General features: G+C 53.5%; 53 protein-coding genes (2 of these 53 cut by a window edge). 40 read left to right on the forward strand and 13 right to left on the reverse strand.

The genetic code is table 11. From position 1 onward, the window contains the following. From ugpE to FY156_26955, 7 genes are all read right to left on the reverse strand, one after another. Positions 1–506, reverse strand: the 5' portion of a protein-coding gene (gene ugpE, locus FY156_26925) for a sn-glycerol-3-phosphate ABC transporter permease UgpE (GenBank protein UXS05067.1). The gene continues 343 nt to the left of window position 1, outside the view; the window shows 506 of its 849 coding nt (coding positions 1–506); its start codon is at positions 504–506; its stop codon lies beyond the left edge, outside the window. 9 nt (positions 507–515) lie between these two features. Further along, positions 516–1,397, reverse strand: coding sequence for a sn-glycerol-3-phosphate ABC transporter permease UgpA (gene ugpA / locus FY156_26930; GenBank protein ID UXS05068.1), 882 nt, complete (start codon positions 1,395–1,397; stop codon positions 516–518). A 66-nt stretch (positions 1,398–1,463) separates the two neighbouring features. Further along, positions 1,464–2,759, reverse strand: coding sequence for a sn-glycerol-3-phosphate ABC transporter substrate-binding protein UgpB (ugpB, locus tag FY156_26935; protein ID UXS05267.1), 1,296 nt, complete (start codon positions 2,757–2,759; stop codon positions 1,464–1,466). Between the two features lie 219 nt (positions 2,760–2,978). Beyond that, entirely contained in the window at positions 2,979–3,776 is a 798-nt protein-coding gene (locus FY156_26940) for an inositol monophosphatase (GenBank protein UXS05069.1), read from the reverse strand. Positions 3,777–3,796: 20 nt separating this feature from the next. Next, positions 3,797–4,855 carry an ABC transporter ATP-binding protein gene (locus FY156_26945; GenBank protein ID UXS05070.1) on the reverse strand — a complete coding sequence of 353 codons (1,059 nt, stop codon included), beginning with the start codon at positions 4,853–4,855 and terminating at the stop codon, positions 3,797–3,799. Next, positions 4,852–7,077 (reverse strand): iron ABC transporter permease, encoded by a 2,226-nt coding sequence (locus tag FY156_26950; protein ID UXS05071.1) that lies wholly within the window; start codon positions 7,075–7,077, stop codon positions 4,852–4,854. Before FY156_26950 ends, FY156_26945 begins: the two co-directional genes overlap by 4 nt. 124 nt (positions 7,078–7,201) lie before the next feature. Further along, positions 7,202–8,230 carry an ABC transporter substrate-binding protein gene (locus FY156_26955; GenBank protein ID UXS05072.1) on the reverse strand — a complete coding sequence of 343 codons (1,029 nt, stop codon included), beginning with the start codon at positions 8,228–8,230 and terminating at the stop codon, positions 7,202–7,204. 193 nt (positions 8,231–8,423) lie between these two features. Here FY156_26955 and FY156_26960 point away from each other — a divergent pair, with 193 nt between their 5' ends. Further along, positions 8,424–9,434, forward strand: coding sequence for a LacI family DNA-binding transcriptional regulator (locus FY156_26960; protein ID UXS05073.1), 1,011 nt, complete (start codon positions 8,424–8,426; stop codon positions 9,432–9,434). 79 nt (positions 9,435–9,513) lie between these two features. Continuing rightward, a complete protein-coding gene (locus tag FY156_26965; GenBank protein ID UXS05268.1) occupies positions 9,514–9,951 on the forward strand; it encodes a DedA family protein in 438 nt (145 codons plus the stop codon). Positions 9,952–10,240: 289 nt separating this feature from the next. Here FY156_26965 and FY156_26970 read toward each other — a convergent pair whose 3' ends face one another. After that, the gene (locus FY156_26970) at positions 10,241–10,489 is read right to left on the reverse strand and encodes a helix-turn-helix transcriptional regulator (protein ID UXS05074.1); all 249 of its coding nucleotides are present in this window, start codon (positions 10,487–10,489) and stop codon (positions 10,241–10,243) included. A 128-nt stretch (positions 10,490–10,617) separates the two neighbouring features. Here FY156_26970 and FY156_26975 point away from each other — a divergent pair, with 128 nt between their 5' ends. Then, positions 10,618–11,271 (forward strand): hypothetical protein, encoded by a 654-nt coding sequence (locus FY156_26975; protein UXS05075.1) that lies wholly within the window; start codon positions 10,618–10,620, stop codon positions 11,269–11,271. Positions 11,272–11,348: 77 nt separating this feature from the next. Here the strand turns inward: FY156_26975 and FY156_26980 are convergent, their stop codons facing one another. Further along, complete coding sequence (locus tag FY156_26980) at positions 11,349–12,554, reverse strand: GTP-binding protein (GenBank protein ID UXS05076.1); 1,206 nt, start codon at positions 12,552–12,554, stop codon at positions 11,349–11,351. 230 nt (positions 12,555–12,784) lie between these two features. On the opposite strand from FY156_26980, the gene FY156_26985 reads away from it, so the two are divergent. The 4 genes from FY156_26985 to FY156_27000 all read left to right on the forward strand — a co-directional run bounded on the left by FY156_26985 (position 12,785) and on the right by FY156_27000 (position 15,947). Continuing rightward, complete coding sequence (locus tag FY156_26985) at positions 12,785–13,576, forward strand: metal ABC transporter ATP-binding protein (GenBank protein ID UXS05077.1); 792 nt, start codon at positions 12,785–12,787, stop codon at positions 13,574–13,576. Continuing rightward, positions 13,563–14,435 (forward strand): metal ABC transporter permease, encoded by an 873-nt coding sequence (locus FY156_26990; protein ID UXS05078.1) that lies wholly within the window; start codon positions 13,563–13,565, stop codon positions 14,433–14,435. The genes FY156_26985 and FY156_26990 overlap by 14 nt, the downstream gene beginning before the upstream one ends. 28 nt (positions 14,436–14,463) lie before the next feature. Continuing rightward, on the forward strand, positions 14,464–15,453 hold the full coding sequence (locus FY156_26995; GenBank protein UXS05079.1) for a metal ABC transporter substrate-binding protein: 990 nt from the start codon (positions 14,464–14,466) through the stop codon (positions 15,451–15,453). 347 nt (positions 15,454–15,800) lie between these two features. After that, the gene (locus tag FY156_27000; GenBank protein ID UXS05080.1) at positions 15,801–15,947 is read left to right on the forward strand and encodes a DUF1127 domain-containing protein; all 147 of its coding nucleotides are present in this window, start codon (positions 15,801–15,803) and stop codon (positions 15,945–15,947) included. Positions 15,948–16,274: 327 nt separating this feature from the next. Here FY156_27000 and FY156_27005 read toward each other — a convergent pair whose 3' ends face one another. Further along, complete coding sequence (locus FY156_27005; GenBank protein UXS05081.1) at positions 16,275–16,715, reverse strand: response regulator; 441 nt, start codon at positions 16,713–16,715, stop codon at positions 16,275–16,277. 274 nt (positions 16,716–16,989) lie between these two features. Between FY156_27005 and ftsZ the strand changes: the two genes are divergently transcribed. The 3 genes from ftsZ to FY156_27020 all read left to right on the forward strand — a co-directional run bounded on the left by ftsZ (position 16,990) and on the right by FY156_27020 (position 19,900). Further along, entirely contained in the window at positions 16,990–17,952 is a 963-nt protein-coding gene (gene ftsZ / locus FY156_27010) for a cell division protein FtsZ (protein ID UXS05082.1), read from the forward strand. Positions 17,953–18,125: 173 nt separating this feature from the next. Beyond that, a complete protein-coding gene (locus tag FY156_27015; GenBank protein ID UXS05083.1) occupies positions 18,126–18,824 on the forward strand; it encodes a GntR family transcriptional regulator in 699 nt (232 codons plus the stop codon). Between the two features lie 110 nt (positions 18,825–18,934). After that, positions 18,935–19,900 (forward strand): dihydrodipicolinate synthase family protein, encoded by a 966-nt coding sequence (locus tag FY156_27020; protein ID UXS05084.1) that lies wholly within the window; start codon positions 18,935–18,937, stop codon positions 19,898–19,900. 194 nt (positions 19,901–20,094) lie between these two features. Here FY156_27020 and FY156_27025 read toward each other — a convergent pair whose 3' ends face one another. Beyond that, positions 20,095–21,132 carry an Ldh family oxidoreductase gene (locus FY156_27025; GenBank protein ID UXS05085.1) on the reverse strand — a complete coding sequence of 346 codons (1,038 nt, stop codon included), beginning with the start codon at positions 21,130–21,132 and terminating at the stop codon, positions 20,095–20,097. Between the two features lie 349 nt (positions 21,133–21,481). Here FY156_27025 and FY156_27030 point away from each other — a divergent pair, with 349 nt between their 5' ends. The 7 genes from FY156_27030 (at position 21,482) to FY156_27060 (ending at position 28,400) form a co-directional block, all read left to right on the forward strand. After that, complete coding sequence (locus FY156_27030; protein ID UXS05086.1) at positions 21,482–22,288, forward strand: transporter substrate-binding domain-containing protein; 807 nt, start codon at positions 21,482–21,484, stop codon at positions 22,286–22,288. Between the two features lie 69 nt (positions 22,289–22,357). Then, on the forward strand, positions 22,358–23,023 hold the full coding sequence (locus FY156_27035; GenBank protein UXS05087.1) for an amino acid ABC transporter permease: 666 nt from the start codon (positions 22,358–22,360) through the stop codon (positions 23,021–23,023). A 12-nt stretch (positions 23,024–23,035) separates the two neighbouring features. Further along, a complete protein-coding gene (locus tag FY156_27040; GenBank protein ID UXS05088.1) occupies positions 23,036–23,689 on the forward strand; it encodes an amino acid ABC transporter permease in 654 nt (217 codons plus the stop codon). Continuing rightward, the gene (locus tag FY156_27045) at positions 23,682–24,404 is read left to right on the forward strand and encodes an amino acid ABC transporter ATP-binding protein (GenBank protein ID UXS05089.1); all 723 of its coding nucleotides are present in this window, start codon (positions 23,682–23,684) and stop codon (positions 24,402–24,404) included. Before FY156_27040 ends, FY156_27045 begins: the two co-directional genes overlap by 8 nt. Next, a complete protein-coding gene (locus tag FY156_27050) occupies positions 24,404–25,645 on the forward strand; it encodes an FAD-dependent oxidoreductase (GenBank protein ID UXS05090.1) in 1,242 nt (413 codons plus the stop codon). Before FY156_27045 ends, FY156_27050 begins: the two co-directional genes overlap by 1 nt. A gap of 13 nt (positions 25,646–25,658) precedes the next feature. After that, entirely contained in the window at positions 25,659–27,362 is a 1,704-nt protein-coding gene (locus tag FY156_27055) for a DUF521 domain-containing protein (protein UXS05091.1), read from the forward strand. A 9-nt stretch (positions 27,363–27,371) separates the two neighbouring features. Next, entirely contained in the window at positions 27,372–28,400 is a 1,029-nt protein-coding gene (locus FY156_27060) for a proline racemase family protein (GenBank protein ID UXS05092.1), read from the forward strand. A 65-nt stretch (positions 28,401–28,465) separates the two neighbouring features. On the opposite strand, the gene FY156_27065 is transcribed toward FY156_27060, so the two are convergent. After that, positions 28,466–29,488, reverse strand: coding sequence for a LacI family DNA-binding transcriptional regulator (locus tag FY156_27065; GenBank protein ID UXS05269.1), 1,023 nt, complete (start codon positions 29,486–29,488; stop codon positions 28,466–28,468). A 156-nt stretch (positions 29,489–29,644) separates the two neighbouring features. Next, positions 29,645–29,965: a hypothetical protein gene (locus FY156_27070; protein ID UXS05093.1), complete on the reverse strand. Its 321-nt coding sequence runs from the start codon at positions 29,963–29,965 to the stop codon at positions 29,645–29,647. 293 nt (positions 29,966–30,258) lie between these two features. Here FY156_27070 and FY156_27075 point away from each other — a divergent pair, with 293 nt between their 5' ends. The 23 genes from FY156_27075 to FY156_27185 form a co-directional block, all read left to right on the forward strand. Continuing rightward, entirely contained in the window at positions 30,259–31,062 is an 804-nt protein-coding gene (locus tag FY156_27075; protein ID UXS05094.1) for a transporter substrate-binding domain-containing protein, read from the forward strand. A gap of 68 nt (positions 31,063–31,130) precedes the next feature. Then, positions 31,131–31,835: an amino acid ABC transporter permease gene (locus FY156_27080; GenBank protein ID UXS05095.1), complete on the forward strand. Its 705-nt coding sequence runs from the start codon at positions 31,131–31,133 to the stop codon at positions 31,833–31,835. After that, positions 31,832–32,491, forward strand: coding sequence for an amino acid ABC transporter permease (locus FY156_27085; GenBank protein ID UXS05096.1), 660 nt, complete (start codon positions 31,832–31,834; stop codon positions 32,489–32,491). The genes FY156_27080 and FY156_27085 overlap by 4 nt, the downstream gene beginning before the upstream one ends. Continuing rightward, the gene (locus FY156_27090) at positions 32,472–33,203 is read left to right on the forward strand and encodes an amino acid ABC transporter ATP-binding protein (protein UXS05097.1); all 732 of its coding nucleotides are present in this window, start codon (positions 32,472–32,474) and stop codon (positions 33,201–33,203) included. Before FY156_27085 ends, FY156_27090 begins: the two co-directional genes overlap by 20 nt. A gap of 22 nt (positions 33,204–33,225) precedes the next feature. Continuing rightward, positions 33,226–34,161 carry a 2-hydroxyacid dehydrogenase gene (locus tag FY156_27095; GenBank protein ID UXS05098.1) on the forward strand — a complete coding sequence of 312 codons (936 nt, stop codon included), beginning with the start codon at positions 33,226–33,228 and terminating at the stop codon, positions 34,159–34,161. 327 nt (positions 34,162–34,488) lie between these two features. Then, complete coding sequence (locus FY156_27100) at positions 34,489–36,531, forward strand: EAL domain-containing protein (GenBank protein ID UXS05270.1); 2,043 nt, start codon at positions 34,489–34,491, stop codon at positions 36,529–36,531. A gap of 595 nt (positions 36,532–37,126) precedes the next feature. After that, complete coding sequence (locus FY156_27105) at positions 37,127–38,626, forward strand: O-antigen ligase family protein (protein UXS05099.1); 1,500 nt, start codon at positions 37,127–37,129, stop codon at positions 38,624–38,626. 138 nt (positions 38,627–38,764) lie between these two features. Next, complete coding sequence (locus tag FY156_27110) at positions 38,765–39,961, forward strand: polysaccharide export protein (protein ID UXS05271.1); 1,197 nt, start codon at positions 38,765–38,767, stop codon at positions 39,959–39,961. A gap of 41 nt (positions 39,962–40,002) precedes the next feature. Next, a complete protein-coding gene (locus FY156_27115; GenBank protein UXS05100.1) occupies positions 40,003–40,716 on the forward strand; it encodes a hypothetical protein in 714 nt (237 codons plus the stop codon). A 55-nt stretch (positions 40,717–40,771) separates the two neighbouring features. Then, entirely contained in the window at positions 40,772–43,051 is a 2,280-nt protein-coding gene (locus tag FY156_27120; GenBank protein UXS05101.1) for a polysaccharide biosynthesis tyrosine autokinase, read from the forward strand. A gap of 24 nt (positions 43,052–43,075) precedes the next feature. After that, positions 43,076–43,747: a hypothetical protein gene (locus tag FY156_27125; GenBank protein ID UXS05102.1), complete on the forward strand. Its 672-nt coding sequence runs from the start codon at positions 43,076–43,078 to the stop codon at positions 43,745–43,747. Positions 43,748–43,944: 197 nt separating this feature from the next. Beyond that, positions 43,945–44,910, forward strand: coding sequence for an NAD(P)-dependent oxidoreductase (locus FY156_27130; protein ID UXS05272.1), 966 nt, complete (start codon positions 43,945–43,947; stop codon positions 44,908–44,910). A gap of 16 nt (positions 44,911–44,926) precedes the next feature. Next, positions 44,927–46,057 (forward strand): glycosyltransferase family 4 protein, encoded by a 1,131-nt coding sequence (locus tag FY156_27135; GenBank protein UXS05103.1) that lies wholly within the window; start codon positions 44,927–44,929, stop codon positions 46,055–46,057. Between the two features lie 123 nt (positions 46,058–46,180). Further along, the gene (locus FY156_27140; GenBank protein UXS05273.1) at positions 46,181–47,872 is read left to right on the forward strand and encodes a type I secretion system permease/ATPase; all 1,692 of its coding nucleotides are present in this window, start codon (positions 46,181–46,183) and stop codon (positions 47,870–47,872) included. Further along, the gene (locus tag FY156_27145; GenBank protein ID UXS05104.1) at positions 47,869–49,182 is read left to right on the forward strand and encodes an HlyD family type I secretion periplasmic adaptor subunit; all 1,314 of its coding nucleotides are present in this window, start codon (positions 47,869–47,871) and stop codon (positions 49,180–49,182) included. Before FY156_27140 ends, FY156_27145 begins: the two co-directional genes overlap by 4 nt. A 142-nt stretch (positions 49,183–49,324) precedes the next feature. Further along, positions 49,325–50,677, forward strand: a complete 1,353-nt coding sequence (locus tag FY156_27150) for an oligosaccharide flippase family protein (protein UXS05105.1) — start codon at positions 49,325–49,327, stop codon at positions 50,675–50,677. A 46-nt stretch (positions 50,678–50,723) separates the two neighbouring features. Beyond that, positions 50,724–51,806, forward strand: coding sequence for a polysaccharide pyruvyl transferase family protein (locus tag FY156_27155; protein ID UXS05106.1), 1,083 nt, complete (start codon positions 50,724–50,726; stop codon positions 51,804–51,806). Positions 51,807–51,872: 66 nt separating this feature from the next. Beyond that, positions 51,873–53,135 carry a hypothetical protein gene (locus tag FY156_27160; GenBank protein ID UXS05107.1) on the forward strand — a complete coding sequence of 421 codons (1,263 nt, stop codon included), beginning with the start codon at positions 51,873–51,875 and terminating at the stop codon, positions 53,133–53,135. A 142-nt stretch (positions 53,136–53,277) separates the two neighbouring features. Then, positions 53,278–53,478 carry a KTSC domain-containing protein gene (locus tag FY156_27165; protein UXS05108.1) on the forward strand — a complete coding sequence of 67 codons (201 nt, stop codon included), beginning with the start codon at positions 53,278–53,280 and terminating at the stop codon, positions 53,476–53,478. Positions 53,479–53,594: 116 nt separating this feature from the next. Further along, entirely contained in the window at positions 53,595–54,200 is a 606-nt protein-coding gene (locus FY156_27170; GenBank protein UXS05109.1) for a transglutaminase-like cysteine peptidase, read from the forward strand. Positions 54,201–54,600: 400 nt separating this feature from the next. Then, positions 54,601–55,701, forward strand: coding sequence for a glycosyltransferase family 4 protein (locus FY156_27175; protein ID UXS05110.1), 1,101 nt, complete (start codon positions 54,601–54,603; stop codon positions 55,699–55,701). Further along, positions 55,698–56,591, forward strand: coding sequence for a glycosyltransferase (locus FY156_27180; GenBank protein UXS05111.1), 894 nt, complete (start codon positions 55,698–55,700; stop codon positions 56,589–56,591). The genes FY156_27175 and FY156_27180 overlap by 4 nt, the downstream gene beginning before the upstream one ends. 13 nt (positions 56,592–56,604) lie before the next feature. Then, on the forward strand, positions 56,605–57,671 hold the 5' portion of the coding sequence (locus FY156_27185; protein ID UXS05274.1) for a glycosyltransferase family 4 protein. Its footprint extends 178 nt past the window's final position; the window shows 1,067 of its 1,245 coding nt (coding positions 1–1,067); the start codon lies at positions 56,605–56,607; the stop codon falls past the right edge of the window.

Raw genomic sequence — 57,671 nt, forward strand, 5'->3', positions numbered from 1 at the left:
GTCAGGAAAAACTGGCGGAAGAGGAAGGTCGCGGTCGCCGACGCCATCAGCGGCAATGTCAGCCCAGCATAGGTGTCAATCAGACCGAGATCGACGATCACCTTGTAGGTCGGCAGAATACGCACTTCGACCGGAAGCATGAGGGTTATGAAGATCATCCAGAAAAATCCCATGCGAAACGGGAACCGGAAGAACACGATGGCGAATGCCGATAGGAAGGAAATCACGATTTTGCCAACTGCAATCGCGACTGCAACGACAAAACTATTGAAGAGAAGGCGTTCCAGGCTTACGCCGACCACCCTTTCGACGCCCCCGGCCATCGCATCGCTATAGTTCTCTCCAAGCTGATCGCCAGGCAGAAGCGACATTGGCGGGCGAATGATATCGGACGACGACATCGATGAAGCGACAAAGGTGTAATAGATTGGAAACGCAACGATCAGGATGCCAATAACAAGCATCAGATGGGCGATCATGCGCGCTATAGGTCGATTTTCGATCATGTGATGTCCTCAGCCGTAGTGCACGCGCTTTTCAACGAAGCGGAACTGGAATGCAGTCAGGGCAATGACGATCACCATCAATATGACAGACTGCGCAGCGGAAGAACCGAGGTTCAGGTTCACGAAACCATCATTATAGACTTTGTAGACGAGAGTTTCCGTTGCCTTCGCGGGACCTCCTCCCGTGACTGCGTGAATGATGCCGAAGGTGTCGAAAAAAGCATAGACGGTGTTGACGACAAGAAGGAAGAATGTCGTGGGTGCAAGAAGGGGAAAGACGATCGTCCAGAAGCGCCTGGTACCACGAGCACCATCGATTGAGGCGGCCTCAAGTAATGACTTAGGAATTGCTTGTAACCCAGCGACAAAGAACAAGAAATTGTAACTTATTTGCTTCCATGCGGCAGCAACGACGACGAGCAGCATTGCCTGATTTCCATCCAGCAGCGGATCCCAGACAATCCCGTTGCGTCGAAGGATGTAGGAAAACGTGCCCATGGCAGGGTTGAACATGAAAAGCCACAACATGCCTGCAACGGCAGGTGCCACGGCATAGGGCATGATCAGCATCGTACGGTAGAGGCCCCTGCCACGAACGACACGGTCAGCAGCCGTTGCGAGCAAAAGGGCAAAGCCCATAGATACGAATGCAGTCAAGGCACTGAATATAACAGTCACCTGTAGCGAATTAAGATAGCTGCTGTCAGAGAGAACGGCGGAGAAATTGGCGAACCCGACAAAATTGCTACTGAGGCCAAATGCGTCTTCACGCATGGTCGACTGGTAAAGAGCCTGGCTCGCCGGCCAGAAGAAAAAGATTACTGTGAGGATGATCTGTGGAGCGACCAACAGATAGGGCAGAATCTTGTTCGGGAAGACTACGCTTTGCAAGGTGATCTCCTGATGAGGTGAAACGCCGCCCGCACCTGTCAGGAGCGGGCGGATGTGGAGATCAGATCAGTTGCCTGCAGCTTGCTTGATAGCCGCGTCTCCACGTTCGACGATCTTGTCGAGCGCTGCCTTGGCATCCTGTTTACCGGCCAGCATCGCCTCGAACTCTTCGTTCATGATGTCACGGACCTGCGGCAGGTTCACGAGACGTACACCCTTGGAGTTCTCTGTCGGCGGATTGCCCATCATCTGCAAAAGCGGGGTCTCACGGGCAGGATTTTTATCGTAGAAACCGGACTTCTTGGTTTCCTCGTATGCGGCAATCGTCACAGGCATGTAGCCGGAGACCTGATGCAGACGTGCCTGGATCTTCGTCTGGGACAGGAAATGGAAGAACTCGGCAACGCCCTTGTATTCGGCGTCACTTCGGCCTGCAAAGACCCAGAGGCTTGCGCCACCTGGAATGGTATTTTGCGGACCATGCCCTTCATAGTAGGGAAGTTGTCCGATACCGTAGTTCATGCCTGTCTTGATGATATCACCGAGACCACCCGACGATTCTGTCAGGATCCCGCATTCGCCGGACATGAAGAGCTGTTTTGCTTCGGATGTGCGCCCACCATATCGGAAGGTTCCATCCTTCGCGAGATCGGCAATTGCCTGGAAATGCTCGACGAAGAGAGGCGCGTTCACCGCGAGTTTAACATCCGTTCCGCCGAGCCCGTTTTCATTGCTGCCATAGGAAACATTGTTCCAGGCCGCAAAGTTTTCGGTCTGGATCCATGTGAGCCACGTCGAGGTGAAACCGCATTGAGAGGCGCCACTGCTCTTGATCTTTTTCGCAGCCTCAAAAACCTCCGGCCAAGTTTTTGGTGGTTTAGCGGGATCAAGGCCAGCTTTTTCGAAGGTGTCCTTGTTGTAATAGAGGATCGGTGAAGAGGAATTGTAGGGGAAGGACAGCATCGTGCCGTCAGGCTTGGAATAATAGGCGACGATGCCAGCCAGATATTCGTCCTTGTTGAACGTGTACCCACCTTCCTTCAGTACGTCGGCAACTGGCTTGATTGCGCCCGCAGCCCCCATCATCACGCCCGAACCGGCATCGAAAACCTGAATGATGGCTGGGGGCTGTTTAGCGCGGAACGCTGCGATGCCAGCATTCAGCGTCTCAGGATATGTTCCCTTGAAAACCGGCATGACTTTGTAGTCCTGCTGGCTCTCGTTAAATTCTTTGGCCAATGCGTCGACGACTTCGTTGTTGGCGCCGGTCATGGCGTGCCACCATTGAATTTCAGTGGCAGCGAATGCGCTTGACGCGATAAAAAACGAAAGCGCGGATGCCGCAGCCAGGCGGCAGCTCATTTTTTTCAAGGTGATTCCTCCCGTTTCGAAAACCATAAAAGATACAGTTATTTACCGCAGTTGATCCTCCTCGATCAGGCTGCGGCCTGTCCTTCTGTGTTAACCGTTTGATTAAAAGCGAACTCCAACAGAAATGCAACAGAAAGCAGAACGATTGAAACGAAAGTGCTGGAGCGAAGAGCCTCCGTCATTCTTTCGCAAGCAGGCGTCATTGCGAGCTCATAGTCCGGCGATCCGAGAAAGATCGTCTTTCGCGCCGGGTGCGGCTGCAATGACCGGTGCACCTCTTGTCAGCCGGTCGCCATCGGTTGGGAAGGTGTGGAACCATCCACCGGCCTCGCGCACCAGGCAGAAACCGGCCATGCAGTCCCAAGCGTGCATGTAGGGTTCGTAATAGCCAACAAGCCGGCCAGCTGCGACATAGGCCAGCATCAATGCACCTGAGCCATTGCGGATAAAGTTTCCACCGGCCTCCAGAAGGTTTTCGACGATGCGAGCGACGAAGGCGGGGGTGACGTGATTGTTGGCGCCAATGCCAGTGACCGAGTTCCGGATATTGCGCGACGGGTCAAGCCTGAGGGTTTTGCCGTTCAAAGTTGCTCCCATGCCGAACGCACTCGCATAGAGTTCGTCGTGGCAAGGCGCCGAGATGACACCGATCACCGGTTCATTGTCGAAAAGCACCGCTATGGAAACGCACCAGTTCGGCATTCCGTTGACGAAAGGGCTGGTCCCGTCGATCGGGTCGACGACCCAGGTGTATCCGGAAACGCCTTGCGTGAGCCCGTATTCTTCCCCTAGGAACCCGTCTTCCGGAAAGTGGAGGCGTACTCCCTCCTTTATTCGTTCTTCAACGGTCCTGTCCGCCACAGAAACGACATCCTGCAGATCGCGTTTTGTCTCGATGACAAGGTTTTCACGGTTGCGGAAATACTCGAGCGCCAGCTTACCGGCTTCGTCCGCTACTTCCTTCGCGAGACTAAATCTTGGTTCGAGGTGAGCCTTTGCAATAGACATTTTTCAAATCATCCGTCTGATTACTGTTCGAAAATAAGCGCGATGCCATGTGGCTTGAGGCCAATGGCGACCGTTGTTGCCGGGGCGAGGGGGCGTTCGACTTCGGAATCAACAACGAAAAGCTTTCCGCTCGCTGTTTCAACCTCGTACTCGATGTGATCGCCAAGATAGGCCGCATGAGTGACATGCCCAGTAAAATCACCCTTGCCTTCAAACAGGGTCACGGCGTTGGGTCTGACGGCAAGGCGCGCCGGCCCGGTTCTGGCGCGACGGCTCGGAACACGGTGGATCAGGTCCTGGATACGGATGATCGCGCTATCGCCATCGACGTCCTGGACGTTGCAATCGACGACGTTTGCCTCCCCCATGAAGTCGGCAATGAACGCCGACGCGGGCGCCTCGTAGAGGTCTCGCGGACTTCCTGCCTGTGCAATGTTGCCGTCCTTCATCACGATAATCTTGTCGGATACGGCAAGCGCTTCTTCCTGGTCGTGCGTGACGTAGACTGCAGTGAATTGCAGGCGCTGTTGCAGGTCACGAATTTCCTTGCGTACACGCCTTCTCAGACGCGCATCGAGGTTGGACAAAGGTTCGTCAAGGAGAAGGACCTGTGGCTCGAGCACAAGAGCGCGAGCGACCGCAACGCGCTGTTGTTGGCCACCAGACAATTCCGCAGGAAGCCGGCTCCCCATGCCTGCGAGACCGACGAGCTCCAAGCCGTGTTCAGCTTTCTGCCGCGCTTGTGTTTTCGGCAGCCCCGACGAAACCAGTCCGTATGCGACGTTCTCCAGTGACGACATGTGTGGAAACAAGGCATAGGACTGGAAGACCATGGAGACGTCGCGCTCATTGGCGGGCAGCATTGTGACGTCCTTGCCGCCGATTATGATCTTGCCAGCGGTTGGATGTTCAAGCCCCGCAAGCAGCCGTAACGTGGTGGTTTTACCACAACCAGAGGGACCAAGCAGCGTCACCAACGTTCCTGGTTCAATGGTCAATGACAGATCGTGGATGGCGGTAAAGGCACCGAACTGCTTTTTGACATTCTGGAAGGTTACCGAGCCGGGGCGATTGTTCATGCCGTTTTCTCCAGAGTTTCCGATTGAGCAGACGAAATGCCCGCCACACGATTTTCGCGTCGCAAGCGACGTTCGCCGACGACGAGCTGAAAGCCGGTGATGACGACGATCATCACGACGATGAGCATTGAGGAATATGCGATTGCCACACCATATTCGCCGTTCTCGACAAGTCCGACGATGTAGGATGTCGCCATGTTGTATTGCGCGCTAACAAGGAAGATGACTGCGCTGATCGACGTTATGGCGCGGACAAAGGAGTAGACGAGGGCTGCTGTGATCGCGGGTCGCAGCAGCGGCAGGATAACGTGTCGGATGGTCCGGAAGCTGTTGGCACGCAGGGTCATAGAGGCCTCATCGAGGCTCTTGTCCAGTTGAGACATGGCCGCGATACCGCCGCGTACGCCAACCGGCATGTTGCGGAACACAAAGCAGGCAATCAGGATCAAAGCCGTGCCGGTCATTTCCAATGGCGGCAAGTTGAAGGCCATGATGTAGCTGATGCCGATCACAGTGCCCGGAATGGCGAAGCTCATCATCAGTGCGAACTCGAACAGCTCGCGACCCGCAAATTTCTGTCGCACGATGATATAGGCGGTCGCAAGACCGACCGCTGCGGTCAGGGGCGCCGCAATTAGCGAAATCTCCATTGTCGTCCAGAACGAGTTCCAGGCCACGCCAGTCCAGGCGACGCCGCCATCTACAACCGAGAAGGAAAAAGCGCGCCGGTAATGATCAAGGGTAAGTGAATTGTCGAGGCCCCAGGTTTTGACGAAGCCACCAAACGCAATCATTCCATAGACGACAGCCGTGAACGCCATCCAGGGAATGACGATGACATGAACGAGAATAGAGACCGGCTTTGGCAAGGCTGCATGCTGACCGGAATCTCCTTTTCCGGTCACCGTTGCAAAGTTCTTCCCGGCTAGCCAGAAGCGCTGGGCGATGAAAGCCGTGAGCGTAAAGCACAAAAGGATCATAGCGAGGACTGCGGCGCGCGATGGATCATTTTGTGAGCCGACGACCGCAAAGAAAATCTCGGTTGAGAGGACGCCGTGGCTGCCGCCGAGGACCAGTGGGTTTCCAAAGTCAGCCATGCTTTCGATGAAACCGATCAGAAAGGCATTGGCAAGGCCAGGCTTCATCAGAGGCAGCGACACTGCCCAGAAGGTACGCCAGCGCCCGGCCCGTAGCGTTTGTGAGGCTTCCTCCATCGAAGGACTAACGCCCTCGACAACTCCGATGAGGACTAGAAACGAGATCGGTGTAAACGAGAGCACCTGGGCAATCCAGATACCGGTGAGACCGTAAAGCCATCGGCTTGGCTCAATCCCGAAGAGATCAGAAAGTGTGATGGTGACGATGCCCGCTCGGCCGAAGAGGAGGGTCAGGGCAAGGCCGATGACGAATGGTGGCGTGATGATCGGCAGAACAGTTAGAAGCCGTAGCCCCTTCTTGAACCGAAAGCGGGTTCTGGTCGCAACCAGGGCAAACGCAAGACCAAGCAATGTCGACGCGCTGGCGGTCATGATCGCAAGAACGAGGGTACGCCAGGCAACACCACAACGCGATCCATCGGTGATGCAGCCTAGGCTCCAGATTGAGCCGTCAGTGACGTTGCGAAAAAAACCATCGGAATTGAAGGAGCCATCAAAATCTTGGAAGCCGCCAACGAACATGCTGCCGATCGGATAGAAAACGAAAACCACGACGAGGAAAATAAGGACCGAGATTGTCGCAACGATGAAGGCGTCGCCCTTCATCGCGCCACGTTCAGCGAGACCAAATGAAAAAATAAGGACATAGGAGATTGCAGCGAGTACGGCGCCGGCGCCCATTGATGGCTGGCCGTCAGAGATCTGGCCAAAAAGCGTTTCAGCGATCGTCCAGTTCCAACCGGTGATGCCAATCGCAAGCCCCTGCAAAGCAAGAAAAAACAGACCGAGCAATCCAGACCAGCACAGGAGCCGGGCACGCAGCGTCGGATCGTTGATAAAGCGTGCAGCACATGAGGCGAGGAAGAGGGTAAGATTGAAGGCGAGCCACAATTTGCCGTGCAGGAAGACCTGCAGCAGTGCCGGTGATGCGGATGGCGCCAGAGGATAATCTGCAACCCATCGGAAGGCATAAAACCCACTCTCGATGCGATACCATGGCAGCAGGAGAAATGCCGCGAGCCCAAGCCAGAGCGTGAAGTCCAGTCGCCGGTTGCGGTAATCCATATTGCAGTGCCCTTTGATAGCATGCCATGAACGCGCACGTGATCGCACGCTTCCAGATGGCGACGTCAAATCGGGTGGATGGAGGCGCCGAGGTCTCCCAATGGCGCCTCTAAGACCTCAGCGATCAGTTGGCTTTTGCGCCAATTTCGCTATCCCAGCGTGACAGCAACGCCTTGCGTTTTTCGGGGTCGCCATAGACTTTGAAGTCGTAGTCGATCAGCTTGATGTCCTCGAACTTCGGAGCCTCCTTGGGGACTTCCGCGTTCTTGTTTGAAGGGAGCTGGAAGGATTTGGCATCCTTCATATGCGACTGCACCTCGGCGGTGAGTGCCCAGTCATACCAGATTTTGGCGTTTTCCAGATTGCGGGCGCCCTTGACGATCGACATTGAGCCAATTTCGTAACCGGTTCCTTCGCAAGGAGCGACTGCCTTGACCGGGAAGCCCTCGGCGATCTGGGCCACGGCGTCATGCATGAAGACGATCCCAATGGCCGTCTCTCCGCGGGCAGCAGCTTTCACAGGCGCGGACCCGGACTTCGTGTACTGAGAAATATTGGCGTTAAGCTTGCCGAGATACTCGAACGCCTTGTCTTCACCCATGATCTGTACGAGCGAGGCAAGGGCTGTATAGGCTGTGCCCGATGAGTTCGGATTGGCAATCTGGATTTCGCCCTTGAAGGCAGGGTTCAATAGGTCCGCCCAGCACTTCGGCTCAGCGTAGCCCTTGGTTTTGAAGATGTCGGTGTTGTAACCCCATCCAAGCGCGCCCGCATAAACTCCGACAGTCTTGTAGCCGGCACTTTCCGCCTGTTTTTTCGCCCAATCCTGAAGTTGGTCAAGCATTGGGGACTTGTATTCCTGCGTCAGATTTTCAGATGCGGCCTGCAAGTGCGGGTCACCGGTGCCGGCCCACCAGACGTCGGTTTTCGGGTTTCGCGCTTCTGCACGGATTTTTGCATAGGTCTCGCCTGAGGACAGGCGAACCATATTGACGGTAATTCCCTTCTCCTTCTCGAACATTCCCTTCATCTGTTCGCAGATAACAACATCTGCCGAGCATATGAGATTAAGGTCGCCAGCCGCCAAGGCCGTGCCTGCATGAAAGGCAAAACCAGCCAAAAGACCGGCTGCTGCAATATGCGCTGCACCCATAATTTCCTCCCAGATTTGAAAGGCGCCTCCACGCCCCACGCTTTGCAAGCGTGTGCAAAGAGTTCCTCATGGTAAGCGGGATGTCAATCATTAATGATATGAAAATCCATGATAGGGATCGCTCTCTGACATCATTTTGTTGCACAGCTTTGCAATCTTATGGCATTGCTGATGTTGGAAGCGGTGAGGGGTGATGAAGGAACGCAAGGTTTTTGTGAGCGCGAAAGAAGTGGCCGAGCACGCTGGCGTCTCGCGCTCTGCCGTGTCGCGCACGTTCACGCCCGGTGCCAGCGTATCGCCCGATACGCGCAGACGCGTCACGGAGGCAGCCGAGGCGCTTGGATATCATGTCAATCAGCTCGCACGTGGTCTCATGCGCAACGAAAGCGGGATTGTGTGCCTTGTGGTTTCAGATCTCAGTACGCCCTATCGCTCTTCCCTGATCCGTGCGCTCACGGAACGGCTGCAAGCCGCAGGTAAGGTCGCAATGCTGATCGATACCGACCGGACTGACGGAAGTGTCGAGGCAGCCTTGAAGCAGGCAATCCGCTACCGGGCTGACGCATCGGTCATCCTTTCTGGCATGCCTGACAAATCGATCACGGATACGTGTCTTCGCAACGGGCAGCGTCTCGTTCTCATCAATCGCGATGATCAGCAAGACGGGCCTTTACGCATCAATCTGGATGATCGTGAAGCCGCAAGACTCGCTGTACTCGCATTCCTGAGGGCCGGTTGTCGCGATTTCGCTTTTGCAAATTCCGCGGCAATGACGCCAAGCCTGATGGCGCGCGAGGAAGGCTTCCTGAGCGCTGCCAGAGAACACGGTATCGAAGTCAAGGTGGAGCGGTATGGACCGACCTCATATCAGAGCGGTGTCGTGTTGGCGCAGCGTATCATGACCGGTGCCAAGCGACCCGATGCAGTTTTTTGCGTCACTGATCTGGTCGCTTGCGGTTTCATGGATGCGGCACGTCACAAGTTCGGGATCGACGTACCCGGCGAACTATGCATCATCGGTTTCGATGACATCGAACAGGGCAGCTGGACCTCGTACGATCTGACGACCTTTGCACAACCCGTGGTCCAAATTGCCGATGCGGCAGTCAGTTGGCTAAGCCGCGAGCCGGATTTCGGCGAAACGACGCCGTCAATCTTGCTGCATGCCGAGCTTCAATGGCGGGGTTCCGTTAGGGCAGGTTGATCGTGATGCTTGACCCTGAACTTCGTTTGCGTCAGGTCACCTTGACGTAACGTGATCATCGGGAAGTGTCGGGATAATGATAACCAGCCTGGGGGTTTATGCGGGTTTGTTTTTCGCCGCCTTCGTCGCCGCGACAATCCTGCCGATGCAATCCGAAGCCGCGCTCGTCGCTCTGATATCCCTGAAATCTTATCCTATATGGCTACTCGTTGTCGTCGCAAGTTTCGGAAATGTCGCAGGTTCGATTGTCAACTGGCTCCTGGGACGCGGCATCGAGCATTTTCGCGACCGGTCGTGGTTCCCGGTTAAAGAAGCAGCGCTTGGCCGTGCCCAGGCCTGGTACCATCGCTACGGGAAGTGGTCGTTACTTTTGAGCTGGGCACCGCTGATCGGTGATCCCCTAACGGTCGCGGCCGGTATCATGCGCGAGCCGTTCGGGCCCTTTTTGTTCCTCGTCACCGTCGCCAAGGTCGGCCGTTACGTTGTGCTCGCGCTGTTAACGGTGAACTTTCTCTGAGTGTCTGACTTGTGCCCTCGAGTAAAAGGCCCTGACGGACTACCTGCGCTATTCAGGAAAGCCAGGAGATCCATCTGCGTGAGGTTATGGCAGTCCGCTTGGCCGGGCGCAGTCGATACCGACAAACGCTCACGTCGTCGTATGTAAAGCAGACAAGGTCGATGATGAAACATTACCTGGAGGGGCGAGCCTAAAATGAGGACGTTCGCCGGTTAAGGCTGGGAGCGCGATCCGAGATCCTCTTACGGATCAACGCTCATTCCTGGGTGGAAGATCAACTCCCACGTCGTCAACGCGAAATTTTGTTCGCCAAACGGACCCCTGGACCGCTCCCGTTTTCTGGGATGAACTCAACGCCCGCGGTCTCTAACGCGGTCGACAGCGCCGTGAGCGTTGTCTGCCGCGCGATAGTTTGTGCGCTCTCGAGTCTGGCCAGAGTTCGAACCGTCACACCGGATGCAACTGCTAAGTCTTCCCGCGTCCAATCAATCAACGCTCGGGCTGCTCGTATTTGTGCGGGATAAATGTCCTTTTTCATGTCATTTCCGCTTGCAAATGTCATGAAAAATGACATTAAATTGTGCTTGTAAATACGCTGCGGCCGCTCAAGTTGCTCGCAACATCGTGTACGGCCTTACCACAACTGGTCTGCGAGGAGCTCAGCGCATGGCTGATTCTGACAATAGCACGACTTTGCCTTTCGTCACCCGCAGGACGGTACTTGGCGGTACCGCCGTGGCATTGGGAACGTGGGGCTCTTGTGCCCTCACCAACAATACGATTGCAGGAGAAATCCCCCCGGACCCTGTCGTGGCGCTGTGGCACCAATGGCAAGATGCCCACCACCTGACACGAAATTATTGCCATCGGCAGCAAGGTCTGGAACAGCAGCTCGTTGAAACTATTGGCTTCCCTCGTGCCATAATCCCGTTCTCCGATGGCGAACAAGTGACTGTATTTTCGCTTGAGGACATCCATGAATTTTTGCGTCTCGAGCTTGAGGAGGCGGCCGCGTGCGCCAAGGCGGAAGCTGAGTTCGCAGCTCACAAGTTGCGATGGGATAAGGCCGATCAGGAAATTGGATATTCCGCGATGATGCAGGCCGAGCGGGAAGCTGGGGATCGAGCCGAAGATCTGGTCGATGCCATGGCGACCACACCTGCGACATCTCTCGTCGGTGTCGCGGCCAAGCTGGACGCTGTATTGCGCAAAGGAAATATCCGGGCAGACGGCTCCGGGTTTCCTTGGCCTCAGATCCGGTCGGCGCTTGATGACCTTGCACGGCTTGCGCTGCATGGGCCCCAAGCGGATGCTCGATGAAACATCCGCCTTGCGTCCGACCGGGGTAGGGCGCGCGACGGCGCTCCCAAATTGCGCCGCCGCCAGCCCTGGCAACATCACGCCGTATGCTGGTCCCAGGATGTGAACGGATCGGCGAGATGGCGCCAGCCGTCGGGTTTGAAAGATGCACTATCGATCAGGCATGCGTCGAGTTGCGTTCGCAAGTCCTTTTCGTCCATCGGGTCTGCGCCGATAAACACGATCTCCTGCCGTCTGTCGCCCCAAACCGGATCGAGATATGGCTTCATCATAGCAAGAAATTCGGGTTCGCGCGGCCAGCGCTCTTTGGGTACCGCAGACCACCAGAGCCCCATTTTTCCGGTGCGTACCAATGCACCTGCCTGGGAAATTTCGCCAACGAAATCGGGGCGTGTTGCTAACCAGAAGAAACCCTTTGCACGAACCACGCCCGGCCAGGTGCGATCGATAAAGCGTTGAAAGAGCACGGGATCGAACGGCTTGCGCGCCCGATACACAAAAGAGCGTATCCCGTATTCTTCAGTTTCGGGAAGATGGTCCTTAAAACCATGCAATTCCTTGAACCATAAGGGATGCTCTTCTGCTTTTTGAAAGTCGAAACGGCCAGTCCCCAGAACCTCCTTCAGATTCACCTGGCCGAAATCGGCCTCAAGGAGCTTGGCATCCGGGTTAAGCCCGACGATGATCTTGCGTGCTGCATCGAGCTGTTCGGTCGTTGCCATGGCGACCTTGTTGAGGATTACGACATCGGCGAATTCAATCTGCTCGACCAGAAGGTCAACAATCGTGCGGTTATCGCCGTCACCAGCCGTTTCACCACGGTCAGACAGAAAATCGGAGGAGCTGTAATCCTGAAGGAGATTAGCGGCGTCCACGACTGTCACCATCGTGTCGAGCCTTGCGACATCTGAGAGGCTGCGTCCATCCTCGTCACGAAAGTCAAAGGTTGCCGCGACAGGTAGGGGTTCCGCGATACCGGTCGATTCGATCAGCAGGTAGTCGAACCGATCCTGCTCAGCCAACGCCCGCACCTCGGTCAAGAGATCGTCACGCAATGTGCAACAGATGCAGCCGTTGGTCATTTCAACGAGTTGCTCTTCAGTCCTTGAAAGATTGGCGCCACCATCCCGGACGAGGGCAGCGTCAATGTTGATTTCACTCATGTCGTTGACGATGAGTGCAACCCGTAAACCCTCGCGGTTGGCAAGAATATGATTGAGGAGGGTTGTTTTTCCGGCGCCAAGGAAGCCAGACAGGACGGTGACTGGAAGTTTTTTTAACACGATCTCTTTTCCTGGTTTTTACGCACAGGGAACTGTTTTCGCCCTGGGCGTATTTCATCTATGTAATGTAATAACATAACTGAATGCGATCCTGTCAAACGCTATCTGCGGGATTTTTGCCCACAGGCATCATTTCCAAAATTTAATGTTATTTCATTACATCTCAATTGACCAATGTAATAACATTACATAAGTGATGAGGCTCAGTTGAATACCCGACGGAGTGATCGATGGACGATCCTTGCCTCTCATTCAAGGAATTGACTTTAGGATATAACGGACAACCCGCTTTGTTGCGCCTGCATGCCGAGATCTCAAAGGGTTCGCTTACGGCGATCGTCGGCGCGAACGGTTCGGGGAAATCCACCCTTTTGAAGTCGATAGCGGGAATTATCGCCCCACTTTCGGGTGAATGCCTTAAGGCTTCCGGTGTCTCTGTCGCATACCTGCCGCAACAGTCTGCATTGGACCGCAGCTTTCCAGCAGAGGTGCGTGATCTCGTTTCACTTGGCTTGTGGCCGAGACGAGGCCTTCTTGGCCGGTTCACGTCTGGTGATCGAGGTGCCATAAGCGAGGCGCTGGCGACCGTCGGTCTTGCGGGCTACGAGCGCAAGGGGATTGATGCGCTCTCCGGCGGGCAGCTTCAACGCGCTCTCTTCGCCAGGACCATCCTGCAGAAGGCAGATCTCATCCTTCTTGATGAGCCTTTCAACGCCGTTGATGAGAAGACCGTTGCCGAGCTAATGGCTGTCATCGCTGGGTGGATCGGAGAAGGCCGCACCGTCATCACAGTCCTCCATGACTACGACATTGTTCGTCAGCACTTCTCCACATGTATGCTTCTTGCACGTCGTCTCGTTGGTTTCGGTCCGACCGAGGAGATTCTCCAGCCCGCCATGTTACGTCAGGCAAGGCGGCTTTACGAAACCGAGGGCGAAACTGCTTTCTGGTGCGAACCTGCCGAGCAAGTGTCCTCCTATCAGAATTCACACTCGGTCCGAGGCTTGCATGCCGCTGTTTGACATGTTTCTCGCTCCCTTCCTCGATTATGCCTTCATGCAGCGTGCGCTGGCAGGCGCCCTGCTTCTGTCTGTCAGTTGTGGTCCGGTCGGTGTTTTTCTCATGTTGCGACGGATGAGCCTGACGGGAGACGCGATGTCTCATGCCATTTTGCCGGGCGCTGCTCTCGGTTTTCTTTTCTATGGCCTGGAGATCTTGCCGATGACCATAGGCGGGCTTGTTGTGGGCTTACTGGTCGCGTTAGGCGCAGGCGCAATTTCCCGCGTGACGATCCAGAAGGAAGACGCCTCTTTGGCTGCGTTCTATCTCATCTCACTGGCGCTAGGCGTTCTTCTCGTATCGTGGCGTGGTTCGAGCATCGATCTCATGCATGTACTTTTCGGTACGGTTCTTGCCCTGAACAACGAAGCACTTGGTCTGATCTTGGGGATCTGCGTCATCAGCCTGTCGATCATGGGATTTTTCGGTCGTGCGCTGTTTGCCGAGTGTCTTGATCCGCTTTTCCTGCGTTCAGTCAGCCGTTGGGGTGCGCCGGTTCATTTCCTCTTTCTCGCAACTGTCGTTCTCAATCTCGTTGGCGGCTTTCAGGCCTTGGGGACATTACTCTCCGTCGGCTTGATGATGTTGCCGGCTGCCGCAAGCCGTTTTTGGGCAAGCCGTGTTTTCCCCATGTGCCTCGTATCGATCGGTATTGGCATGGTTTCATCCTGCGCCGGCCTCCTTCTTTCCTACCACGCGTCCTTGCCGTCTGGACCGGCGATCATTCTCTCTGCCGGTGCGATCTACGTCCTTTCCATTCTTTTCGCGCCACGCGGCATCGTTCGGGATGCCGTTAACGCGATCCGCCTCAAGACCACCTGAAATAGAAACTCTCAAAGGAGATATATCCGTGCTTTCAACGTTACGTTTTGCCACATGCGCAAGCATCCTCACGCTTTCGACGATGTTGGCCACACAGGCGTCGGCAGAAGATCTGAAAGTTGTCGCCAGCTTCTCAATCATTGCGGACTTTGCCAAGAATGTCGGCGGTGACCGAGTGACGGTCACAACACTTGTCGGCCCAGATGGTGACGCCCATGTCTATGAACCCCGGCCGGCAGACGCGGTTGCCGTCAGCAAAGCCGATGTGGTGCTTGTAAACGGGCTTGAGTTTGAGGGGTTTTTGAAAAGGTTGATCGAAACAAGTGCAACGAAGGCACCGGTTGTCGAGCTGACAAAGGGTGTTGAACCACTGAAACTCTCTGAGGAACCGGCAGGGCACGCACATCCAGAAGCGGATGAGGCGGCGGAAAAGGGTCACGGACATGACCATCCCCACGGTGATGAAGATGGGCATCATCATCACGGCGAATTTGATCCCCACGCTTGGCAATCCGTCAGCAACGCTATCATTTACGTTAAGAACGTTGCCGACGCATTCTGCGAGACAGACAAGGCCGGTTGCGCAACATATACGGCCAATTCGGAAGCCTATGTTGCCAAGCTTCAGGAACTCGAAACTCATGTGAAGACAGAGGTTGCCGCCATTCCGCAAGAGAAACGCACGATCATCACTTCGCACGATGCGTTTGGTTACTTCGAACAGTCATATGGCTTAGGGTTTCTGGCCCCCGAGGGCGTATCAACGGAATCGGAAGCATCTGCTGCGGATGTCGCCAAGCTCGTGGATCAGGTGAAGGAAGATAAGGCCTCGGCGATCTTCGTGGAAAACATCACCGACAAGCGACTGATCGAGCAGATTGCAAAAGAGACCGGCCTCAAGGTTCGTGGGACCCTCTACTCTGACGCGCTTTCGACCATGGACGGCCCCGCTTCAACCTATATCGATATGATCAACAATAATGTCGATACAATCAAAGCTGCCGTGCTTTCGCAGTAAGACGGGCGTTCGGGTGAACTATCGGGGAGGGCGGCTGAAGGGCCGTCCTCGTCATTTCTTCATGTACCGTTTCTTGGCAGCTGGTGTGATAGATCAGCAATGCGAACACAGTACTTGTGACCGATTTCGGAGCGATCGGACGGTAAACTTAGCCCTTAGGTGGCTGAAGAATTGGCGAACCGGTAATCCTCCGCATAGGATTCGCAATGACCTCTGCATTTAGCGCATGGGTGTGTTGACGTAATCTGCCTGTTAAATCGCCGCGAAAGCGAGCATATAGGGGTCATCAAAGGACGCCGGAACGAAAACGTTACTGACGTCACCAAACCTCAGGAAAGGGTAATGTCATGAACGTAGCACGCTCCTTCAATAACTGGCGCAAGTATCGTCAGACCGTCAACGAACTCGGCCGTATGAGCACTCGTGAACTGCACGATCTGGGTATCGATCGCAGCCAGATCGCTAGTGTCGCGCGCCAGGCTGTCGGTATCTGATCTAAGCTACGATCATACCAGATGACGTTTGAAACGCCCGCTTTGCGGGCGTTTTTGCATTTCCAGGGCATGCGCGTTGATCGAGTTATGCGTATAACGCATGTCTGCGCTGCGCAGTTGTGCCTAGGAAACGCGCAAGAAAATGCTATCTTAACATCATCAAACGGACACTCCTCCTCCCAGTCCCTTTGGTGAACGGGCCGTCTCTACCTCCTCCCAGAGGCGCCCACTGAACAGCGGTTACCTCCTCCCAACTCGCTGTTCGACCTTTTTAAAAGCCTGCCGCACCTCCTCCCGCGGCAGGCTTTTTTGTTTCTCAAGACATCATCAGTCGAATGCCATCATACCGATAGGTGTCACCGCACGTGTGCCATTCCGTTTGGCGACTGCATAAGCCAGGCATTGTTCGACGGCGTCGAAGGGAACAGGTTTTGTAATAACGCCTGCGCCGATCCCGAGATTAACAACCACTTCTGGATTTGCCGTCATGAAAATGACGATCACTCCGTCGTCAGACAGGCGCTTGGCGATCTCTGGACCTGTTTGACCGTCCGCCAGGTTCACGTCCACAAAGGCGATGTCGGCGTCACGACCGAGTGCGACAGCTTGTTCGAGCCGGTTGGCAATGCCGATCACATCAGCGTCGTCTTCCGCCTGGAGAATGGAATCTTCAATGTCCATTGCAATCAGGAACTCGTCTTCGACGATCAGCACCTTGGGCTGCTTCACCATCAAATCGTTTCCGTGCTGGAGAATGTTCGCCAACATATGCTTGCCTCCATTGTGTGCTCTCTAGTCTCGGCAAGAGGCAAACACCTTTCACGGCAGGTCGTTCCAATTTGAGAGAAACATGGTGAATGGAGTGTAAACATTCTCGGTTTTGGGCTATCAACTGCGAAAGCGAAGCAGTTGATTCGGTTTGGTTTTCATCCGGGGGAAGTGGTCGGAGAAACATGCCTGCTACCGGACTTTCGCCTTTTTCCGCAGGCATTCCGGCCTCAACGCTCCGGAATCGAGAAGACTTAGAAAAGAGAACCAGACGATGAGCCAGTCACCGCACGCCTCTATTGCCCGCAATACGCCCAATATCGCCGTTGTCGGCGTCGGTGGAGGTGGCGGGAACGCAATCAACAACATGATCGCCGAAGGTATCGGTGGCGTTGATTTCATTGCAGCCAATACGGACGCTCAGGCGCTGAAGAAAACCAATGCGCCGCGTCTGGTCCAGCTCAGCTCGGAACTGACAGGCGGCCTCGGTGCCGGTGCCGACCCAGAGGTCGGCCGGCAGGCTGCTCTCGATTCCCTTGACGAAATCATGGATCACCTGAGCGGCTACGACATGTGCTTCATCACCGCAGGTATGGGTGGCGGCACGGGGACAGGTGCTGCGCCGGTGATTGCCGAAGCGTGCCGTGCCAAAAACATCCTGACGGTCGGTGTCGTCACGCTGCCATTCAGTTTCGAAGGCGCTCGTCGCATGCGGGCAGCGGAGTACGGTTTCTCAAATCTGCTTAACACCGCCGATACCGTGATCGTCATTCCCAACCAGAACCTTTTGCGAATTGCGGATGCGGGAACGACATTCGAAAATGCGCTCAAGACCGCGGATAAGGTTCTTTCACTCGGTGTAAGGTGTATTACCGATTTGATCCTGCGCGAAGGTCTTGTGAACCTCGACTTCGCAGACGTCCGATATGTCATGAAGAACGGTGGACGTGCGTTGATGGGAACGGCGCAAGCCAAGGGCGAGAAGCGTGCTTCTGAGGCGGCTGCTGCTGCGATCGCCAATCCACTGCTCGGCGAGCCTTCCCTGAAAGAAGCGCGCGGGGCGCTGGTGTCTATTTCGGGCGGCAACGACCTGACCCTTTACGAGATTGACGAAGCAATGACGCTTGTCCGTGAAGCTGTCAGCGAAGAAACCGACGTCGTGATGGGTGCTTCGTTCGACCCGACCCTTGATGGCGGTTTCAAGATTTCGGTTGTTGCAACCGGCCTGCGGACCTGATCGCCACAAACCGACATTTTCCGAATAAAAAACAACCGTTGCGGATAATTTCGCGACGGTTTTTTTATTTGTGCCGCATGATTGTTTCACCATAAGCGGTGAAGAGCGCGTCGTCAGCGTTGATAACAAAAAAATATGATCGTACACTTTATGTCGACAAAAAGGATTCAAAGATGAAGGATACAGGTGCTTCTGCCGAGCGCAAGCGCGGCTCTGGCGTAAAGATGGTCTACGATCTGCTGCGCGACGAAATTCTCGACCTGGTGTTGCCGCCAGGCAGTCCTATTGATGAAGTTCAACTCGCCGAGCGGTTCAAAATGTCCAGGACTCCCATTCGGGAGGCGCTGGTTCGCCTTTCCGGTGAGGGGTTGATCGATACGTTGCCGAACAGGTCGACAATGGTGTCAAACATCGATTTCCTCAACATGCACACCTATTTCGATGCGTTGGTGCTGATGTATCGCGTCACCACGCAGCTTGCCGCCCAGTATCATCGGCCAGAGGATCTCGTCGGTATCCGCGCACACCAGGCGGAGTTTGCTAAAGCTGTCGAAAAGCAAGACGCGCTCGCAATGATATCGACCAACGCAGCCCTCCATCTTGCAATCGCCGAAGCTGGCCGTAATCCGTATTTCATCACGCTCTTCAAGCGCCTGCTTGATGAGGGACGACGGATCCTGCGGCTATATTATCAGTCTTATGAAGACCGGCTGCCGAAACGCTACGTGGAAGATCATGATGAAATGATTGCCGCGATCGCCGCGCGCGACATTGTTCTTTCCGAGAAACTTGCCCGTGAGCATGCCGAGCAAATTGTGCGGCAAGTGCAGAAATTACTGGTGCGTGAAGATCGACTGGAAATATCGCTCTGACTTGTCGATTTCTTGTCGACAAATAAAATACAAGACGATAATGTGTCCTTCGAAAGGGTGGCGCAGGCGCGCGCCCGTAGCCACGAACAGACATTGATGAGGAGCTTGTAATGACGGCCAGCATTTTTTCTGGTGTGATCCCTGCGCTGATGACGCCCTGCAAGGACGATCGTACCCCTGACTTCGACGCGCTCGTCCGTAAGGGCAAGGAACTGATCGCGGACGGTATGTCTGCCGTTGTTTATTGCGGTTCGATGGGCGACTGGCCGCTTCTGACTGATGCACAGCGCATGGAAGGCGTGGAACGCCTGGTGAAGGCAGGTATTCCGGTGATCGTCGGAACCGGTGCCGTCAACACGGCATCCGCAGTGGCCCATGCAGCGCACGCACAGAAGGTTGGCGCGAAGGGGCTGATGGTCATCCCGCGCGTTCTGTCGCGCGGTTCGGTCATTTCCGCTCAGAAAGCACATTTCAAGGCGATCCTTGCTGCCGCCCCTGAAATTCCTGCTGTGATCTACAACAGCCCGTATTATGGTTTTGCAACGCGCGCCGATCTTTTCTTCGCGCTGCGCGCAGAACACAAGAACCTCGTCGGCTTCAAGGAATTCGGTGGCCCGGCAGACATGCGTTATGCTGCCGAAAACATTACCAGCCGTGACGATGAGGTTACGTTGATGATCGGCGTTGATACGGCCGTTTTCCACGGCTTCGTCAATTGCGGTGCGACGGGTGCGATCACCGGTATCGGTAACGTTCTCCCGAAGGAAGTCATCCACCTTTGCAATCTGTCGCAGGCTGCCGCGAAGGGCGATGCCGATGCGCGCGCACGTGCGCTTGAACTCGAGCAGGCACTGGCCGTACTGTCGTCGTTCGACGAAGGCCCAGATCTCGTTCTCTACTTTAAGCACATGATGGTGCTGAAGGGAGACAAGGAGTATTCGCTGCACTTCAATGAAACGGATGTTCTGTCCGACAGCCAGCGTGGCTACGTAGAGGCACAGTTCAAGCTGTTCAACAGCTGGTATGCCGACTGGAGCAAGCTACCCGGTGCAGTGCAGGCCTGCAAGGCTGCCTGATCGCCAGCTCATCGCTCTCTTCGCTTTATGGCTCCGGGCTCTGGTCCGGGGCCCTTTGGCATGACGAACGTCAATGCTGTTTAGTTAAGTCCCAGGCAGGTTGTCACGGACGGTGCGGTGCCGAGGCCCCATCAAATCGTCGCGCGAAAGAAAGGCCCGTCATGCGGGCCCTTCGTTTTTTGCGAGATAAGCGGTCACGAGACCGCATCTAGACCTCTTTCGAGAAGGTGATTGAGGCTCGATCGCTCTGCTTCTGTCAATGTGATCCCTTCGCTTTCGGATTTGGCTCTTGCGGCGAAACGGCGGCCTGACGAGAGGCGGGCGCCTTGTCCGACGATCGCTTCAAAAAGGATTTCCGCGCGCTGGAACGGATCTCCAGGGCGGCCCTTTGCAAAGGCTTCCGGCGAGAAGGCAATGATCAATTCACCGTGGAACGGTGCGAGTGTGGTTGTGCCGAGATAGTCGAGGACCTCAGGACTTGTCAGGTCGCCAATCATGATGCCAGCGAGAAGTTCGATCATCGTGCCGATTGCGGACCCCTTGTGTCCGCCAAAAGGCAACATCGAGCCGTCGAGGGCGGCATCCGGGTCCGTCGTTGGGTTACCATCGCGATCGATGGCCCATCCTTCCGGCAGTTGCTTGCCAGCGCGCCGGTGCAATTCGATCTCACCGCGTGCCGCAACAGAGGTGGCAAAGTCAAACACATAGGGTGGCTGATCCTTGCGCGGCCACCCGAACGCGAACGGGTTGGTTCCAAGAAGCGGCTTGTTGCCTCCAGTCGGGGCGACGGTTGCGTAGCTCGGGCACATGACAAGACCGGCGAGGCCGTTCGTCGTCAATCCCTCGACTTCTGGCCATAGGGCCGAGAAATGCGTGCAGTCGTTGATCACAAGCGCTGCGACGCCAAGCCGGCGGGCACGCTCCACCAGGACCGGAAGTCCGAGTTCATAAGCGGGATTGGCAAAGCCGCCCCGGGCGTTGACCTTGACGATCGCGGTACCGTCATCGGGCAGTATTTCCGGCACGGCGTCCGGCTTGACCTTTTTGGCCTTCACGGTGCGCAGCGCGCCTTCAATCCGGAAAATACCATGAGATTTGCAGGCATCGCGCTCTCCCGCGACAATAACCCTTGCAAGAGCCCCGGCCTGGATCGCGTTCAGTCCGGCCTTCAGAAAAATCGCCTCAACCCGTTCGCTAAGGGCAGTGATCGTGAGATTCGTTTGACCTGTCATTATTACCTCTGGAATGTCTTTCGTGTATTTCTGGATACATAAAGTATACAAAGCTACATGTGATGCAACGCGCGATTTTCGGGAGGCAAGCGTTCCTCGCAGCGGATGTGTCGCCGGCATGGTCAGGAAGTCGGATGGACAAACGGCATGCCGCTGGTCCAGCCGCAGGGAAGCATGTCTGTTTTCAGAGCGTTAGTTCCGTTTGTTCGTGCAGACGGCCACGTCTTGTTCGCAGGTGCAAAAATTCTTTTTGTATACGTTTTGTATTTTTTATGTTGATTTCTCGTATTCTTGAGGAAATAGTGTTCTTGCCTTCAAGGGCAGACCAATTGCTGGGAGCAAATCAAGAATGAGAAAAACGGTCATCTTCGCCGGCCTGCTGGCCGCCGCATCCGCCATGACACCGGCCAAGGCCGACAAACTCGACGACATCATTTCCTCGGGTACACTGCGTTGCGCTGTTGTGCTCGATTTCCCGCCGATGGGTTCGCGTGACGCGAACAACAATCCGGAAGGCTTCGACGTCGATTACTGCAACGATCTTGCCAAGGCGCTCGGCGTTACTGCCGAAATCGTCGAAACACCCTTCCCAGAGCGTATTCCGGCTCTGATGTCTGGGCGTGTTGATGTGGGCGTTGCCTCGACGTCCGATACGCTGGAGCGTGCGAAGACTGTCGGTATGACCGTTCCGTACTTTGCATTCGAAATGGCTGTCACTGCCAACGACAAGTCGGGTATCAAGTCTTTCGAAGACATGAAGGGCAAGACAGTCGGCGCGACCGCAGGTACGTTTGAAGCAATTGCACTTGAAAACTCCGTCAAGGAGTGGGGTGCTGGCGAGTTCCGTCCCTATCAGACACAAGCCGATGTCTTCCTTGCGCTCAGCCAGGGTCAGATCGACGCAACGGTTTCCACATCGACTGTCGCGCAATCCAACGTCAAGAGCGGCAAATTCGGCGGTATCTCCGTTGTCGGTAAGGCGCCCTACGATATCGACTACGTTGCGCTCTTCACCAACCGCGACGAATACGGCCTCATCAACTACTTGAACCTGTTCATCAACCAGCAGGTACGTACAGGTCGTTACGCCGAGCTTTACGAGAAGTGGGTGGGCGGCGAAGCGCCGTCGCTCGCTGTTAACGGCGTCTATCGCTAATCAGGACTTTTTGAAACGGCGCGATCAACATGATCGCGCCGTTGATCGTTTCTGAAAGGTGAGACGGTTATGTTTAATTACACGTTCCACTGGAACCAGGCGCTGAAGGCTTTGCCGCAGCTCTTGGATGGTGCGGTGGTGACGCTCCAGATCGCGATCCTCTCCATGGTGATCGGGCTGGCCTGCGCAATCATGCTCACCCTGTTCCGGTTATCGGAAAATCGTGCTCTTGGCGCGTTTGCCGCGACCTGGGTCGAAATTGCCCGCAATACGCCGGCTTTGTTCCAGATCTACATGGCGCATTTCGGCCTTGGTAACTTCGGTATCCACCTCAGCCCATACACGGCTCTGCTCGTTGGCATCGCCTTCAACAATGCCGGTTATCTCGCGGAGAATTTCCGCGGTGCTTTGAAAGCCATTCCCGATACCCAGACCCGGTCTGGCCGATCGCTTGGGATGACGTCGATGCAAACCTTCCGTCTGATCATTCTCCCTCAAATGCTTCGTGTCGCTTTCTTGCCGGCCACCAACCAGATGGTCTGGGCAATCCTCATGACCTCGCTTGGCGTGACTGTGGGAATGAATACCGACCTTGCGGGTGTTACCCAGGCGCTGAATGCCAAGTCATTCCGCACCTTCGAATTTTTCGCACTTGCAGCAGTCATCTACTACGTGATTGCCAAGATCGTCACGCTCGCCGCCAGGGTTCTGGCATGGCGTCTGTTCCGTTACTGAGAGAGGTGAGCCATGTTCGAAACCGCTCTCACCTGGAGTGATCTCGCCTTTCTTGCCAAAGGGGCAGGAATGACCCTTGCCGTTACGGCAGTTGCCGTTACGGCAGGTACGGTCATGGGGATTATCTTCGGTATTATCCGCGTTCAGCTCGGTGCATATTGGTCGTTGCCTTTGACCTTCGTGCTTGATGTGTTCCGCTCTGTGCCGCTGCTCATCCAACTCGTGCTCGGCAATGCGTTTCAGTCGATCGCCAAGCTTGGCTGGCCGCCTTTCACCACGTCCTGTGTCGTGCTGTCGCTTTACACCGCAGCCTATTGCACAGAAATCGTCCGCGGCGGTATTTCCTCAGTGCCGTCCAATACAAGGCGTGCCTGCCGATCTCTCGGCATGACGTGGTCGCAGGACATGCGTTATATCGTCCTGCCGCTTGCTACCCGCGTGTCACTCCCGTCGTGGATCGGTCTGACACTCGGTGTCATGAAAGATTCTGCACTTGTGCTGTGGCTCGGCCTGATCGAGCTTTTGCGGGCGTCGCAAATCCTTGTCACCCGCCTCCAGGAACCGCTTACAATCCTTCTGATTTGCGGTGCCATCTACTTCATTATCAGCTTCCCCATCGCCCGGTTCGGCGGGTATCTCGAAAGACGGTGGTCCCCCAATGATTGAGATCGAAAACGTCCGTAAATCCTTCGGCCCACTGGAGGTTCTGAAGGGGATCAACCTCACCGTCAGCAAAGGCGAGGTAGTCACCATCATCGGTGGCTCCGGCTCTGGAAAGTCGACACTTCTCACCTGCATCAACGGTCTCGAACCAATCGACAGCGGCAAGATCGTTATTGACGGGACCGAGGTTCACGCCAAGACGACGGACCTGAACAGGCTACGCCGCAAGGTCGGCATCGTGTTCCAGCAGTGGAACGCCTTTCCCCACCTGACGGTCCTGGAAAACGTTATGCTGGCACCGCGAAAAGTGCTTGGGATTTCGAAAGAGCAGGCAGAAGAGATTGCAGTCAAGCAACTCACCCACGTCGGTCTCGGCGAGAAACTGAAAGTCTATCCGAACAGGATGTCTGGCGGTCAGCAGCAGCGAATGGCAATCGCCCGCGCGCTTGCGATGTCGCCAGAATACATGCTGTTCGACGAGGTGACATCGGCACTCGATCCTATGCTCGTCGGCGAGGTGCTCGATACCCTGAAAATGCTCGCTGAAGAGGGGATGACGATGATCTGCGTCACCCATGAAATGGCTTTCGCGCGCGATGTGTCGAACCGCGTCGCATTTTTCCATCAAGGGGTCATGGCCGAGATTGGAACGCCCGAGCAGCTCTTCGGGTCACCTCAACAGGCAGAAACACAGAAGTTCCTCGCGAGCGTCCGTTAATGACCAGTCCCGATGTTCTCGTCATTGGGGCTGGTGTCGTTGGCCTGTCTGCGGCAATCGCCGCACAGGCACGCGGCCTTTCCGTTATTGTCGTTGACAGGCAGGGGCCTGCCGCCGGTGCTTCCGCCGGGAATGCCGGGGCGTTTGCTTTCACGGATATCCTGCCGCTCGCCTCGCCAGGTATTTTGTGGAAGGCTCCTAAATGGCTTATGGACCCTCTTGGGCCACTCAGTGTTCCACCGGCCTATGCTCTGAAAATCGCGCCGTGGATGTTCCGGTTCTGGCGGGCATGCGCTGCATCGCGGGTCGAGCATTCTACCGCCGCGCAGACGTCAATGATGGATCTTTCCAGAGCTGAGCTGGAACCGTTTTTGAAAAAAACCGGCACAATCTCCATGCTGCGCAAGGAGGGAAATCTTCAGGTCTATGAAAGCGAGGCTGAGTTTGAAGCTTCATTGGCTGGATGGAAGGCACGAGCCAGCCACGGCATTGAATTCAGGCACCTCAATGCGGAACAGATGGCCGAAATCCAACCGGGTATTGCGCCAAGGTTTATAAGCGGTACCTTTACGCCAGGCTGGTATTCAATCGCAGACCCTGAACTCTATACACTCGCTCTCGCCGAACATTTCCGTGCCACCGGTGGCACGATTGAAAAACTTGACGTCACTAGCCTTCGTATAGAGGGTGATGGGGTCGAGGCTACAGGCCTGGATGGACGCCAGTTGAGAGCCGCAAAGGTCGTCGTTGCAGCAGGTGCTTTCTCCCATAGAATTGCCCGTTCCCTTGGCGAAAAAATACCGCTCGAAACCGAGAGGGGCTATAATACCACGCTGCCAGGCGGGGCGTTTGACCTTCGTACGCAGATTACCTTTGGCGGACACGGTTTTGTCGTCACGAGACTGACGAGTGGCATCCGCGTCGGAGGCGCAGTGGAACTCGGCGGGCTGGAACTGCCGGCCAATTTTGCACGCTCGGAAGCCCTTTTGAATAAGGCCAGGGCTTTCCTTCCTGGGCTGAAAGCGGATGGCGGCCGGCAATGGATGGGATTCCGTCCATCCTTGCCAGATAGCCTTCCTGCAATCGGTCACGCACGGCAGTCAGACCGTGTTGTCTATGCCTTCGGCCACGGACATCTGGGCCTGACACAATCGGCGGGTACGTCTCGCATTGTTGCAGACCTGCTGACCGGCCAAAAGCCACCAGTGGATTTGGCGCCATTCTCGCCGCAGCGTTTTTGACAGGAGCATTTCGATGGTCGCGCACACTTCAGATATTGTGGCTGCACAAAGTATTCTTCGAGGCTCAGCGGAAGGCCAGGTCATTGCGACAACCGAAGCGCTCAGCTTCTGGGGTGGTGTCGATCCAGCCACCGGCAAGGTCATTGATGTGCATCATCCGCTGCATGACGAGAGCCTTACGGGCGCCATCCTTTTCATGCCGACGAGCCGCGGCTCATGCACAGGCTCGGGGGTCCTGCTTGACTTGATCCTTACCGGCCGCGGGCCTGCTGCACTGGTATTTTGCGAAGCCGAAGATGTCCTGACGCTTGGTGCGCTGATTGCTGGCGAAATGTTCGGCAGCCCCATGCCGGTTGTGCGCCTTGATCAGCAGAGTTTTGATAAGTTCTCTGGCGTAGGAAAAGTCCGGATTGACGGTCATTCCATATCGAGTGGTGATTTTTCGCTACCTCTAGCGCCGCCAGCCACGAGCGACCTTGACCTCGCGCCAGACGACAGTGCCATGCTCGATGGCCGCGATGGGGTTGCCGTTCAGCAGGCGATGCGCATCATCGTTGCCATGGCTGCACAGCAAGGGGCCACAGGTCTTGTCGACGTGACCCAGGGGCACATTGACGGCTGTATTTACGCGAGCCCTGCCAACTTGACCTTCGCGGAGAAGATGGCTGAAATGGGCGCGAAAGTCCGCGTGCCCACAACCATGAATGCGATTTCCGTCGACAAGTCGAATTGGCAGTCGCAGGGCGTGCCGACGACATTCGGCGATCCTGCTGCGCGATTGGCCGATGCCTACGTCCGCATGGGTTGCCGTCCGACTTTTACCTGCTCACCCTATCTCCTCGACAGTGCCCCAAGGATGGGTGAATCAATCGCCTGGGCGGAATCGAATGCCGTCATCTTTGCAAATACCGTGCTGGGCGCACGTACCGCCAAGCATCCGGATTTTCTAGATCTCTGTATTGCACTCACCGGACGTGCTCCGCTCTCTGGCGTCTATCTGGAGGAAAACCGGCGTCCTCAGCGCATTATCGATGTCTCCCTGCCAGCCAACATCGATGACGCGTTCTGGCCGCTCGTCGGCTATCTCGCAGGCAAGGCGGCGCCCGATTGTATCCCCGTACTTCGTGGCCTCAGTGAAGGACGCCCGTCGAAGGACGATCTCAAGGCGCTTTGTGCGGCCTTTGGAACAACATCGGCATCACCCATGCTCCATATCGAAGGGGTCACCCCCGAAGCCTCGCTCGCACCCGTTGCGGGGGCGGATTTCGTGACGATTACCGATCGTGACATGGCCGCTGCCTGGAAGTTGCTGAATGAAGGGCCGGAGGACGTTCAGCTCGTGGCGATCGGTAGTCCGCATGCCTCGCTTGCCGAGTGCCGTGCGCTCGCGGATGCATTTGCCGGCCGAAAGCACCATGCGGGTGTCGCAGTGATCGTTACCGCGGGCCAACAGGTAATCGATGCGGCAAAAGATGAGGGCACGTTCCAGCGGCTCGTAGAAAGCGGTATCCAGGTCCTTCCCGATCTCTGTTGGTGCTCGATATCGGAACCGGTTTTCCCAACGAAGACACGCGCCCTGATGACCAATTCCGGGAAATATGCGCATTACGGTCCAGGCCTTAGCGGTCGTGCCGTCCGGTTTGGATCTCTTGCTCAATGCGTCGATGCGGCGTTGACAGGACGCGCCAACGTTTCTCTTCCGACCTGGCTTTCATAAGGATTTCTCATGCGAAGCATAAAAACCGTTCACGTGATCTCCGCTCATGCGGAAGGCGAAGTGGGTGATGTCATCGTTGGGGGCGTTCTGCCGCCGCCTGGTGACACCATTTGGGAGCAGAGCCGTTTTATCGCCCGTGACCAGACACTGCGCAATTTCGTGTTGAACGAGCCGCGCGGCGGCGTCTTCCGCCATGTCAACCTTCTGGTTCCGCCAAAGCACCCCGATGCGGATGCCGCATTCATTATCATGGAACCGGAAGATACGCCGCCCATGTCCGGGTCGAACTCGATCTGTGTCTCGACCGTGCTTCTCGATGGCGGGATTGTGCCGATGCAGGAGCCAGAAACACACATGGTGCTTGAAGCACCAGGCGGACTTGTCCGGGTCCGTGCCGAGTGCAAAAATGGTAAGGCAGAGCGGATCTTCGTTCAGAACCTGCCGAGTTTTGCAGATCGGCTGGATGCGAAACTTGACGTCGAGGGACTTGGAACCTTGACTGTCGACACAGCCTATGGCGGCGACAGCTTCGTAATCGTGGATGCAGAGGCGCTGGGGTTTAGTCTCAAACCTGACGAGGCGCATGATATCGCCCGGCTCGGCGTCCGCATCACCAATGCCGCGAACCAATCGCTTGGCTTCAGCCATCCGGAAAACCCCGACTGGAAGCATTTTTCGTTTTGCCTCTTTGCAGGTCGGGTGGAGCGAACTGCAGAAGGATTGAGGGCAGGAGCTGCGGTTGCGATTCAACCGGGCAAGGTTGACCGCTCGCCAACAGGCACTGCGCTTTCGGCACGCATGGCCGTGCTCCACGCACGTGGGGAAATGAAGCAGGGTGAGACCCTGACCGCCGTCTCCGTCATCGGCTCAACCTTCAGCGGGCGCATTCTCGGCGAAACGATGGTCGGTGATCGCAAGGCCGTTCTGCCTGAGATTTCAGGCCGCGGCTGGGTGACAGGAATTCACCAGCACATGCTCGACCCCTCCGATCCATGGCCGGAAGGTTACCGTCTCACCGACACATGGGGTGCGCGTTAATACGCCAATCGCACGTGATGCGTGGCGGTCTGTCTATGGCAAGATGGACAGACCGCGAGCGCACCTCAACCGGCAATGCGCTTGGTTGTATCCCGAATGATCAGTTCGAAGCCAACATCGATACGGGCGTTTTCCGGGGGTGTCGCATCTTTCTCTGGCTCCAGAATGGATAAAAGCAGTTCCCCAGCCCTTCGACCGATCATCTGGGCGTCGACGCGGATGGTCGAGATCGCGGGAAAACACTGTCTACCGATATCGAAGTCGCCGAACCCGAGGATCGAAATTCTGCCGGGTACATCTATCCCTCGTCGGTGACATTCCATGAGTGCGCCAACGGCAGAAATGTCAGATACCGCGAAAACAGCCTCGATGTCCGGTGCCTTTTCGAGAAGGACGCCGAGCGTCTTGCCACCGTGGTCGTAAGAGACCGGTGCATGGCCCTCGCGTGTTATGAATTCGTCTGAGAGGCCTGCCTCGCGCAATGCCGCTCCAAATCCAAGCAGTCGCGCCTCACCACGCCAATCCTTGACATCACCGTCTGCCCTTGAGCCTAAAGCACCGATGCGGGTAAAACCGAGCGACATGAGATGCCGGGCCGCCGTTCTTCCAACCTCGTAGTTGGAAAAGCCGACAGCGTGATCGATAGGGTGCTCCGGCACCTCCCATATTTCGACGATCGGAATGCCCGCACGCACGAGAACTTCACTCGCGGCTTTTGTATGGACAGTGCCAGCAACAACGATTGCGTCTGGCCTACGCTCCATCATTGTCTTGATGACGCGCTCCTCCTCCTGCAAGTCGTACATCGTGTAACCGATCAGCAACTGGTAATCTGCAGCGCGCAAGGCATTGGCAAGACCCTGTGCGCTGTCAGCAAAGTTTGAGTTCGTCAGTGTCGGCAGGATGGCGGTGATGAAATTCGTTCGTCGTGATGAAAGCGAACCTGCAATCCGGTCCGGGACATATCCGAGCTTTTCAATGGCCTTCATCACCTTCAGCCGGGTCTCTTCAGAGACGAGCGAGGGATCGCCAAGCACGCGGGACACGGTCATCTTCGAAACGCCCGCAAGTTTGGAGACGTCATTCATCGTTGCTTTTTTGGATGCGACTGTCGCAGCGGCCAAGGGCGTGTGCTCCACCAAGGCATGTCTCCCGAATATCAAACGGCTTTCGGCTAGACATACACGAAGACTAAGGGAGAAAGCACGTCACGTCGGATATGCAGACGCGACGTGCACCGGTTTTTATGCGACGCGGCTATAGACGAGGTGATAGAACCGCCCGTCACACATGCTCATCATCTCATCCGTCAGGACACGGCCCTCCAGTCTGACCGGGGACACGAGTGCCTCCTCGACTGCCTCAATCGAGGGGTAGTCAATTTCCTGAACCATGATGATCGGTGCTGCATCGGGATCTGTGCGCTGCGTGCGCATAACCCGGACTGCCTGTGCATTCGGCATCCTCTTCCAAACCGGCAAAAGACGCTCTTCCACGATGCGGAAAAACTCGTCTTCTCGTCCAGGGTGAATTGTGCCTTCGAAAATGGCTGAGCGCGTGTACATGGTTCCTCCCGAAAATTGAACAGAGCGTGATAGCTGAGTTCGTACTTGCAATGATACCGATAACATGCATTATTCATCGTGCCAAGAACGGGGAAGGGTGTCGATCGGAGGAAAATCGATATCGTGTCGGAAACGGGCTGAAATCGGGGATTATTCGCTTATTTCACATCTTTTCGTCCGCTTGGGAGGAGTTTTATGGCGAAGGAAGCCTCGATGTTATCGAGAACATTTTGCCGGTCTTTCTTGGCGCCGTTCGATGGTTGGACGGGGCTTTCAGGGTTGGAGGAGAAACCATGAGTATTTCGAGATTTTTGAAGAACGTCACGATTGCAGTTGGTGTTGCGGCCGCGTCGTTTGCTGCGACGACATCGGCGCACGCCGTCTCTATCAGCGATATCATGTCGCGCGGTTCGGTGAAGATCGGTGTTCTGACAGGCGCGCCGCCAATGGGTATGGTTGATGAGAAGGGGAACCCGTCCGGTTATGACGTTGATGTTGCCAACCTCATCGGGACATACCTCAATCTACCCGTTGAACTCGTTCCGCTGACGCCGCCGGCACGTATTCCGGCCCTCCAGACGGGCAAGGTCGATTTCCTGGTGGCGACACTGGCTCCAACCGGTGAACGTGCGAAAACCGTCATGTTCACGCAGCCCTACAGCGCCTTCAACATGGATATTATTTCCGGTCCGGATCAGAAGTTCGAAAATCTGGAGAGCCTGAAGGGCAAGCGCGTTTCGGTGAACCGTGGTTCGTCTCAGGAAACCGCTCTTCGCAAGGCTAATGTCGAAGGTCTCGAGGTTGTCGTTTACGAAGACGACTCCACCAGCGCGCAGGCTCTCCTTGCCGGACAGGTTGACGCGGTCGCGTTGCCATCGACAGTCGGTGAAGCGATTATCAAGCAACGTCCTGAGGCCGGGCTGCAGGTCGGATTTACCTTCTTCCAGCAGGGCAATTCGATGGCCACGAAAATCGAAGATTTCGAACTTCGTCAGTGGCTCAACACGTCCATCTACCTCATGAAAATGTCCGGTGACCTCGACCGTATTTCGATGAAGTGGACTGGTCGCGCAATGCCGCAACTGCCGAACTTCTGATTGAGCCTTTCAGCGTGCCCGCCGGATAAAAACTTTCGGCGGGCCGGGAAATGTCAACGGAGTGGTGCATGTCCTATACGTTTCAATTTGGCGCTCTCGCCCAATATCAAAACGAGCTCCTGAACGGCATATGGCTGACGATCAAGCTGTCGGTCCTGTCGATCGTGCTCGGCTGTGCATTTGGTATTCTTCTGGCCTCACTGCGCTCCATAAATGGCGGTATCGTCCGCGGACTTGTGGACGCCTACGTCGAGATCATTCGCAATACACCTTTCCTGGTGCAGCTCTTTATCGTCTATTTCGGCCTGCCGGGGCTAGGGTTTCGTGTCGGTGCTGACACGGCTGCCCTGATCGGCATGACGATCAACCTCGCTGCCTATTCAACCGAGATTATCCGGGCCGGCATCGAGGCTGTCCACAAGTCGCAGATCGAGGCAGGTGAGGCTCTGGGTTTCACAAAATTCCAGATCTACCGCCATGTCATCATGGTTCCGGCGATCGCCAAGGTCTATCCGTCGCTTTGTAGTCAGTTTGTCCTGATGATGCTGGCATCCAGCATCTGCTCGGCGATTTCGACCCATGAACTTGCAGCCGCTGCGGCCTTCGTGGAATCGCAGACCTACCGTTCCTTCGAAGTCTACATCGTCGTCACACTCATCTATCTCGCGCTCGCTCTTTGCCTGCGGCTTGTCCTTGCCCTTGTTGGCATGTGGCTGTTTGGCCGCCGTGTTGCCCGAAGGACGATGACCGCTTTGCCGGAGGTGCAGTCATGACACTTAGAACTTTCGGTCTCAGCGAATTCGGATTCCTCCTGACCGCCCTGCAATGGACCGTACTCTTGACGATCCTTGCACTTGTCGGTGGAGGCATTGTCGGCTTCCTGATTGCTCTTGCCCGTACGTCCGATATCAAGGCTCTACGCTTTGCCGCCGGTACCTACATCCAGATCATTCAGGGCATTCCGGTGCTGATGATCCTGTTCTTGTCCTACTACGGGCTGAGCCTTGCAGGATTTGAGTTGCCACCCCTGATTGCGGCTGGCGCATCCATGACGGTTTATGCCTCGGGCTACCTTGCAGAGATCTGGCGTGGCTGCATCCAGGCAGTGCCAAAGCAACAATGGGAGGCCTCGGAATCGCTGGCGCTCACAAGGGCACAGCAGTACCGATACGTCATCCTTCCGCAGGCCATGCGTATCTCCTTACCCCCGACCGTCGGCTTTGCCGTCCAGGTCGTCAAGAATACGTCAATCGCATCGATTATCGGTTTCGTCGAATTGGCAAGAGCTGGGCAGTTGATCAACAACGCTACGTTCCAGCCCTTCCGCGTCTTCGTCGCCGTTGCGGTTCTTTATTTCATCGTCTGCTACCCGTTGTCCCAGCTCTCTCGTTGGCTGGAAAGGAGGCTTCATGCCGGAAGTAATCGTTGAAAACGTTCACAAGAGCTTCGGTGCGCTCGAAGTGCTCAAGGGTGTTTCGCTCTCTGTCGGTCGCGGTGAGGTCTTTGCTCTGATCGGCCGTTCGGGCTCTGGGAAAAGTACGCTCCTGCGCTGCATGAACGGTTTGGAAAAAATCAATTCCGGCCGCATTGAAATCGCAGGTCACGCACTTGGCGAGGACGCCAAGGCACTTCGCAAGTTGCGCACTGACGTCGGGATCGTGTTCCAGAGCTACAATCTCTTCCCGCATCTCACGGTTGGCGAAAACATCATGCTCGCCCCCCGCATCGTCAAGGATGTCGCGAAATCGGAAACACAGACGATCGCCCGCGAAGTGCTGCAGCTTGTTGGCCTTTCGGAGAAGTTCGATTCCTATCCGGACCAGTTGTCGGGTGGTCAGCAGCAGCGCGTTGCGATCGCAAGGTCGCTCGCCATGCGTCCCAAGGTGATGCTCTTTGATGAGGTCACATCCGCGCTCGATCCAGAGCTGACGGAAGAAGTTCTGACGGTCATGGAAAACCTCGCCAAGGATGGCATGACGATGATCCTCGTTACCCATGAAATGGCGTTTGCCCGTCGCGTCGCAACTCAGACCATCTTCATGCACAAGGGCACGATCTGGGAGCAGGGGCCCTCCGCCGAACTCTTTGCCAATCCGCAAACGCCGGAGCTCCGGCAATTCGTAAAGGCCGATGTGAAGTAACATCGGCGCAAAAGGAAGACTGATGACAACCGAAATTTTGCAATTGTGCCCGCTGATCCCGGCCCTGGAGAAGGAGCTCGCTGATCGCTTCACCGTTCATCGCTACTTCGAAGCGGAAGACAAAGCGGCATACCTCGCTGACAAAGGTGCCGCGATCCGTGGTGTCGTCACCGGCGGCCATATCGGTCTGCCGGCAGATATTGGCGCCGGCCTGCCAAACCTCGAGATTGTTTCGATCAACGGCGTCGGTTTCGACAAGGTTGATCTCAAAGAAGCAAAGCGCCGTGGTTACCATGTCTCGAATACGCCGGATGTTTTGACCGCCGACGTTGCTGACCTGGCACTCGGTCTTATTCTCGCACAGGCTCGCCAGCTCCCACGTGCGGATCAGCATGTCCGTACTGGTGCATGGTTGAAAGGCGATATGGGTCTTTCAACGCGTGTCACTGGACGCCGTTACGGCATCTTCGGTCTTGGTCGTATCGGTCAGGCGATTGCAACACGCCTTGAAGGCTTTGATGCACGCATTTCCTACACCGCCAGAAACAAGCGAGATGTCGCCTACGAATACCATGCGACAATCGAGGAACTCGCGGCCAACTGCGACGTACTGGTGATTGCTGCTGCCGCAACCGCCGACACGCGCCACATCGTCAATGCCGGTGTCCTGAAGGCACTTGGTCCGCAGGGAACCCTCGTGAATGTAGCACGTGGCTCTCTGGTGGACGAAGCAGCACTTGTTGACGCTCTTAAGAACGGCGTCATCGGTGGCGCAGCTCTTGATGTGTTCGAGGATGAGCCTCGCGTACCAGAGGCCCTTTTTGCGTTCGAAAACCTTGTGCTTGCTCCCCATGTCGGTAGCGGAACACATCAGACGCGTCGTGCAATGGCGGATCTCGTTCTTGCCAACCTCGACGCCCATTTTGCGGGTAAGCCGATCCCCACACCGGTTCTTTAACAAACGGGTCGCGGCAGGAAAATCTCCTGCCGCGCTTCGCGCATTTGTTGCCCAATAATCCGCTGCAACTATAAATATTTGCGCCCTTCGAGGCGTAAACTGGTAGCGCCTGTTCACATTTACATAATACCTGTATTCTTACTATCCGGCCCATATGATGTGAGCGGTGAGGCGGAGCGTGTGAGTTCCAGTGATGTGAAATCAACCTTGGATGATCAGGCGTCGGTTTCACGGCGTGAAGACGCTATCGTGGATGCCAATAGCTCTGGACCAGTGACGGCCGAGCGCGTGACAAAAGTTTCCGGTCGCCATGCACTGCTTGAAGCCATGATCGATCACGTGCCGGACCTGATCTATGCAAAGGACAGGGAAGGGCGCTTCCTGTTCGCCAATCGGGCCGTCGTCACAAACAACGGATTTTCTTCTGTCGAAGAACTTATCGGTTTGACCGATGTCGACATCCACGGCGAAGCCGCAAGTCTTGCGTTGATCCCGGACACGGAAGAACGCGTCATGCGTACCGGTGAGCCGGATCTCGGCTTCGAGCAGCGTGCGATGCGCGGCGGGGTCGATCGCTGGCTGATGATGTCGCGGGTGCCTTTGCGAGATACGAACGGAAATGTCGTTGGTGTTGTCGGTGCTTCTCGCGATATTACCGAAAAGAAAGCATCAGAACGCCTTTTGCAGGCGCAGGCGCGCATTTTGCAAATGATCGTTGCCGCGACCGATATCGACCACTTTCTGGCTGAGTTTGTTGAAGCCATCGAAAGTCTGGCATCGGGGCTCAATTGCGTTGTGCGGGTCTATGATGCCGCACCAGGCGAGCGTACGCTCTACACCTCTGAAACAAGCACGATCTCGAGAGATATTGTCGATACAATCTCGGTTGTTGACCAGCCATACGGTATCACCGTCCCAAGCGAAGGATCCGTCTTCGGTTCCGAAATTCCTGCGAGCGACGGTGCGCCACACGGTTTTGTCTGGTGTAAGCTGCCTGACCGTAACCCGGATGCTGGTCTTGTCGAGTTTGTAGCAGCCGCGGGACGCATGGCAGGGCTCGCGATTGATAGAAAGCGTGCCGCGGCACAGATTCTGTTCCTTGCCGACCACGATATGCTGACGCGCCTGCCCAACCGCCGATTTCTGGATACGAAACTCCCCGAAATCCTCGAAGGTGCATCGAAAGCATCGAAGGCAGTCGGGATTGGGTTCCTGGACCTCGATAATTTCAAACAGATCAACGATACACTCGGCCACAGTCTGGGCGACGAGCTGTTGGCGAAAACAGCCGAACGTATTGCTCGTGTCCTGCAGCGCGGCGATCTCGTTGTGCGTGTTGGCGGCGACGAATTTGTCATCGTACTCGAATGCCAGCAAGATGGGTTCGAACCGAGGCTCGAAGAGATAAGGTCTGCTGTTTCCAAGCCCGTTCGTGTTGGAAACTACGATATGAAGGTAACCTGCAGTGTGGGTATGGCGCTCTTTCCAGAGCATGGCGAGACAACTGCAGAAATTGTCGCTGCTGCTGATCTTGCCATGTACGGCGCAAAACATGCTGGTCGCGACAGCATCGTAACGTTCTCCCCCAAAATGGCGGAGGATCTACGCAAGAAATTCACGCGTATCGAAGAACTGCGCGCAGCACTCGAATCCGATCAGTTTGTTCTCCACTATCAGCCACAGGTCAATCTCGATACAGGTGAAATCTTCGGCGTGGAAGCGCTGGTGCGCTGGCAGCATCCATCCGAAGGGCTGCTCGGTCCCGGCGAGTTCATCGACCTTGCAGAGGAAACCGGCCTCATCGTCGAGCTCGGCGAGTTGGTGCTGAAAAAAGCGTGCCGACAGGCGCAGTTGTGGCGTCAATTGGGGCTTGCTCCGGTAAAAATGGCGGTCAATGTCTCGCCTCGGCAGTTCCAGAGCGGGCTTGTGGCAAAAATCAGGGATGCGCTCGACGAGACCGGTCTTGATCCATCGTCGCTTGAAATTGAAATCACCGAAACACTGATCATCCAGGACGTCGATGCATCCGTCAGGATCATGCGTGCCATCAAGGATATGGGTGTCAGTCTCGCGCTTGATGATTTCGGAATGGGCTACTCATGCCTTGGCATGCTGAAAACATTCCCTTTGTCGTGCATAAAAATCGATCGATCGTTTCTGACAAACTTGCCGCACCAGTCCAAGGACAGCGCAATTGTCTCGATCATGATCCAGCTCGCCAGCTCGCTGGATATTGATGTGATCGCTGAAGGGATCGAAACGGAAGAGCAGGCAATGTTTCTGCGAAACGCAGGATGCCCGTTCGGGCAGGGATATTATTTCAGCAGACCGCTCGAAGCGAGCAGTGCCGAAGCTATGCTGGGAAATTGAACCAGAATATCGACTTAGTGGTTCGACAGCCTGCTCGCACCACGGACTCCGTATGCCAGTGAATTTGGCGCAATTCTAAGCGTTCATTGAAGTCTTCGTGTGCAAACGAACATTAACTGGGCGTCGTGCATATCTGAGTGCGATACAAATCAACCAAAGATTGTTTGAGTGCGCACCCCTTGGAAATGAGTGTCGCGTGCAGTCAAAATTTAGATAGCCCATTAGAGGTGATTTGCGTTCGAGAATGTGCTATGCGAGTTGGAACTCGCCGATAATGGCACAACGTTTTTTGTCGCTGTCTGCCGCTTTTAATGATTTTGAAATTATAATATTGGCAATTGAATTAGGAATTGCTCGATTATGGGTTGTGTTACTTTGTGCTCGTTTTTTACGCTGACTGACCGTGCAATTCTAACGCGCGCTAGCGTATTGTCGTTTTAAGGTTCGTTTTGTTGCGGCATCTGCCACAGCGGACAAGAATCAAAGTTTCAGCTTTGAGTGCGTACTAAGAATCGAGTAATCAAGCGACCGTATTATTTGAGAGATTTTTATTTTTTAGTTCGTTCGATTTATTTATTTTGAAAGACGTAAAAAGATGAGTTTTCAGGGCCGATATGACTCGTCAAGCACACTGTTGTCGAAGCGTTCTTTCAACAAGGCTATAGTGATCGACTACGCAAAGACGGGCATCACTGGGGTCTATTTGACTACAGTTGCTATGTCGGTATTGCTCTTCGGATCGACTTCCACACCGCCGCTTATCGTTGCGTCGATGTGTATGTGTTTTGTCGGCATAGCAACGTCTCTGGTATCAGACGTGCCTAAACACCTACTCCCGTATTACATGATTACCGCCGGTACGCTCGGATGCGTCTTGATATCAGGATTTCTGCAGTCTTATTCACCGCCCGGTCTCCAAACTTTCGCAGGGTTGATCGATCAGCCGGGGTTCTGGGCCGCAGGTGCTCTGAGTGCCGTGCCCGGTGATAGCAAAATCACGCTTCTGGCGATAACGTACCCATTGCTAACCTTCATGGTTGGCTTGCACCTTTGCGCAACGACTAAAGGCGCAAAGAAGTGGCTCGTTTCCGCTGCGTTCTTGGGCACTGTCGTGGCATCAGTTGGAATAATCCAGTTCATCTTCTGGCCAACGATGTTAATGCTAGGTCCCAAAACCGCTTACATCGATAGTCTCACCGGTAGTTTCGTGAACCGGAATAGTGCAGCCACGTTCCTCGGTGTCACACTTGTATTACTCGTGTTCCTGTCATGGCAGAACCTAAACCGTACGCGAGAGCAAGGCATCAATCGTAGAGTAACTGATCCATTTCGATCTCTGCTCAGCTTGAAGGTCGTCGCATTGGCAGCAACGATTCTGGTCGTATTGACGTCCTTGGTTCTTACAAAGTCACGTGGAGGGGTTGGGGCGACATTTTTCGCGTTGCTTCTGCTTTGCGGCATACTCTCGTTGCGCAGCATACGGTTGAAAGCTCCTTCACATGTGAATTGGCGAAATGTGCTCGGAGTGGCCTCGGCCACAATCGTGGTATGCCTGGTGATAGCTATCCTCGGAGATCGTGTTTTCGTCAGAATGCTCGAGAGGGGCTTCGAGGATTCCAGGTTTTGTGTGGCACCTTCGATATTTGCTGCCGGGTTATCAAATTGGGTTTCCGGTTACGGTTTTGGCAGCTTCCAGAGCCTATTTCCGACCTTCCGTGATCCGGCGTGTGGCATCGTCGGGGTTTGGAACCACGCTCATAATTTCTTTCTTGAGGGCTTTTTCGAGGCTGGAATTGGGTTCGTTGTCATTGCCGCAGTTTGTATCGCTGCGCTAGCATTTGCTTTTGTTCGGGCAGGGTTATCATCTACGCGTCGCGGCCCCTATGGGGTTTTGGGCGCGTCGATACTCTTGTTGCTCGTTTCGCATTCGCTTGTCGATTTCTCCCTTCAAACACCGGGTATAGCGAGTTTCTGCGCCGTCGTTTTCGCAGCCCTGATTTCGGTCTGTACTAATGCCGACAAGAATAGTTTTGGGCGCCATTCGGCGGAAAAAAGCAGGCTTTTGTATTCTACGGGTGATCAATGCCCTACTTGAATTGACTTGGTTGATTAAGATTTGTTGCTGCTTAGCAACATTAAATGAAAGAGTTATCAAGCGGCTAGAGTTTAGCAATACTCATGCTACTGGATTAAGTGACGACATATTGCGTCAGTTGGGGACACAATGAACTTTATGCATTTTAGCCGGGTTGGCGCTTCCGTAATCGCACTTGCTACGATTTCTGGCTGTACGCTCCCGCGTTCTGGCCCCGACGATCGTGCAATCGAAGCACAGGCGACAGTCCGTGTCTCTGGAGGGCAAAAAAAGCAGGTAGGAACCGACTACGCTCTCGTAGATTTGACGAAATTTAGCCTTCCATTTTTTGAGGAAGAGAAGAAGACCTCGATACGAGACAGCTTTGGCGGAGGAAACGGTGGGGCACCAGATATCCCACTCGGTTTCGGTGACGTCGTCCAGGTATCGATCTTCGAATCGCAGGCAGGTGGTCTCTTCGTTCCTGCTGATGCGGGAAGCCGTCCTGGAAACTACATTACGCTTCCAAATCAAACGATCGATCGCAATGGTACAATTAGCGTGCCATATGCCGGGAGGGTCAGAGCCGCGGGGCAGCTGAAAGAGCAAGTTGAACGGAACATCGAAGATCTGCTTGCAAATCGTGCTATTGAGCCCCAGGTCGTTCTTTCTACGGTGTCAAGAAAATCGAGTTTGGTGGCTGTTCTGGGTGATGTCAATCAGCCTACAAAACTCGAATTAACACCGGCAGGAGATCGTATCCTTGACGCGATTTCCGAGGCTGGTGGCCTTTCTACGCCGGCCATCGAGACGAATGTCACTCTTCAGCGTCGTGGCAAAACGGCTACCGTTTCCTATCAGACCTTGCTTGATAACCCGAGGGAGAACATCTTCCTTGCGCCTGAAGATACTGTGTTTGCAAACCACGAACGCCGGACCTTCCTCGCCTTCGGTGCAGCCGGTGCAAGTGGCAGGTTTGACTTCGCAGATTCTAATTTGACATTGGGTGAAGGGTTGGCAAAAGCTGGTGGATTGCGCGACGATCGCGCAGATCCAGCCCAGGTTATGCTCTATCGCTTCGTCGAGAAATCAACGCTCCAAAAGATGGGCGCAAACGTTCAGGCGTTCACCGGCGAAATGGTGCCGACTATTCTACGTGTAAGCCTGAAAGATCCGTCAGGTTTGTTTGTTGCTCAGCAGTTTGTCATGAGAGACAAGGATGTCATCTATATTTCGAACTCTGATTCCGTTGAATTGCTGAAGTTCCTCGATATCGTCAACTCGGTGACAACAACAGCTGCAGGTACGACTTCTGACGCGGTAACAACCCGCGATGCAATCAGAGAGTTGAGATAGCCGTCTTAATCTTAATATTTGAAAGCCCCGGTCGGTATGTTGTGGGGATTTCGGAATTTTATTACAGAGTATATTTATTGAACAAAGGCTCTGAAATGGTTTTGAGAATGTATTTGAAGTATACCTTTTCTGGATTGGTATTCGCACTTTGCGCAGCGCCGTCGTTTGCGCAAACCGCGCCTGCATCATCATGCTTCCAACCACCGGCCCTGCTTGCAAGCAGCGACGTGGCTGCATTTCTGGAAACGTCGTCCCAGTTGTTGGTGTCGTTTCCTGCAGGTGGCCTCGACATGGCAAACTATGTTCGGAGCCTTGCCGGTTCGAGCAGCGCCACCATCGACCCACTCTTGTCTCTTGCCTCTACTGCTACCGTCGATCAGAGGGGTGCGATAGGTGCCGGGCTTGCAAGGGCCGCCGCTGCCTGCGTGGCCAGGGATCCTGAATTTGCTGCACTTATTCAGCAGAAAGTGGCTCTGGCAGGTTTAAGTGAGGTTGAAACTGCATTCCTTGCAGCATCCGGCGACATTGCGACAGCGGCTTTAGGTAGTCCAGGGGCCGCGACTGCGGGGGCAAGTCAGGCAACAGGCATTACGAGCAATGGCAGTGCGCAAGGCGGTACGGCGGGAACGACCGGTGACGTATCTACTGAAACCGCGACCTTGAACTTCTCTTCTGCTCGAGGCGCGAGATCGTTCACGATCAACAATGGCGGCCAGTCGTTTACGACAATAATCAACGCGGTTAGTCGAAATTGAAATTGCTGTTTTATGTCGCTGGATTTTGGGCATAGTGACAGGAGTACTCTGAACAATGCTATCGCCTGACAAAGTTTCCGCCGGTCTGGTCCAAGATTGGTCAGAAGAGAAAAACACGGACGCACTGGACCTCGATAACTTGCTGGCGGCTGTTCGCCGACAGTGGTTCGTCGTTGCTGCGTCCGTGATGCTGGCGTTTGCGCTGGGTGCGGTCTACCTGCTAACGGCAGTTCCTTATTTCACCGCCTCTTCAAGTGTGCTCATTGATAAGGGAAACGGAGTTCTTCTCAGTAGAATGTCGGATGCCGGTTTGCCGGTGAATGACGAGCCAACGGTCTTGAGTGAAGTTGAGGTCCTTAAGTCCGATACGATTTCCTTGGCCGTTGTCGACAAGCTCAACTTAACGAACAATCCTGCGTTCATGGATGGTGGAAAGTCCGCAATTGCAAGCGTGATTTCTATGGTTCGCCAAGCCTTCGACTTTTCTTCGTGGTTTAATAAGGACTCTGTTGAGGCCACGATGGATGAGCGGCGTCAACGAGCCGCTGCGATGGTTGAAGCCAATATGGTGGTCCAACGCGTTGGTAAAACATACGTATTATCAATTGATTACACGTCAAGATCACCGCAATTGGCAGCCCAGATATCTGCGGCGATTGCCGATGTTTATCTAACCGACAAACTCAATTCGAAATACGACGCAACGCGACGTGCGAGTGAGTGGCTCCAACAGCGTATTGATGAGCTGCGTCAGCAAGCGCTTGCCTCAGATTTAGCGGTTCAGCAGTTTAGGCGTGACAACGGGCTCGTTGCGACCAGCAATGGTGGTCTGGTTAGTGATCAACAATTGTCCGAGTTGAACAGTGCCCTGATCAAAGCACAGGCTGATACTGCCCAGGCAATAGCAAAATACGACAGGATCCAGTCGATCGTAGATTCCAAACGTACCGATGCTATTGTGACCGACGTTTTGGATAGCTCCATCTCGAATGACTTGCGGAAAAAATATCTCGACGCATCAAAAAGAGAGTCCGAAATATCGAGCCGGCTAGGCTCCAGCCATATCCAGGCGGTGCGTCTCCGTACAGAAATGGCCGAGTATGAACGTCTCTTGTTCGCTGAACTTAGTCGAATTGCTGAAAGTTATAGAAGTGATGTTGACGTCGCCAAGTCGCGAGAAAATGACCTTTATAACAAAGTGACGCAAGCGACGAGCGTTAGCGCTGCCGCTGGGGAAACCCAAGTGGAATTGCGCGAACTTGAGCGAACCGCAGATGCCTATAGAAACCTTTATCAGTCCTTTCTCTCGAGGTTCCAGGAAGCGTCTCAACAGCAATCATTTCCCGTTACAGAGGCGCGCGTAATTTCGCGTGCGACCGTTCCAAAATCGCCTAGCTATCCAAAAAAGCCGCTTCTTATGGCGTTGTTTCTTGTTCTGGGTGCTGGTGTGGGAACAGGTATTGGCGCCTTTCGTGAGTTTCGTGACCGGTTTTTCCGGACCGGCGACCAAGTCCGAGAAAATGTTTCACTGGAGTATCTCGGGAGCGCTCCGATCGTTCCCGTCAATAACACGCCTTGGGATACCGGCAAGAAGTTGAAGCCCACAGAGATTTTTCATCTCAATTCTTCGACGAGTTATGTTGTCGATTATCCAATGTCTGCTTTCGCAGAGACAATGCGCTCGGTAAAGATAGCCTTGGATTTTCGAGATACCCATGCATCGAATAAGGTGCTTGGCGTCGTTTCGACATTGCCTGGTGAAGGTAAATCTACAATCGCATCAAATCTTGCGGAACTCCTTGCCTCGCAGGGATCAAAAGTACTGTTGATCGATGCGGATATGCGTAACCCCGGCGCAACACGAGCGTTAGGGCGCCACGCGGAGGGCGGGCTTTTGGAGGTTCTGGTCGGTCAGCTGCCACTGGAGAACGTCCTGATGTTTGACGAGAAGACACGTTTGGCTTTTGTTCCCGCAGTAGTAAACAGACGAATTCCACACTCATCTCAGTTGTTGTCGTCGGTGGAGATGGCAAATACGCTTGATACGGCACGGCGGCTTTTCGACTACGTTATCGTTGATTTGCCACCCATTGGACCGGTGGTAGACGCACGTGCGATTAGCCCGCATATCGACCAATTCCTCTTTGTCGTCGAGTGGGGCAAGACGTCTCGGAAAATTGTCCGTACCCTCATCGAGAGAGAGCGGGAGATATTTGAAAAGTGTGTCGGGATTGTTCTTAACAAAGTCGATCCGGACAAGATGAAGCTCTACAACACATACGGATCGAGTGAATATTACAGTCACAGATATGCTTCATATTATGTTGATGGCTGACGGTACATGTACGTCAAGAGAGTTATGCTTGCTGCATTCAGTATAGTTTTACTATTTATCGCATTCGGGGAGATTGACACGTCGTCTCGTTCTTCGGGGATTTCAGCTGTTTCGAAACAGCTTGAAAGCGGTCAAAGTGTCCGTTTGGACGTTATCGCTCATTATGCCAAGGAGGCGCACGACGCATCAGTTGCTGGCGCTTGCAGAACTGATGTCCTCATGTCAGGTGCAACCGTCGTGCTCGCTAATCTCGACACGGTGTCGCCAGTCATTGATTTCGATAGATGGTCGTCTTCGATCTCAGATGCGCAGGTCTATTTTGAAAGGGCGTTGATCTGCTGGCCGTCTAACGGCAATTTCTGGCTTCGGCTAGCAATGATAAAGCGTGCGATCGCGGAAGTTCCTTTGGAGCAACGCCAGCTTTTGACGCGCTCACAAACGCACGCGCCGGCAGAGGATGAGGTAGTCCGTGCTCGCCTCATGTATTATACAAGACTTGAAGAGCCAACTATTGCTGAAGTGCACGCTCAATTATCATTGGATATCGAGAGGTATCTTAAATACGGCATCCCTCGCGAGAGTATTGAGTTGGCGAGGTTGATTAAATCGCGCTTTCCGAACGATTTTTTCAAAGCCTATTCTTCATTGGGTACGATCCAGACACGCCGGTGGGAGAGAGCTGGATTAAATTTCTAGTAGCGATGCCCTTCCGGTGTAACAGATAGGCCAGCGAATTAACCTTATGTTGAGTGTTTACTTGCCTACCCTGTAGGCATTAGAATAGCTAATATTTAGTTTACTGAACTTCGTAATTGAACCGTTTTAATATTCGCTCCGATTTTTTTCAGGGAGCGCGTTTTTTAGCTCGATACGAGCAAAAAGGAGATTTTATCGTGCGAGATACGATTCTAATTTTTGGTGGTGCGGGTTTCGTAGGAACGCATTTACTTCGTTCTCTGAGTGAACAGAATAATTTTGATCTTGTATCTGTCGACAAGAAAGACGCGACCAGTAAAATCGCGGGCGTCACTTACATCAAACATGATGTAAGAGACCTGTCATCGTTCTCGATTGAGCGGAACATCGCACGGATTTACAATCTTGCAGCGGTCCATACGACGCCGGGGCATCCAACGCATGAGTACTATGACACGAATGTTTCAGGTGCTCTCGAGATCACCAAATTTGCCGAGCGTCACAATGTACCTGAACTGGTCTTTACCAGTTCGATTTCGGTCTATGGCCCTGCCGAAGATCGAAAAACAGAAGAAACAACGCCTCGTCCAGAGTCTGCTTACGGTTACTCCAAGCTCCTCGCTGAAAAAGTTCACGAGGATTGGCTCCGGCGGGCTCCTGAAGAACGCAAGCTGACGGTCGTAAGGCCGGCAGTTGTGTTCGGCCCAGGAGAGGGTGGAAACTTCACCCGTCTTGCCTCGCTTCTGAAGCGGGGGATGTTTGTCTATCCAGGCCGCAAAGACACAATCAAGGCCTGCATCTACATATCCGACCTGCTTGGTGCTCTGGAATTTGCGCGCCAGCAGCAGCAAAATTATGTGCTTTTTAATGCCGCTTATCCCGGGCGGTACACTCTCGAGCAAATCGTAGAGACACTGATCGACAAGCATTTCCCGACGGCAAAGACGTTTCTTGTGCCCCGGTACTTGCTGACCTCCGCAGCCAAGCTCTTAGGAAGCATGGATGCATTTAATCTTGGCGTTCATCCTGATCGCGTTTTGAAGCTTGTCCGTTCGACAGATGTCTATCCGAATTGGCTAGATCGCAACGGTTACCCTTTCCCCAATTCGCTTCCCGAAGTGTTTGATCGTTGGTCCCGCGAAACCAACGGCTCGTTCGTTTAACACTGAGGTAACGATCATGAAGGTTGCGCTTGTTCACTACTGGCTGACTGGGATGCGTGGCGGGGAAAAGGTTCTAGAAGAGTTTTCAAATCTCTTCCCTGACGCTGACATCTTTACGCTCGTTTACGATGAGAAATCTGTTTCAGCCAAACTGGCAAAACACAAAGTCACAACGTCGTTTCTTCAGCGCATAGGCGGCGTCAAACACTATCAGAAGATGCTGCCGTTAATGCCGTTCGCGCTCGAGTCATTCGATTTGACAGAGTATGATCTCGTTATTTCGAGTGAGGCAGGTCCTGCGAAAGGCATCGTAACCCGTCCGGATGCTATTCACGTTTGTTATTGCCATTCTCCGATGAGATACATCTGGGATTTGTTCCCTCAATACCGAAAATCTGCAGGCACGATTGCCAGAACCGTAATGTCTATTAGCGCACCGTTGTTGCGTGTGTGGGACGTTACGACATCGCACCGCGTCGACCATTTCATCGCGAATTCGTCTTACGTGGCTAAACGCATCGAGAAATTCTATCGGCGTGATGCGCACGTAATCCACCCGCCAGTTAACATCGAGCGATTCTCGGTGGCGGACGATGTCGGTGATTATTACCTCTGTGCAGGGCAGATCACGCCGTACAAAAAAATCGAACTCGCCGTGGAAGCATGTAACCGTCTCAATAAACGCCTTGTCGTAATTGGCGGCGGCGTGACGCAAAAATTGCGTGATCTCGGTGGCAAAAATGTTGAGTTTCTCGGGGCAGTCGATGATGCGACCATGTCACATCACTTCCAGCGGTGCAGGGCGTTGCTTTATCCTGGGGTCGAGGATTTTGGGATCGTGCCACTCGAAGTTATGGCAAGCGGGCGGCCGGTGATTGCTTTCAATAGAGGCGGTGCTGTCGAAACTGTCGTCCACGGTAAGACGGGACTTCTCTTCAACGAGCAATCTGTCGAATCGCTTTGTGGGGCAATTACTCAGCTTGAGAGTTCGTTGTCGTCTTTCTCTCCGTCGGAGATGCGCGCTCATGCGCTGAAGTTTGACGGTTTAAGATTTAGGAGCGAATTAATAAAATTTTTCAACGTGTTGGGCGTTCAAAAGCTTTGGGGCGATGAGATCGTCACGATGCCCAAAGCCACGGGGACCTAGTTGGGTCGTGCGCTTGCTTAACGCTTGAGGTTTTTTGCGGCTGTTTGTTTGAGTACCTGAGGGCATGTTGTGACAAAAGAAAATCACAGTCTGACGATCCGAAATCTTGTTGGGGCCAAGACGATGCTTTCGCTCGTACTTGGCGTCGGCTTGGCGAGCGGTGTCGTCAATGCTTTGTACCTCACGGGCTCGTTCTTCATGCTTGAGGTGTATGACCGTGTTTTGCCGTCACACAGCATACCGTCGTTGGTCGCGCTGGCAATCCTCGCACTCGGCCTCTATCTCTATCAGGGCCTTCTTGAGATTGTCCGTGGTAGGTTGCTCGTCAGGTTTGCGAGTTTGGTTGACGAGAAGCTTTACAAGCACGTCTATCGATTGATGATCGTGTTGCCATTGTCCGGGAAGCGGGTTGATACTTCCCAACCGCTACGTGACTTTGATCAGGTAAAAAGCTTCCTGCAGGGGACCGGTCCTTCTTCTCTCTTCGATTTGCCGTGGCTACCATTTTACATTGCAATTTGTTTTCTTTTCCATCCCGTTGTCGGGTGGTTTGCCGTAGGCGGATCGATTGTTTTGATCGGCCTCACGATTGCTAACCACTTTAGCACGCGCCATGCCGCTCAACGCACGAATGAGATCACCAACCGCAGAAACGCTTTCGTGTTCGGTTCTCAGCGTGGTGCTGAAGTCCTGCGCTCAATGGGAATGATCCCGCGCATGACAGAGGTTTGGGATCAAACAAACCGCCAACTCAGAATTGAAGGCGGTCAGGCAAGCGACATTACGTACATTTTTGGTACCGTCACAAAGGTTTTCCGGACGGCGTTGCAGTCTGCTGTTTTGGCTGCCGGTGCGGTTCTCGCGATACAGGGTGAGGCATCGGGCGGGATTATTATCGCGAGTTCAATTCTGACGGCTCGGGCTTTCGCTCCGCTAGAAATGGCAATTGCGAATTGGCGTGGTTTCGTAGCTGCACGGCAGAGCTGGGGCCGACTACGTACGCTTATGGAGCTATACCCAGAGCAAAGTGCTCGGACAACGCTCGCGCCACCATCTAAATCCCTCTCGGTTGAACGACTGACCGGTTTTCCCATTGGCGATCGATTTGCATTCTCGGATGTCGAATTTACCGTCAATGCGGGTAGTGCTGTGGGCGTTATTGGTCCAAGTGCGTCGGGCAAGTCCTCTCTTGCGCGCGTTTTGTTGGGCATTTGGGAGCCTGTACGTGGAGTGGTCCGCTTGGACGGTGCCTCCCTTGATCAGTGGGATCAGTCACGTATCGGGCGTTTTATTGGGTATCTCCCACAGGACGTACAACTTTTCTCCGGTACAGTTGCTGAGAATATCTCTCGATTTGAAGATGATGCATCAGCCGACGAGATCATTGCGGCCGCGAAAGCAGCACGTGTCCACGATATGGTTTTGAACCTGCCCCAGGGTTACGATACGCATATTGGCGATGCCGGTAGTGCACTTTCGGCAGGGCAACGGCAGAGGCTTGCGCTCGCGCGGGCTCTGTACAGAGAGCCATTTTTGATTGTGCTGGATGAACCAAACTCCAATCTCGATGCTGAGGGGGAGCAAGCACTGATTGCGGCGATTGATGGCGTCAAAGCCCGTGGAGGCATTGCTATCATCATAGCGCACCGGCCGTCAGTCCTGGCGAATGTCGATTTAATTCTCATGATGCGGAACGGGCAGATGCACGCATTCGGCCCGAAAGATGAGGTGTTGGCGAGAGTTATGGCCCCTGTTTCGAGGCCACGCGGAGCTCCATTGAAGGTCATAGGCGAGACGGGCGAGGCAGGAGAATGACGAGCACGTCTCCAAAGCGACACACTGAACGGTCGATAAGACTTCACGCTGTAGCGATTTTCGCGATCAGCCTTTCTCTGATTGGCGGCGTTGGTGGATGGGCAGCAACAACGAGCCTTTCCGGTGCTGTAATTGCTTCTGGTGTTGTGGTGGTAAACGATAACGTCAAGAAGGTTCAACATCTCACCGGAGGAATAGTCAGGAAACTTTTTGTTAAAGAAGGCGATCGCGTTGTCTCGGGTCAGGTGCTTCTTAGACTTGATCCTACGGCGACGAGGGCAGAACTAACCATAATCGAAAGCGGCCTGGCACAGATGTACGTGCGCCGTGCCCGGTTCAGAGCCCAAATTGATGGAAGGCAAACATTTGATGCCCCGACGGAAATCGCTGGACTAACGTTACCTCAGAATGCGGACGATCTTGTCAGCAGCGAACGCAAATTGCTTGCTAGCCATATAAGTGCGCAGTCTGGTGCGCGCGATCAGCTTGAATCGCGTAAACGCCAATTGGTAGACGAAATCATTGGTCTATCTGTTCAGCTCGACGCGATAGAAAAAGTAATTGCTCTCACTAAGGATGAGGTAAAAACGACCCAAGGGCTTTTTGACAAGCAGCTCGTGTATCTCCAGCGCCTTCTTGCGATTAAACGGCAGCTTGCCGAACAGGAGGGCACGCGAGGTCAAAGAATATCTGAACGTGCGCAGGCGACAGGCAAAATCAGTGAGATTGACCTTCAGATAAGGCAGCTAGATCAGGATGCTCAAAAACAAGCGAACGATGATTTAGGAGAACTCCAGGCAAAGATAGCGGACTTCGAGCAGCGCCTCATCAAGATCAAAGACCAGATGGGGCGGCTCGATATCGTCAGTCCAATTGATGGCAGGGTCTATCAACTCGGTGTTCATACGATCAATGGAGTCGTTAATCCAGGCGATACGCTTATGCTGGTTGTTCCGGAAAACGATGAACTGACGATCGAGGCCAGGATAAGACCAGCGGATATCGACCAGGTTTACTTGACGCAGCCCGCAAGAATACGTTTCAGTGCCTTCGATCAGAAGGTGACACCCGAGGTCGACGGGGAGGTTACTACAATCGCGCCGGACCTCATGAAGGACGAAAGAACCGGAACCTCATTCTACTCACTTCGTATACGGCCGAATTCGGACAAACTCGAGCTGCTGGGGGACAGACGACTGTATCCAGGCATGCCTGCCGAGGTGTTCTTAAGAATTGGCGAACGGACAGTCCTAACGTATTTGACGAAGCCTCTTACTGACCGAATGAATCACGTATTTCGTGAGGAGTGAGGGCGCATATGATGTCTAGGAAAACCCGCAGGGCAGTGCTTTGAACTTATTTCGTGGGAAGAAACTGTCATCAAGTGGGGCAGCTACGGCCGGGCTTGGAGTTATGTCTCGAGCTTCCAATCAGCTTAGCACACTGCTTTTAATGCTGGTGGCGGCCCGGTTTCTGACACCAAGTGAATTCGGGGTCTTTTCGCTCGCCGTTCTCTCAATCACGCTCATTCGGACACTGCTTTACTGCGGCGCGTTTGAGTTCTTGCTCAAGTCAGAAATTGCAGAAGATTGTGCAAGCGAAGCCCTTTTAGTGAATATCATTGTGGCAATCGGGCTGACCGCGCCGGCTGCGACTTTAGCCGTTGTTGCTTGGATCTTGTTCGACGTGTCTGATGTGCCGTGGATCATGCTATTGTTGCTACCTTCGAATTTCATTAGCGCGGGTGCCTCATGGCAGGAATCCCTTTGCCTCAAAAGCGGGAAGACACGATCTTATTACGCGATTACAACGGCGTCGGAGATCATTTCAGCCGGTACTGCTGTGGTGATGTTCCTGTATGGCTTCGGACTATATTCGCTAGTCGCCAAAGCCTACATTGCATCTATTATAGTCTCTGTCCTCTATTGGAGTACTGGCACTGCGGTATGGTCAAAGAAGTTCGATAAAACCAAATTTGTTGAAATTCTAACTTGGTCATTTGAGCGTTACGGCGCAGTTTTGCTAACCTTTGGAAGTACCTACGCAGCCGATCTAATGCTTGGGGCATTCCTTTCACCAGCAGCTACAGGGATATATAGAGGCAGCAGTCGATTGGTGACTTCTGTCGCTGATCTATTCACCCAACCTACGCGCTTACTTGGCATGACCTTCTATTCGAAACAGGCAGCTAGTGGTTCGCAGTCTGGAGAGTTTGTCGCTCGCGTTTTCTCTGTTGCTGCAGTTGTGGGGTGGTCAGCGTTGGCGGGCCTAGCTATTTCGTCCCAAACGCTTGTTCCGCTCTTACTCGGACCATCGTGGTCGGGTGCTGCACCAGTCGTATCGATACTTTGCCTCGCAAGGGCTTTTTCCTTGATAGACGCGAGTATTGCTCCCGCGTTGGTCGCTCACAATAAGCAGCGCTCGGTACTTGTGAATCAAACACTGGTTGTACCAGTTCTCGTGGCTTCATTGCTCATTTTGTCACCTTACGGAGTGCTTCCAGCAACCTATGCTGTTGTACTCGCTGCAGGTTTCAACAGCATTTGCATGCTTGTCAGTCTGCACAAGCACCTCCGGCCGACGTTAAGTGGATTGAAGACGGCTGGACCAATAGCAATCGTGCCAGCGGTAAGCGTTGTGGTAGGCGGATGGATTGCAGGACAGATCTCGATGAGGTTCTCGGTCGGCGACCAGATACACTTGGCTGCGGTCATAGTTTTCGGAGCTCTATTTTGGTGCTTCGCTGTCTTGTCGCTTCGGCGGTCCATAAGGTCGGTTGTCCATGCCCTGAATGCTGCTCGCTAGCTGAGCGCTGCTTTTCTAACTATTAAATTCAATGCGAGTTTTAAAGATGAAGCGTGCGATTGTATTCTCAGGAAATCTCCAAAATGTCGGAGACTTGGCGTTACTTTTGCAGACTGCGCATGGCTTGCGCGCGACGTTGAATATTGAGAGTATTTTTGTTCGGCAGTGGGCTTCAGTTCATCCAGACGTTGGCAGGCAACTCGCGCTTCATAATATCGAGGTGCTCGACGGGAAAAATCTGTTTGAGTGCTTACGATCCTTGCCCGGAGCTCTTTTGCTGTTTGGGGGAGGGCAGATGGTTCGCGATAATGCGTCACTCGCGTCCATTTCTGCTGCGGCCCTTATGATGCGATTGAGCCGTTTTGTTGGGGGGAAATGTGCCGCGATCGGGTGCGGCGCGAGCCGGATTAAAAAACCTGGCCATCTCGCCGTTTGGAAATTCATCGCGGGACAGCTCTCTATATTTGCTGCTCGAGATAGAAGTTCCTTCGAAGTTGTTAGCTCCTTTAGGCAGCCAATTAAAATCGTCCAGACTGCCGACCTAATTCATTTCATATCACCGTTGACCAGCGGTTTACTTGACCAAAGTCGCGAAGGTGTTCTCATTGCGCCCTGTGAGGATGCTTCAGAGGAGCGGGGAATTCCATCGAAGCTAGTTGCGGATATCGTCGCAGCGTTTTCGCGCAGAACTGGGTCATCGAGAGTGGTATTGGCATGTCACGATTCTAGACCTGGGATGGATACGGGGATTGCGCGGGTCATTGCCGAAGAGTTGATATCTCTTGGGAATGAGACGTTAATTCACGAAGGTTTTTTGCTTGAAGAATTCTTCGAACTCTATCGCACAACAGGCTTGGTGATTACCAACAGACTGCACTCGGTCTTTTTTGCCGCACTCGCCAACAAACCAATTATTCTCGTCGACGATAACAACAGCAAGACACGCGAAGCAGCTGCTGATCTCGCAATCCCATCACTCGCCGCAGGTGCAAGCATCGAAGATGTAGAAACCGCGGTGAAATTGGCCACGGACCATGTTGTGATCGAGACGCGTGCTATGAGGATGAAAGAACTAAGTAGAATTAGTGGCAACAATTTTTCGTTACTTGAAGCTGAAATAAGAATTTAGAACTGAGAACGGATTTTCACGTTTGGTCGCACTAACCACCCATATTGGCTATGGATGTTAAATGTAATGCTCCTCCGGCAGCATACGGGTATCAACGGCGACCGCGGTGAGACCGTTGTAGGGATCATTAATATGGTGATGCGTGCAGCATCACTATTGTCCCGTCTTGCTCTTAGCATCTACATGGCCCGTATGATTAGCTTTGAAGAGTTAGGACTCTTCGGTCTAATCGTCGGAATTGTGGGAATTACGCCGTCAATCCTAGGATTTGGTATAGGATATTTCGTTCGCCGTGAAGTTTTGACGCTTGAATCTGACGATGCGTTTCTACTCATCCGAGACCGTTTTGTATGGAACGCGATATTGGCGGCGGCGATCTGGTTTTCAACTATAGCTATTTCATTGATTTGTATGCTGCCGATAGATTTGCAGTACTTACTTATAGCAATGATAGTGACACTAGAGTTCCTAGCGTTTGATACTCACATCGCACTGATTAATATGCGTAGACCGATATCTGCCAACGTTCTACTATTCGTCAGGTCTGCATTTTGGATAGTGCCGGTAATTCTGTTGGGAGCTTACGACCCCACATTTCGCTCTATCGACACAATATTGATCCTCTGGACTTGCGCTTTGATCGTGAGCCTGGCGCTTTCCGTGAAAGTGTTACCTGATGCACCGTGGAAGCATTTTTTACGCTGCCGCATATCCTTTTCAAAGCAGTGGCACATGTTCAAACTAGCTCCGTTAGTTTACGTGAATGACGTTGCTACGAACGGGCAGGTCTACGTGGAACGGTTTGTTATTGCTCAGCTTATGGGTATGATGGCCACGGGTATTTACACGCTATATTTTTCGGTCGCACACGGTCTATACATATTAGTTTCCACAGCGGTTACCCAGGTGTCTGTCACTAGGCTGGCTGACCTTTACGGTGGTGGCGATCGGACGCAGTTCAGCGCAGCTTTGCGACGTGAGGCGCTCCGCGCAATCCAATTTTCAGTGCCGATAGTTTTTACTATCTCTGCCACGGCTCTCTACATACTTCCGGCTGTTGGATTTGACGAACTCGCTGAAGAGCCAATTGTCTTAGGTCTTATGCTGGTGAGTTCACTCCTCAAGCTATTCTCCGATTTGAGTGGCATTGAGCTGTTTTTACGACGCGAGGATAGGAAGCTAGCCATAGGGAGCTTGTCCTCTCTATTGGCGTATATCGCGCTGACCGTAGTTTGTGTGCACTTTTGGGGGCTTGTTGGTGCGGGTATCGCCAGTGTGGCGCATCAAACTGTGGTTATCGCAGTGCGGAATATGCTTTCTCGCGCATGAGCACATGCGCCTTTAGGTCAGCTATTGCGGATGGTTAACAAAATCACCTTGATTTTGCTGCGCTGCGGGATAAAATTCGCTATTAGTTTTGTACTTAGACTCACAATTGAGTGCGCGCTTCGCACGCTGACGGGAGTGACGAATGGAGATACAGCTAAAATCAAAGCTGATAGATGCATTTGGTTACAACGAACACACGGGTACGCTAGTTATTCATCTATCAAACGGTCAAAGACGAGTTTTCGTCGACGTACCTCAGACCGTTGCCTACGAGCTCGCGGGCGCGACATCCCCCGGTACTTACTACGTCAATGCTATCCGTACGAAATTTCAAATGCACTAGTTTTACCGTGTCTGTGATGCGCCAATTTCCAGACCAATAGAAATTTAGTCATTTCCAAAAAAGTTTGGAAAGTCCGCCCTGTTAGACGTGTGATGTGGTTTTAACAGGGTAGACAGATGATGAGTTTCTCTAGTCTCGTTCAAAGTAAATCGGCGCGTGCTCTATTAGCTTTGAGTGTATTGGGCATCCCCGTCACGGCGATTGCGGCGGGTCCAGGTTCACTTACCCGTAACATCAATCGCGGGAGTGCATTTGTTATGGAGCGTGGTGCAACACTTGCGCCCTTCGCACATGTGAAGTTCTGCATTTCTAATCCTGATCAGTGTGAACGGAAAAACGGACCAAGATTAGTAGAATTTGCCGGTTCGGTTAAAGCAAAGATTATGGAAATTAATCGGAATGTGAACGCATCGATTTCGCCTGTCCTCGATGCCCCTGGAAAGGAAGTCTGGGAGATTGACTCGGCTCAGGGGGCTTGTAACGACTATGCCGTCACCAAAAGAAAGCGTTTGATTGACTCAGGTATCCCGTCCAGTGCCGTTCGTTTGGCTGTAGCGAAGACCGGAGCTGGAGAGGGGCACGCTGTCGTGGTGGTTCGGACGAACGAGGGCGATATGGTATTAGATAACCGCACTAACTCTATTGTCCGGTGGGATCGAACGGATCTTCGGTGGATTAAAATTCAGGCAAGTGACGATGCCAATAGATGGAGCTTGATGTAGGAGATAATCATCACCGATGGACAGATGACATCGGTGTTAGTTGTAACAACGCTACTTTGTTGGAAAGACTTGGACTTTGGCGCGAAGTGATTACACTTGACTAACGTGTGATCGAGTCGCATCAATGGAGCCACGAATTGTCCCTAGTCCAATCGTGTAATCGGCGAATTTTCGTCGCTAGAACGTTGATATTTACGTTTTCAATATTCGTTTTTGTTCTTTTGTATTTTGGGATCAACGCCGGATAGAGATATCGACGACTGTCTCGTTTTATTGACAATTGTTGTGCCCTTCTTTAGGGAATTTTTTTTAGACAGCTTGCATGTTTTCTTTATATTTTGGGGACTTTCCCGGACCTTAATTTCTGTTTTTGGTATTATTTTTTGTTTAGCGAGTTCCTATGGTTTCCGCAAAAAAAACTAAAGTCGTAATCAACGGCAAATTTCTTTCCGCTGGACAAACTGCAGTACATAGGGTTGCTGAGGAATACACTTTAGCTTTCGATAGATTGCTTGCTCGGGATCCAGAGTTTACGCGAAATTTTGATTTTATCCTTGCTGTCCCGCCTGATGCTATTCGAAATCTTGATCTGAGCAGGATTGAAATAGTCACGTGTGGTTTGTCGGGCGGTGTCTTGTGGGAACAAGTATTTCTTCCGCTTTATTCACGATCTGCGTTGCTGTTGAATTTCTGCAATTTAGGCCCCGCTTTCAAGCGACGCGCCGCCACACTCATACATGACGTACAAGCGTATTCCACGCCAGAATCTAATAGCCGAAAATTTCGTTTGCTCTATAAATCACTTACGCCGCTTCTTTGCCGTTTCAGCAAGAAAATCTTCGCTGTATCAGATTATTCAGCTGGTGAACTAAGGTCTGTAGTACCGCAAGTTAAAGAAATTGTCACCGTTCACAATGGTTGCGATCATGTCCTGAGGGCGGCTCCGAGTGAAAAACTCATTTACGACCGCCGCTTACCGATAGGTAAGTACTGTGTCGCGCTTGCTAATCCAAAACCTCACAAAAATATCAAAGTGTTGCTTTCAGCATTTTCTGATCCTCGTTTGGCTTCTGTACCACTCGTTTTATTTGGTCCAGGATCCAAAGCTGATTTTGAGAAGGCGGGGATAAATGTACCAAACAATATCGTTTTCGTCGGCCGCGTCGACGATGGTGAACTGGCCGGACTAATCTCTAATGCCGGCTTGCTTGCATTCCCATCTCTAACTGAGGGATTTGGTCTGCCACCGCTGGAGGCCATGGCACTAGGCTGCCCCGTGGTCATAGCACCAAAGGGGTCACTTCCCGAGATTTGCGGAGATTCTGCGCTGCGTGCTGATCCGTTTGTCGCCGAAGAGTGGATCCAAGCGATACGACGTGTCTTGGATACAGAGATCGTTTCATCTCAGCTTCGTGAGAGCGGGTTAGCACGTAGCTCGAGATTTAACTGGGAGAATGCTGCCAGAAAAATAATGACTGATAGTCGGGAGTTGTGGGCTTGACTGCTTTTGGAAAAAGGCTCCGGATCGCGGTGGGGATTGCTACAAGTGGCAGGGCCGAAATCTTAGGCAACGTCGTCTCGACTATAACCGAGCAAACACGGCAACCAGATTCTATATTGATTTGTCCAGCCAAGGCTGAGGATGCCGGGGACGTGCTCAACTCACATCCTGCGATCAAAATTGTACTGGGCCGACCTGGCTTGCCTAACCAACGCAATACTATTCTAAGCCACTGTGATGCGGATTTGCTTCTATTCCTCGACGATGATTTCCTTATGCAACCAGAATACATAGAGGAACTAGAGAAGCTGTTTATAAGCAATCCGGAAGTAGTGGTCGCTACTGGTCTTGTGAAGGCTGACGGCATTAGAGGCCCCGGATTCTCGTTTGAAGAAGGAAGACGTCTTTTGGTAGACCTTCATGTCGACCAGGAGCCTATGCTTCGAGAAACGTATGGCGGATACGGTTGCAACATGGCCCTCAGGCTCGAAACTGTCCGGCAACATGGTTTGGAGTTTGATGAGAACCTACCGTTGTATGCATGGCTAGAAGATATCGATTTTAGTCGGCAATTGGCGAAGTATGGTCGAGTCGTAAAAAGTACTATGTTGCGTGGTGTCCATCTTGGTACTAAGGGATCTGGCCGGTCTAGCGGTATGCGTCTCGGGTACTCTCAGATAGCAAATCCGGTTTATCTCGCGAGAAAAGGTACCCTGTCTTGGGCTTTCTCGATGAAGTACATGAGACGGCAATTCATTGCCAATTGTGTCCGGAGCGTAAAGCCTGAGCCTTGGGTGGACAGGAGGGGAAGGCTTAAGGGCAATATTCTCGCAATTTATGAGGTATTGCGAGGTCGTTCCTCTCCCTCCCGCATACTTGCGTTCAAATGAGGTTTTCTTGGCAATGGTGAGCCGGATCGTTGTTATCAATGACGCTTCCACGGCGCGGGGTGGAGCAACGGGGCTCGCACTCGAATCTGTGCGAGGTTTTTCTCGGCGTTCGATTCCCGTAACCTACATCACAGGTGATAACGGGGATAACGATGAGCTCCGTGAACTTGGTGTGGAGGTCGTTGCTCTAGGGCAAGAACACATACTCAAGCAGTCGAAATTAAACGCTCTGGTAGGAGGTGTTTATAACACGAGCTCCAAGCGAATGGTTGTCGATTGGATTTCGTCGCATGATGACCCCGAAACCGTCTATCATGTTCACGGTTGGTCGAAAATATTGTCACCATCCATTTTTTCAGCCCTCAAAGGTGTGCGTAAACGAACGTTTATACACGCACATGATTTTTTTCTTTCCTGTCCCAACGGCGGGTTCATGAACTACCAGACGGATCAGGCATGTAGTAAGCGAGCAATGAGCCTCGATTGTCTCCTTACGCACTGCGATAAACGCTCATACGGGCAAAAACTCTGGCGAGTGGGGAGGCAAAGTTCAGTTTCTAAGGCATTAGGAGAGCTTTCAAATTGGGCTGGAATCTTGATGATCCACGAGCGTATGGAGAGCTATTTTCTCAGTTACGGATACCCAAAAGAACGACTGAATACTGTTAGGAATCCCGCTCTGCCCTTTAGACGAGACCGAATAGCTGCCGAAAACAACAATGCATTTTTCTTCGTTGGAAGGCTTGAACCGGAGAAGGGGATTGAGGACATCATCGCGGCAGCGAGACTTGTTGGAGTTCCACTCGAGGTTATCGGGGATGGGCCGTTAAGAGAGAGTCTTCAGTCAGCTCATCCAGACCTTCGTTTCCACGGTTGGAAGAGCCGTAAAGAGATAGGTGATTTGTTGCTCAAGGGGAGGGCGCTTGTCATGGCGTCAAGGTACCCGGAGCCATTTGGTTTGGTTGCTGCGGAGGCTTCAATGAGCGGTCTTCCTGTGATTCTGTCCGACACTGCCTTCCTTGCTGAGGAAGTTGAAAAAACTGGGATCGGTTTTTCGGTGCCCCCAATGCAACCTGCGTT

It is taken from the genome of Agrobacterium tumefaciens (genome assembly GCA_025559845.1).
GTDB lineage: Bacteria > Pseudomonadota > Alphaproteobacteria > Rhizobiales > Rhizobiaceae > Agrobacterium.

Bases quoted from the DNA above. Each gene is read 5' to 3' on its own strand.
- ugpB (UXS05267.1), bottom strand. From the start codon at position 2,759: ATGAGCTGCCGCCTGGCTGCGGCATCCGCGCTTTCGTTTTTTATCGCG.
- ftsZ (UXS05082.1), top strand. From the start codon at position 16,990: ATGAGCCAGTCACCGCACGCCTCTATTGCCCGCAATACGCCCAATATC.
- FY156_27090 (UXS05097.1), top strand. From the start codon at position 32,472: ATGCCGGAAGTAATCGTTGAAAACGTTCACAAGAGCTTCGGTGCGCTC.
- FY156_26955 (UXS05072.1), bottom strand. From the start codon at position 8,230: ATGGGTGCAGCGCATATTGCAGCAGCCGGTCTTTTGGCTGGTTTTGCC.
- FY156_26960 (UXS05073.1), top strand. From the start codon at position 8,424: ATGAAGGAACGCAAGGTTTTTGTGAGCGCGAAAGAAGTGGCCGAGCAC.
- FY156_27125 (UXS05102.1), top strand. From the start codon at position 43,076: ATGCTTGCTGCATTCAGTATAGTTTTACTATTTATCGCATTCGGGGAG.
- FY156_27135 (UXS05103.1), top strand. From the start codon at position 44,927: ATGAAGGTTGCGCTTGTTCACTACTGGCTGACTGGGATGCGTGGCGGG.
- FY156_26970 (UXS05074.1), bottom strand. From the start codon at position 10,489: ATGAAAAAGGACATTTATCCCGCACAAATACGAGCAGCCCGAGCGTTG.
- FY156_27075 (UXS05094.1), top strand. From the start codon at position 30,259: ATGAGTATTTCGAGATTTTTGAAGAACGTCACGATTGCAGTTGGTGTT.
- FY156_27145 (UXS05104.1), top strand. From the start codon at position 47,869: ATGACGAGCACGTCTCCAAAGCGACACACTGAACGGTCGATAAGACTT.
- FY156_27045 (UXS05089.1), top strand. From the start codon at position 23,682: ATGATTGAGATCGAAAACGTCCGTAAATCCTTCGGCCCACTGGAGGTT.
- FY156_27160 (UXS05107.1), top strand. From the start codon at position 51,873: ATGCTCCTCCGGCAGCATACGGGTATCAACGGCGACCGCGGTGAGACC.
- FY156_27155 (UXS05106.1), top strand. From the start codon at position 50,724: ATGAAGCGTGCGATTGTATTCTCAGGAAATCTCCAAAATGTCGGAGAC.
- FY156_27070 (UXS05093.1), bottom strand. From the start codon at position 29,965: ATGTACACGCGCTCAGCCATTTTCGAAGGCACAATTCACCCTGGACGA.
- FY156_27170 (UXS05109.1), top strand. From the start codon at position 53,595: ATGATGAGTTTCTCTAGTCTCGTTCAAAGTAAATCGGCGCGTGCTCTA.
- FY156_27150 (UXS05105.1), top strand. From the start codon at position 49,325: ATGCTGGTGGCGGCCCGGTTTCTGACACCAAGTGAATTCGGGGTCTTT.
- FY156_27120 (UXS05101.1), top strand. From the start codon at position 40,772: ATGCTATCGCCTGACAAAGTTTCCGCCGGTCTGGTCCAAGATTGGTCA.
- FY156_27015 (UXS05083.1), top strand. From the start codon at position 18,126: ATGAAGGATACAGGTGCTTCTGCCGAGCGCAAGCGCGGCTCTGGCGTA.
- FY156_26975 (UXS05075.1), top strand. From the start codon at position 10,618: ATGGCTGATTCTGACAATAGCACGACTTTGCCTTTCGTCACCCGCAGG.
- FY156_27105 (UXS05099.1), top strand. From the start codon at position 37,127: ATGAGTTTTCAGGGCCGATATGACTCGTCAAGCACACTGTTGTCGAAG.
- FY156_27095 (UXS05098.1), top strand. From the start codon at position 33,226: ATGACAACCGAAATTTTGCAATTGTGCCCGCTGATCCCGGCCCTGGAG.
- FY156_26940 (UXS05069.1), bottom strand. From the start codon at position 3,776: ATGTCTATTGCAAAGGCTCACCTCGAACCAAGATTTAGTCTCGCGAAG.
- FY156_27060 (UXS05092.1), top strand. From the start codon at position 27,372: ATGCGAAGCATAAAAACCGTTCACGTGATCTCCGCTCATGCGGAAGGC.
- FY156_27110 (UXS05271.1), top strand. From the start codon at position 38,765: ATGCATTTTAGCCGGGTTGGCGCTTCCGTAATCGCACTTGCTACGATT.
- FY156_27080 (UXS05095.1), top strand. From the start codon at position 31,131: ATGTCCTATACGTTTCAATTTGGCGCTCTCGCCCAATATCAAAACGAG.
- FY156_27175 (UXS05110.1), top strand. From the start codon at position 54,601: ATGGTTTCCGCAAAAAAAACTAAAGTCGTAATCAACGGCAAATTTCTT.
- FY156_27030 (UXS05086.1), top strand. From the start codon at position 21,482: ATGAGAAAAACGGTCATCTTCGCCGGCCTGCTGGCCGCCGCATCCGCC.
- FY156_27100 (UXS05270.1), top strand. From the start codon at position 34,489: ATGATCGATCACGTGCCGGACCTGATCTATGCAAAGGACAGGGAAGGG.
- FY156_27065 (UXS05269.1), bottom strand. From the start codon at position 29,488: ATGAATGACGTCTCCAAACTTGCGGGCGTTTCGAAGATGACCGTGTCC.
- FY156_27005 (UXS05081.1), bottom strand. From the start codon at position 16,715: ATGTTGGCGAACATTCTCCAGCACGGAAACGATTTGATGGTGAAGCAG.
- FY156_26945 (UXS05070.1), bottom strand. From the start codon at position 4,855: ATGAACAATCGCCCCGGCTCGGTAACCTTCCAGAATGTCAAAAAGCAG.
- FY156_27085 (UXS05096.1), top strand. From the start codon at position 31,832: ATGACACTTAGAACTTTCGGTCTCAGCGAATTCGGATTCCTCCTGACC.
- FY156_26985 (UXS05077.1), top strand. From the start codon at position 12,785: ATGGACGATCCTTGCCTCTCATTCAAGGAATTGACTTTAGGATATAAC.
- FY156_26950 (UXS05071.1), bottom strand. From the start codon at position 7,077: ATGGATTACCGCAACCGGCGACTGGACTTCACGCTCTGGCTTGGGCTC.
- FY156_27040 (UXS05088.1), top strand. From the start codon at position 23,036: ATGTTCGAAACCGCTCTCACCTGGAGTGATCTCGCCTTTCTTGCCAAA.
- FY156_27000 (UXS05080.1), top strand. From the start codon at position 15,801: ATGAACGTAGCACGCTCCTTCAATAACTGGCGCAAGTATCGTCAGACC.
- FY156_27050 (UXS05090.1), top strand. From the start codon at position 24,404: ATGACCAGTCCCGATGTTCTCGTCATTGGGGCTGGTGTCGTTGGCCTG.
- FY156_27165 (UXS05108.1), top strand. From the start codon at position 53,278: ATGGAGATACAGCTAAAATCAAAGCTGATAGATGCATTTGGTTACAAC.
- FY156_27020 (UXS05084.1), top strand. From the start codon at position 18,935: ATGACGGCCAGCATTTTTTCTGGTGTGATCCCTGCGCTGATGACGCCC.
- FY156_27025 (UXS05085.1), bottom strand. From the start codon at position 21,132: ATGACAGGTCAAACGAATCTCACGATCACTGCCCTTAGCGAACGGGTT.
- FY156_27055 (UXS05091.1), top strand. From the start codon at position 25,659: ATGGTCGCGCACACTTCAGATATTGTGGCTGCACAAAGTATTCTTCGA.
- FY156_27035 (UXS05087.1), top strand. From the start codon at position 22,358: ATGTTTAATTACACGTTCCACTGGAACCAGGCGCTGAAGGCTTTGCCG.
- FY156_26990 (UXS05078.1), top strand. From the start codon at position 13,563: ATGCCGCTGTTTGACATGTTTCTCGCTCCCTTCCTCGATTATGCCTTC.
- FY156_27140 (UXS05273.1), top strand. From the start codon at position 46,181: ATGCTTTCGCTCGTACTTGGCGTCGGCTTGGCGAGCGGTGTCGTCAAT.